General features: G+C 69.2%; 40 protein-coding genes and 1 pseudogene (1 of these 41 cut by a window edge). 19 read left to right on the top strand and 22 right to left on the bottom strand.

Annotation, left to right across the window (positions count from 1 at the left end; genetic code table 11):
- Positions 1 to 117: 117 nt before the first annotated feature.
- The 5 genes and pseudogenes from ACFFR3_RS01225 to ACFFR3_RS01205 form a co-directional block, all read right to left on the bottom strand.
- Positions 118 to 849 carry a hypothetical protein gene (locus ACFFR3_RS01225; protein WP_364370731.1) on the bottom strand — a complete coding sequence of 244 codons (732 nt, stop codon included), beginning with the start codon at positions 847 to 849 and terminating at the stop codon, positions 118 to 120.
- A 64-nt stretch (positions 850 to 913) separates the two neighbouring features.
- On the bottom strand, positions 914 to 1,447 hold the full coding sequence (locus tag ACFFR3_RS01220; RefSeq protein ID WP_364371195.1) for a NucA/NucB deoxyribonuclease domain-containing protein: 534 nt from the start codon (positions 1,445 to 1,447) through the stop codon (positions 914 to 916).
- 827 nt (positions 1,448 to 2,274) lie between these two features.
- Positions 2,275 to 4,689, bottom strand: a pseudogene (locus ACFFR3_RS01215) (DNRLRE domain-containing protein); the annotation flags it as partial.
- Positions 4,690 to 4,790: 101 nt separating this feature from the next.
- The gene (locus ACFFR3_RS01210; RefSeq protein ID WP_364370734.1) at positions 4,791 to 5,726 is read right to left on the bottom strand and encodes an SEC-C metal-binding domain-containing protein; all 936 of its coding nucleotides are present in this window, start codon (positions 5,724 to 5,726) and stop codon (positions 4,791 to 4,793) included.
- 157 nt (positions 5,727 to 5,883) lie between these two features.
- The gene (locus ACFFR3_RS01205; RefSeq protein ID WP_379482457.1) at positions 5,884 to 6,468 is read right to left on the bottom strand and encodes a DUF7713 domain-containing protein; all 585 of its coding nucleotides are present in this window, start codon (positions 6,466 to 6,468) and stop codon (positions 5,884 to 5,886) included.
- 71 nt (positions 6,469 to 6,539) lie between these two features.
- Here ACFFR3_RS01205 and ACFFR3_RS01200 point away from each other — a divergent pair, with 71 nt between their 5' ends.
- Positions 6,540 to 8,087 (top strand): plasmid pRiA4b ORF-3 family protein, encoded by a 1,548-nt coding sequence (locus ACFFR3_RS01200; RefSeq protein WP_364370741.1) that lies wholly within the window; start codon positions 6,540 to 6,542, stop codon positions 8,085 to 8,087.
- Positions 8,088 to 8,313: 226 nt separating this feature from the next.
- Here the strand turns inward: ACFFR3_RS01200 and ACFFR3_RS01195 are convergent, their stop codons facing one another.
- The 3 genes from ACFFR3_RS01195 to ACFFR3_RS01185 form a co-directional block, all read right to left on the bottom strand.
- The gene (locus ACFFR3_RS01195) at positions 8,314 to 8,655 is read right to left on the bottom strand and encodes a tyrosine-type recombinase/integrase (protein WP_345388636.1); all 342 of its coding nucleotides are present in this window, start codon (positions 8,653 to 8,655) and stop codon (positions 8,314 to 8,316) included.
- Between the two features lie 64 nt (positions 8,656 to 8,719).
- On the bottom strand, positions 8,720 to 8,959 hold the full coding sequence (locus ACFFR3_RS01190) for a hypothetical protein (protein ID WP_345388634.1): 240 nt from the start codon (positions 8,957 to 8,959) through the stop codon (positions 8,720 to 8,722).
- Between the two features lie 4 nt (positions 8,960 to 8,963).
- Complete coding sequence (locus ACFFR3_RS01185) at positions 8,964 to 10,283, bottom strand: hypothetical protein (RefSeq protein WP_364370745.1); 1,320 nt, start codon at positions 10,281 to 10,283, stop codon at positions 8,964 to 8,966.
- Between the two features lie 608 nt (positions 10,284 to 10,891).
- On the opposite strand from ACFFR3_RS01185, the gene ACFFR3_RS01180 reads away from it, so the two are divergent.
- From ACFFR3_RS01180 to ACFFR3_RS01170, 3 genes are all read left to right on the top strand, one after another.
- Complete coding sequence (locus ACFFR3_RS01180) at positions 10,892 to 11,224, top strand: hypothetical protein (protein WP_379482460.1); 333 nt, start codon at positions 10,892 to 10,894, stop codon at positions 11,222 to 11,224.
- A gap of 466 nt (positions 11,225 to 11,690) precedes the next feature.
- On the top strand, positions 11,691 to 12,059 hold the full coding sequence (locus ACFFR3_RS01175; protein WP_345388628.1) for a nuclear transport factor 2 family protein: 369 nt from the start codon (positions 11,691 to 11,693) through the stop codon (positions 12,057 to 12,059).
- A 19-nt stretch (positions 12,060 to 12,078) separates the two neighbouring features.
- Positions 12,079 to 12,426 carry a DUF1330 domain-containing protein gene (locus tag ACFFR3_RS01170; protein WP_364370752.1) on the top strand — a complete coding sequence of 116 codons (348 nt, stop codon included), beginning with the start codon at positions 12,079 to 12,081 and terminating at the stop codon, positions 12,424 to 12,426.
- On the opposite strand, the gene ACFFR3_RS01165 is transcribed toward ACFFR3_RS01170, so the two are convergent.
- Both ACFFR3_RS01165 and ACFFR3_RS01160 read right to left on the bottom strand, forming a co-directional pair.
- Positions 12,416 to 12,715: a cupin domain-containing protein gene (locus ACFFR3_RS01165; protein WP_379482456.1), complete on the bottom strand. Its 300-nt coding sequence runs from the start codon at positions 12,713 to 12,715 to the stop codon at positions 12,416 to 12,418. The genes ACFFR3_RS01170 and ACFFR3_RS01165 overlap by 11 nt on opposite strands.
- A 48-nt stretch (positions 12,716 to 12,763) precedes the next feature.
- Positions 12,764 to 15,502: an AAA family ATPase gene (locus tag ACFFR3_RS01160; protein ID WP_379482455.1), complete on the bottom strand. Its 2,739-nt coding sequence runs from the start codon at positions 15,500 to 15,502 to the stop codon at positions 12,764 to 12,766.
- Between the two features lie 394 nt (positions 15,503 to 15,896).
- Between ACFFR3_RS01160 and ACFFR3_RS01155 the strand changes: the two genes are divergently transcribed.
- The 3 genes from ACFFR3_RS01155 (at position 15,897) to ACFFR3_RS01145 (ending at position 25,365) form a co-directional block, all read left to right on the top strand.
- Positions 15,897 to 18,854, top strand: a complete 2,958-nt coding sequence (locus ACFFR3_RS01155; RefSeq protein ID WP_379482454.1) for an ATP-binding protein — start codon at positions 15,897 to 15,899, stop codon at positions 18,852 to 18,854.
- A gap of 80 nt (positions 18,855 to 18,934) precedes the next feature.
- Positions 18,935 to 19,111 carry a hypothetical protein gene (locus tag ACFFR3_RS01150; RefSeq protein WP_364370761.1) on the top strand — a complete coding sequence of 59 codons (177 nt, stop codon included), beginning with the start codon at positions 18,935 to 18,937 and terminating at the stop codon, positions 19,109 to 19,111.
- A gap of 17 nt (positions 19,112 to 19,128) precedes the next feature.
- Positions 19,129 to 25,365: a S8 family serine peptidase gene (locus tag ACFFR3_RS01145; RefSeq protein WP_379482453.1), complete on the top strand. Its 6,237-nt coding sequence runs from the start codon at positions 19,129 to 19,131 to the stop codon at positions 25,363 to 25,365.
- Here the strand turns inward: ACFFR3_RS01145 and ACFFR3_RS01140 are convergent.
- A complete protein-coding gene (locus ACFFR3_RS01140) occupies positions 25,328 to 25,642 on the bottom strand; it encodes a hypothetical protein (RefSeq protein ID WP_345388604.1) in 315 nt (104 codons plus the stop codon). The two genes, ACFFR3_RS01145 and ACFFR3_RS01140, sit on opposite strands and share 38 nt — an antisense overlap.
- A gap of 64 nt (positions 25,643 to 25,706) precedes the next feature.
- Positions 25,707 to 26,711, bottom strand: coding sequence for a LacI family DNA-binding transcriptional regulator (locus tag ACFFR3_RS01135; protein WP_345388602.1), 1,005 nt, complete (start codon positions 26,709 to 26,711; stop codon positions 25,707 to 25,709).
- 79 nt (positions 26,712 to 26,790) lie between these two features.
- On the opposite strand from ACFFR3_RS01135, the gene ACFFR3_RS01130 reads away from it, so the two are divergent.
- From ACFFR3_RS01130 to ACFFR3_RS01110, 5 genes are all read left to right on the top strand, one after another.
- Positions 26,791 to 28,068, top strand: coding sequence for a polysaccharide pyruvyl transferase family protein (locus tag ACFFR3_RS01130; protein WP_345388600.1), 1,278 nt, complete (start codon positions 26,791 to 26,793; stop codon positions 28,066 to 28,068).
- The gene (locus tag ACFFR3_RS01125; RefSeq protein ID WP_379482452.1) at positions 28,061 to 28,972 is read left to right on the top strand and encodes an ABC transporter permease; all 912 of its coding nucleotides are present in this window, start codon (positions 28,061 to 28,063) and stop codon (positions 28,970 to 28,972) included. The genes ACFFR3_RS01130 and ACFFR3_RS01125 overlap by 8 nt, the downstream gene beginning before the upstream one ends.
- 29 nt (positions 28,973 to 29,001) lie before the next feature.
- Positions 29,002 to 29,910 carry a carbohydrate ABC transporter permease gene (locus ACFFR3_RS01120; RefSeq protein ID WP_364370774.1) on the top strand — a complete coding sequence of 303 codons (909 nt, stop codon included), beginning with the start codon at positions 29,002 to 29,004 and terminating at the stop codon, positions 29,908 to 29,910.
- A 33-nt stretch (positions 29,911 to 29,943) separates the two neighbouring features.
- Positions 29,944 to 31,575: an extracellular solute-binding protein gene (locus tag ACFFR3_RS01115; protein ID WP_379482451.1), complete on the top strand. Its 1,632-nt coding sequence runs from the start codon at positions 29,944 to 29,946 to the stop codon at positions 31,573 to 31,575.
- Positions 31,576 to 31,663: 88 nt separating this feature from the next.
- The gene (locus ACFFR3_RS01110) at positions 31,664 to 35,017 is read left to right on the top strand and encodes an alginate lyase family protein (protein ID WP_379482450.1); all 3,354 of its coding nucleotides are present in this window, start codon (positions 31,664 to 31,666) and stop codon (positions 35,015 to 35,017) included.
- 315 nt (positions 35,018 to 35,332) lie between these two features.
- Here the strand turns inward: ACFFR3_RS01110 and ACFFR3_RS01105 are convergent, their stop codons facing one another.
- The 5 genes from ACFFR3_RS01105 to ACFFR3_RS01085 all read right to left on the bottom strand — a co-directional run bounded on the left by ACFFR3_RS01105 (position 35,333) and on the right by ACFFR3_RS01085 (position 38,345).
- Entirely contained in the window at positions 35,333 to 36,013 is a 681-nt protein-coding gene (locus ACFFR3_RS01105) for a DUF998 domain-containing protein (protein ID WP_345388588.1), read from the bottom strand.
- 139 nt (positions 36,014 to 36,152) lie between these two features.
- Positions 36,153 to 36,353, bottom strand: a complete 201-nt coding sequence (locus ACFFR3_RS01100; protein WP_379482449.1) for a hypothetical protein — start codon at positions 36,351 to 36,353, stop codon at positions 36,153 to 36,155.
- Positions 36,354 to 36,473: 120 nt separating this feature from the next.
- Positions 36,474 to 36,947, bottom strand: coding sequence for a PASTA domain-containing protein (locus tag ACFFR3_RS01095; RefSeq protein WP_345388584.1), 474 nt, complete (start codon positions 36,945 to 36,947; stop codon positions 36,474 to 36,476).
- A gap of 218 nt (positions 36,948 to 37,165) precedes the next feature.
- The gene (locus ACFFR3_RS01090; protein ID WP_345388582.1) at positions 37,166 to 37,597 is read right to left on the bottom strand and encodes a hypothetical protein; all 432 of its coding nucleotides are present in this window, start codon (positions 37,595 to 37,597) and stop codon (positions 37,166 to 37,168) included.
- 100 nt (positions 37,598 to 37,697) lie between these two features.
- Positions 37,698 to 38,345: a winged helix-turn-helix transcriptional regulator gene (locus ACFFR3_RS01085; protein WP_364370792.1), complete on the bottom strand. Its 648-nt coding sequence runs from the start codon at positions 38,343 to 38,345 to the stop codon at positions 37,698 to 37,700.
- A gap of 101 nt (positions 38,346 to 38,446) precedes the next feature.
- On the opposite strand from ACFFR3_RS01085, the gene ACFFR3_RS01080 reads away from it, so the two are divergent.
- From ACFFR3_RS01080 to ACFFR3_RS01070, 3 genes are all read left to right on the top strand, one after another.
- Entirely contained in the window at positions 38,447 to 38,734 is a 288-nt protein-coding gene (locus ACFFR3_RS01080; RefSeq protein WP_345388576.1) for a DUF4287 domain-containing protein, read from the top strand.
- Between the two features lie 229 nt (positions 38,735 to 38,963).
- Positions 38,964 to 40,175 (top strand): alpha/beta fold hydrolase, encoded by a 1,212-nt coding sequence (locus ACFFR3_RS01075; protein ID WP_379482448.1) that lies wholly within the window; start codon positions 38,964 to 38,966, stop codon positions 40,173 to 40,175.
- Positions 40,172 to 41,437 carry an MFS transporter gene (locus ACFFR3_RS01070; RefSeq protein ID WP_379482447.1) on the top strand — a complete coding sequence of 422 codons (1,266 nt, stop codon included), beginning with the start codon at positions 40,172 to 40,174 and terminating at the stop codon, positions 41,435 to 41,437. Before ACFFR3_RS01075 ends, ACFFR3_RS01070 begins: the two co-directional genes overlap by 4 nt.
- 3 nt (positions 41,438 to 41,440) lie before the next feature.
- On the opposite strand, the gene ACFFR3_RS01065 is transcribed toward ACFFR3_RS01070, so the two are convergent.
- Entirely contained in the window at positions 41,441 to 42,322 is an 882-nt protein-coding gene (locus ACFFR3_RS01065) for a TIGR03854 family LLM class F420-dependent oxidoreductase (protein WP_379482446.1), read from the bottom strand.
- Between the two features lie 113 nt (positions 42,323 to 42,435).
- The gene (locus tag ACFFR3_RS01060; protein ID WP_379482445.1) at positions 42,436 to 42,984 is read right to left on the bottom strand and encodes a carboxylesterase family protein; all 549 of its coding nucleotides are present in this window, start codon (positions 42,982 to 42,984) and stop codon (positions 42,436 to 42,438) included.
- A 22-nt stretch (positions 42,985 to 43,006) separates the two neighbouring features.
- Here ACFFR3_RS01060 and ACFFR3_RS01055 point away from each other — a divergent pair, with 22 nt between their 5' ends.
- The 4 genes from ACFFR3_RS01055 (at position 43,007) to ACFFR3_RS01040 (ending at position 50,681) form a co-directional block, all read left to right on the top strand.
- Positions 43,007 to 43,234 (top strand): hypothetical protein, encoded by a 228-nt coding sequence (locus tag ACFFR3_RS01055; protein ID WP_345388570.1) that lies wholly within the window; start codon positions 43,007 to 43,009, stop codon positions 43,232 to 43,234.
- Between the two features lie 704 nt (positions 43,235 to 43,938).
- Positions 43,939 to 44,913 carry a multicopper oxidase domain-containing protein gene (locus ACFFR3_RS01050; protein ID WP_379482444.1) on the top strand — a complete coding sequence of 325 codons (975 nt, stop codon included), beginning with the start codon at positions 43,939 to 43,941 and terminating at the stop codon, positions 44,911 to 44,913.
- Between the two features lie 105 nt (positions 44,914 to 45,018).
- The gene (locus ACFFR3_RS01045) at positions 45,019 to 48,957 is read left to right on the top strand and encodes a ThuA domain-containing protein (RefSeq protein WP_379482443.1); all 3,939 of its coding nucleotides are present in this window, start codon (positions 45,019 to 45,021) and stop codon (positions 48,955 to 48,957) included.
- A gap of 68 nt (positions 48,958 to 49,025) precedes the next feature.
- On the top strand, positions 49,026 to 50,681 hold the full coding sequence (locus ACFFR3_RS01040; protein ID WP_379482442.1) for an OmpL47-type beta-barrel domain-containing protein: 1,656 nt from the start codon (positions 49,026 to 49,028) through the stop codon (positions 50,679 to 50,681).
- A gap of 47 nt (positions 50,682 to 50,728) precedes the next feature.
- Here ACFFR3_RS01040 and ACFFR3_RS01035 read toward each other — a convergent pair whose 3' ends face one another.
- The 3 genes from ACFFR3_RS01035 to rox form a co-directional block, all read right to left on the bottom strand.
- On the bottom strand, positions 50,729 to 51,193 hold the full coding sequence (locus ACFFR3_RS01035; protein ID WP_379482441.1) for an MFS transporter: 465 nt from the start codon (positions 51,191 to 51,193) through the stop codon (positions 50,729 to 50,731).
- Positions 51,085 to 51,765, bottom strand: coding sequence for a hypothetical protein (locus ACFFR3_RS01030; protein ID WP_345388556.1), 681 nt, complete (start codon positions 51,763 to 51,765; stop codon positions 51,085 to 51,087). Before ACFFR3_RS01030 ends, ACFFR3_RS01035 begins: the two co-directional genes overlap by 109 nt.
- Before the next feature lie 197 nt (positions 51,766 to 51,962).
- Positions 51,963 to 51,964, bottom strand: a 2-nt sliver of a protein-coding gene (gene rox, locus ACFFR3_RS01025; protein ID WP_345388554.1) for a rifampin monooxygenase. 1,426 nt of this gene lie beyond the right edge of the window; only 2 of the gene's 1,428 nt are visible here; its start codon lies beyond the right edge, outside the window — the gene reads right to left on this strand; the stop codon is cut by the window's right edge — 2 of its three bases fall inside, at positions 51,963 to 51,964.

Raw genomic sequence — 51,964 nt, 5'->3', positions numbered from 1 at the left:
ACAGATTCACTCAACCACACTGCGGCATCACGGGCATGAACTCTCGAATCGCCCTCTGAGATCGTGCAGGTGCCCTGGCCGCTTCAGGACAAGCGCGGGCACCTTGCACCTCGCGGTTCAGCTGATGGTGTATCGGGTGTGGTGACCCTCCATCCACGTCTCGTCGAGTTCCCGGCCGGTTACGCGCCCTACGAGAATCAGTGCCGACGTGATACATGTGGCCAATTGCGGGCTGTAGCCGTTCAGAGAGAGATCCAGCAGGTGGCTCCATTCTGGCGGCATGCTCTCGTACGCGTCGTCGACCATGTCGTCGTCTGGCAAGTCGTAGAGCGTCTCCTTCCAGGCGGAGTATTCATGCCAACCCGGCAATAGATCGGGATCGCTTTCCCAGGAGGCGTCTTGGATATCGAACTGGAGGCCGGTGGCGTAACTGTCGAGCGCGTGCGGGTCTTGACCCTTGCGTGCATCCGGCTTTGTCACGCCGAAGGCGGTGACGTAGTATCCGCCAACCGCATAGTAGATGTCGTGGACACCATCAACCGTCCAGGCGACCCGCAGAGCGCGACGATTTCCAGCCGATAAGGCGGGCAAAGCGTCGAACGGCGTTGGGTCGCCCACGATCTGCGTCCAGCTGTTGTTGATACTCCCCATCCATGCAAGACGGGTATTTTCGCCGATATCCAACCCTCTGGCCAGGTCTTCCCATTTGCACATGACTCCTGATGCGGGGTCCGCGCCGATCTGCGCGGCAACTTGGGCAAGGTCGGTGTTCTCCACCCACAGACCATGGAAAGACATCCCCATGCGGTACTTGTAGGCGAGGTGCCAAAGCCTCTCCGACTGTCTCATTCATTTTCTCCTGCTGGAAGGCGGCATTTCGGGGACGCCGCTCCGACGACGTCCCCGAAATAGGTCATTGAACCGCTACCCAGAACTTGTTGCCGAGCAGGACCCGGTACCTGGCATAGAACACTGCGAGATCGCCACCGGCAGTCGAGTTGTGCGTTCCCAGGACAGCCTGTACGGAGAAATTGTCCTTTCCGTACTGGGGGTGATCGTATGCGCCGCCTTCTTTTGTGGATGCGAATGGATATTCATCGCACTGTTGCCATTCGTCCTCGGGGGCGCCATTCTTTTTCCGGGGCCGATCGGCAAAAAACTCCTCACATACGAGGTTTTTGGCTTTTGTGTTCTGATTGTAACGGTTTGATTGGGAGTCGATTCGCGTGAGCGGATCTCGTTCGGGCGTGCCTTTGGGCGCATTCCAATTGCCTGGGATATGTTTTTGGACGGACTTGAAAGGCACTGTGTTCTCGGGTTGGGTGAAAGCTTTCTCGATATGTCGGGCGACCTGGCCGTAATCGAAGTTCCAAGGTCGCAGAACCAGAACGCGCTTGGCTGCGGAGAATATGCAGCTCCCCTTGTAGAACTCGAGTTTTCCGCCCATGGGTTGGTTGTCGCAACGGACTCTGGGTGCGGTCTCGCGGAGACGTTCAGGGTTCGCGTCCACCCACTTAGGATGTCCCCATCCCGGCAGTGTTTGCTTGTCGCCGCTGCCTGGATTCTTCGGGTTGTCGTAGGTAATCCATGGCTCAATGGTGCAGCGACTGGGGCCGCCATCCAAGGATCGGATGATGAATTCGTTGTCGCCGTTCCTGATCCATTTTTCGACGCGTTCGGTGCGGGTGGAGTCCCCATTGCGGTCAAGGTTGAAGCGACGACCATGCAATTCGTGCTCCCGCCCGCAACCTTGAGCTGTAGGGAGAGGGTCTTGTCGAGCGCAGCGTCATCTATGCCGTCTCCGCCGATCAGCTCTTCCAGGAAATTGCCGTCGGACCAGAAGTTGTCGACTCTGGTCCATACCTTGACGTTACGGGGATGCATAGTGCCGCCCCCAATAACTCCTGTTCCGCTGCTATCTCCCAGGTAAGAGTGCATGACCACAGTCCAGTCGAAGTTCAAGAAGTCGTCGATGTCTTTTACCGTCTTCTTGCACTGACATTTTTTATCGTACTTTTCCGTCTCCTCGTATATTGCGAACATGAGGTGGCGGCTCCAGCAGCTCGAGTATGTTACGACCTTGTCCCAGCCATCGGTGTTTGCATGGCTGTTCCCTGCTCGGGCGTCACGCTCGTCCTCGCACTTCTGCAGCGACATTCGCTCATAGTCGAACGCGGGCAAAGCCTGAGGGGTAGGAGCTCGCTCTGGAGTCCTCGGATTCGTAGAGGCATCAGCGATGGCTGCTGGAACGGTCAGTAGGTCGGATATGTCCTCCTCGCCTAAAGCTCTCTGGTATACACGGGCGTTGTCTATGGCCCCTCGCATCTCGGCTCCTAGGAGCATTTTCGTGGAGCCGTTCCATGCCGGGTAACTAATTGGTGTGGTCTTCAGCAGTTGGCCGTTGAGGTAGAGCGATGCCGACTTGGCAGCAGCATCGTATGTACCAGCGAGGTGGAACCACTCGTTGACGGGCGGCTCGACGTCGGAGAGTACACCTTCATGTACCGCGTCCGCCGTATCCGCGTTGGTCAACGTGAAGATTAGCCCGTGGTCTTGCGTATTACCCAAGCGGAACGGCGTTTGATGCGCCCCCCGCTGTTCGATGACGCTGTAGTTTCCTTCCTTGTCATCCCACTGCAGCCAAGCGGCCACCGAGAAGCTCTGGTCAGTGCGAATCACCGGTCCGGCGGTCTGGGCCAAGGGCTCCTCGCCGGGTTGGGTGACGTCGATGGCGAACGTCTGCCAGTCCGACCAGGCCGATGAGGTGTCGTCGGTGACCGCGCGCAGCCGCCAGCGCACCTTCCAGCCGTCGGCGAGTGCCCCCGCGGGGACGGTCACGCTCGTTTGGGCGCCGGAGGCGATCTCGTCCGAAGAGCCGGCCCAGATCTGGCCGCTGCCTTGACCGTCGGGGGCTGACGGGTCGTGCTCGATTTCGGCCTCCGCCCGGAGCGTCTGGCCGGTGGGGTGGGTGAGGGTGGCCTGCAGCGCTGGGGTGAGCGTGGTGGTCACCGTGACGCCGTCCGCCACCTTGGAGGGGGTGATGGCCAACGCGGTGGCGGTGGGTTTGGGCACATCGACGGTGAACGTCTGCCAGTCCGACCAGGCCGAGGTGGTGGTGGCCGAGACGGCGCGGGCGCGCCAGCGCACCTTCCATCCGTCGAACAGGGTGTCCGCCGGAACGGTGATGGTGGCCTGTGTCCCGGCCGGGACGTTGTCCGCGGTTCCGGTCCAGATCTGGCCGGTCCCCTGTTCGGCAGGGGCGGCCGGGTCGTGTTCGAGTTCGACTTCCGCCCGCAGCGGTTTGCCGGCCGGGTCGATGACCTGGGCGAGCAGCGACGGGGTGGGCGTGGGGGTGACGGTGGCACCGTCCACCTGCTCGGACGGGGTGACCTGCAGGGCGCCGACGGCCGGTTCGGAGACCGGGTCGGGTACGTCCACGGTCACCGCCTGCCATTCCGACCAGGGCGAGCCAACGGTGGTGGCGGTGTTGATCGCGCGGACGCGCCAGCGCACCTTCCACTCATCAGCGAGCTTGCCGTCGGGGATGATGACCGATGCCTGAGTGCTGGTGGCGACATCGTCCACCGTGCCGGTCCAGATCTGACCGCTGCCCTGCCCCGACGCGGTGGGGTCGTGTTCGACCTCGAACTCGGCCCGCAGTGGCTGGGCGGCCGGGTCGGTGACCGTCGCACGCATGGCCGGGGTCAGGCTGGTGGCCACCGTGACGCCATCTCTCACCTCGGATGGGGTGACTTGGAGGGCATCGACGGCCGGGTTGGGCACGTCCACCGTTGCCGTCTGCCAGTCCGACCACGCCGAGGTTGACGAGGTGGCGGCGTTGGCGGCGCGGGCGCGCCAGCGGATCTTCCAGCCGTCGGCGAGCTTGCCTGCGGGTACGCTTGTCGTCGCCTGGCTTCCCGACGCGACGGCGGCTGAGATGCCGGTCCAGATCTGGCCGGTTCCTTGCTCCGGGGCGGCCGGGTCGTGCTCGATCTCGAATTGCCCGGTGAGGTCGCCGCCGGCGGTGTCGGCGACGGTGACGGCCAGTTGCGGGGTGAGCGAGGTGGCGATCACCGTCCCGTCCGTGCTGGTGGCCGGGCTGATCTGCAACTCTGCCACAGTGGGCGTGGAGCCGAGCGTGTAGGTGACGTCCAACGTGGGTTTGTTGGTGGCGTTGAACGAGTCAAAGGCCCGGTCGTATGGCGGTCGGCCGTCGTCCAGCGTCTCATCCACGCCGCGCAGCATAAGCCCGTGGTTGGCGCTGCCGGCCGCCCACGCCTGAGCCATCGCGGCGAGGTTCCAGCTCATCGTGCCGGGCGCGCCGCAGGTGGCGGCGTCATTGGCGACGGATTCCCCGGCGGTGGTGGTGCCGGGCTGGTTTTCCCAGGTCAGCTCGACGTCGGTCCAGGCGGCGGTGATCCGTTGGGCCTTGATGCCGGATTGGGCGTCGCCGCACCCGACGGCGTCGGTGCGGCGCATGCTGAGCGTGGCCGCCGACACATTGACGTTGGCCAGGGTAGTGGTGTCGAACTTCAGGTAGGCACGCTCCACCAGCGGCGCCGGTTCGCCGTCGTCGTAGGTGCCCACCCACAGCGTCTTGTTGCGGTAGGTGCTCGACCCCGGGGTTCCGTAGTTGGAGATCCACACATCGGTCATATCCGGCAGGGTGACCGCCGCGGCCAGCGTCACCGGATAGGTCGTGCCCACGTCTGCCAGGAACTTCTGGTCCGGCTCGACCACCAGCTCCGTGCGGCCATCCACGTCGCATCGCCTACGAGAACGACCTCACGTTACTGGCTCCCCATACCAAGGCGTCGGCAGCACTGCTTGTACTTCCGTCCCGAGCGGCACCAGCATGGGGCGTTCCGCTCCGTCCGCCATGGCAGGTCTGTGGCATCCAAGGCCGCGTCCTCGAAGTACTCGCCGATCGGGTCGGCAAGGTCGGGGCGCTGAATCATGAGCTGGGCGAATGCGGTGAAGTCGGCATACAGGAGATGCAGCTTGGAGCCCTCGCTGGCGAGTTCGAGACCGGCCAGCTCGACGCGGGAGCGGTGATTGTCCCAGTCGGTTCCATACTTTTCGGCGATCTGCGGCCACCGCTGGGAGAGGCGGTCGAAGTCCTCACGGGGCCAGAACAGGGTGCGCGGATCGCCCTCTTTCTCATGCCAGTGGGCGTCCGGATCCGGCGCCGCGGGCGCGTCGGGGAAGCCCATATCGCGGCGGAGCCGGTCGATCGACCGTTGTAGCTGAGCGGCGGACAGAGCCTTGCCTTGCCTGGTCAGCCGCTCCTGGCCGCCGACCAGGATCTGCAAGGCGCCGGCCTGATCGCCGCTCTCGCCGAGCGCGTCAGCGTAAAGGTCATAGTCGGTCCAGTCCGCCAGCCCCTCCTTGACCACGCGGCGGAAGGTCGCGGAGGCATCCTCGGTCCGGCCTTGTTGGTGCAGGAGCGCGGCCAGCCGGGCCAACGGCTCCATGTTCCGCCGCCGGAGGTTTTCGGTGTCCGCTCGGCGTAGAAGCTCTATCGCCCGATCGACCTCGCCGTCCATCGCCAGGAAGTCGCAGGCCACCATCAGCGCGTACGGCCGATCGAAGTCCTCACCGCGAAGATCGGGGTCATCGACGGCTGCCAGCACTCGGGCCACTGCCGCATCCCGCTCGGCTCCGGAGAAGCGGCCCATGCCCAGATTGTCGATGTCGGCTTGGCTCACCAGGTTGTCGCTCGTCACCCGTACGAGCGTAGAGGCACCGCCACGGCCATCTGTCCGACTCCACTACGGGTGCTGTCTTGGCGGGTCAGAAGAGATACGGGTGGTCCCTGTTGGCTCTGATCTCCGTGGGGAACACAAGTTGGGCGCAAGGCATCGCCGTCTGGGCCGCTATCGTTCAGTCGCTCTCTGACAGCAACGCCGGGTTGTAGCCGTCTACCAGGCCGACCGGCTCGTCGACAGTGATCGTGAAGTCCCAGCCCTCATTCTGGATCGCCTGGCCGAGTTCGTTCCAGGTCATCTGCCGGCCGTCGACGACCACGGCCATCTCATCCGGGCTGCGCCAGATGATCCTGCCCCGTACTTCGCGGTCGGCGATGGTCATCTCGCCGGTGAACGGGCTGCGCCTCAGGTAGTGTCTGCCGATCTCGCGGCGGGCGCTCTCCCGCACATGGTCAAGGGCGCGCTGAGGATCGGCGTGAGGGTCGGCGAGCGCCCTGAAGGTATACCCGTCCTCGACGTCGACTTCCGTGAGCTCGGCGTCGATGCCGGTGGCGCCGTGAGTGAGGCGGTAGGCCAGGACATGTGGTCGTCCGTCCGGATCGACGAACCTCTCCGGTGGCGGAGGCGGCGTTAGCGGATCACGCCCCGTACGGTCACACATCCAGGAGTTCCAGCAGGCGTCGCAGAGCATGCCCACGGTGTTCAGGGAAATCCGGGCCGGACGTCCACACCAACTGCACTCTGCGTTTTCGGCAGCCACCCGTTGACCTTACGCCTGCGGGATGTCCCGGGCTCGTACTTCGAGATCGGCGAGGCGATACGCTCGCGGCTATGCCCTCCGTCGCCGAGAGCCCGGTGTTCACAGCCGCTCACGCCCTGGCCTCCTGGGTAGAGGGCGGTCGGGCGGTCACCCCATCGATCGCGATCAAACCGGCGCTGGTGCCCGATGCCGCGCTGGCGCTCGGTGTGGCGTGTCCGGTCAAGGTCCGACGCCTCAGCGATGTGCCGGAACTGCAGCGGGCTTGGCTGACCGCGGTGGCGGCAGGACTGGTCACGATCGAGGGCTCGCGTGCCGTTCGGGCCGAACCCGCGCCAGCGCTTGACACCGAGGCCTGGTATGCAGCCTTGGAGCAGGTGATCGCGGCGCAGTTCACGGACCCCTGCGGGGTGGACTCGCGGATCTGCTGCCTGGTCATGCTGGACCTGCTGGCGGAGGACGCGCCGCCGCTGGGCGGGGCGCTGCGCGCGGCGGTGGAGCAGGGGATGCGGCAGCGTGGTGATTGGGACTGGCGCTTCGTCGGGCTGGCCGATCGGCATCCCGTCGACCACCTGCTGACAATCCTGGTCGCATTCGGTGTGGTCGACGACCGGTTGATGGTCACGGAGCTGGGCGAACACGCTCGCAAAGAGCTGGCGGAACGGTTGCCGCCGCCGATCACCGCAGATCTGAGCGCGGATGAGGTACTGCGCAGGATCGCTACAGCCCCGCCGGAGGAGGTGCCGGAGTTGCTGTGGCGGTGGCGGATCGCGGATGTCCAACCGGGCTCCCGCAAGCTGGTCGATCGGCTCCCCGAACTGTTGCGGGCGGCGGCTGAGGCGTCCCCAGCCGGACGGCTCAGTGTTGTCGAGGTCGTGGCCGAGCGTGGTGGTGCCGGGGAGTTGTGGCAGGCGGTGCGTGACCTGCCTCTACTGGGACCGCATGCCCGCTGGTGGTTGGATGCGGAGATTGAAGGGGATCGGGAGTGGCGGGCGGTTGACTATGCGCTGGCGGCGCTTGATCGCTATGGGGTGACTGACGCTCGGTACGTTCTGCTGGACATGATGGGCGGCGACCTCCATGAAGGAGTTGGGGGCAGTGGGCACCCGGAAGCGGGTCGGCTCCTGGTCGTCCTGCCACGGACGGCGCCGGCGATTCCTGGCTACCAGCTCAAGATCTCCGTCGCTGGGGTGTGGCGGCGGGTGCTGGTTCCGGAGAACTATTCGCTGGGTGATCTGCACCGGGTTATTCAGAGATTGTTCGGCTGGTCGGATGAGCACCTTCATGTGTTCAGGGTCGGCAAGCGTCGCTTCAGCGACCCCTTCCGGCCGTTGGAGGAGTGCGGGGACGAAGACCTGTGCCGGTTGAACCGGGTGCTGCCCGCACCGCGATCGGTGCTGCGGTACACCTACGATCTCGGTGATTGCTGGGAGCACGAGATTCTCCTGGAGAGGGTGGTCGCCGACGAACTCGCTGCCCCGATCTGTGTGGACGGCCGCGGCGACAACCCGATCGAGGACTACAACCCGGAGTACCCCGAAGAGTTGATGCCCTTCGACCGGGATGCCATCAACCGGGCGCTGGCAAGACCGACTCTGGCGGGTGAGGGCGATGACGAGTGACCGGGCACGGACCGCGATGCCGGCTCAGGCTTCCGGTAGACCCTGCGACGCCTCTCGCGCCCGGGTCCGCACGTATTCGTCGCCCGCGTGCTAGATCATCGGATCAAGGCCCCTTCTAATCCGACGGTCGCAGGTTCGAATCCTGCAGGGCGCGCTTTCACCAGCGGAAACCTCAGCCGCGCCCGCGCGCCGGCGCGGCATGGGGCAGATGTGAGGCAATCCTGAGTCAGCCGCCGAGCGGCCGCCCCAGCGCGGACGCGGCCTTCAGTACCAGCTGGGCCGTCTCCTGGGCCGCGTGGTGGGTCACCTCGGGCAGCACCGAGACGTAGGTGTCGGCGGTCAGCACGATGCTGGCGTGCCCGAGCATGGCCTGCACCACCTTCAGGTCGGTGTGCGCGGCCAGCGCCAGGGTGGCGGCGCCGTGCCGCAGGTCGTGCAGCCGGATGGGCGGTTGTCCTGAGGCGGCCACCAGCCGGCGGAACCGGCCGGTGAGGTAGTCCGGCCGCAACGGCGCCCCATCCGCGGTGGTGAACACGTACCCCGAGTCCTGCCAGGGGGTGCCCGCCACCGCGCTCAGCTTTCTTGGCGCTCGCGGTGGCGGGTCAGCACCCGTACGGTCTCCGCGTCCAGGGCTACCACGCGGCAACTGGCTCAATGGTGCAGCGACTGGGACCACCGTCCATGGATCGGACGATGAATTCGTTGTCGCCGTTCCTGATCCATTCTTCTACGCGTTCGGTGCGGGTGAAGTCCCCATTGCGGTCAAGGTTTGAAGCGACGACCATGCAATTCGTGCTCCCGCCCGCAACCTTGAGCTGTAGGGAGAGGATCTTGTCGAGCGCAGCGTCATCTATGCCGTCTCCGCCGATCATCCCGTCATTTCAGGCCGTCGAGGAAAGACTTGGCCACCTTCGTCAGGGCGGGTTGCGCGACTGCCGGCTCGAAGAACGGTGCCCGGTAGTCGGCGGCGTCGACGAGACCGCCTCCGGTCGTCGTCCCCCGGAACGTGACCTCGACCGTCCGGTCGCCGACCAGGACCTTGATGAGAATCTCCGTCGTGGGGGGCGCGCTCTTGTCGTGAAGCTTGGTGGTGCTGGAGACCACGACGAATGCCTTCTCGCCGAGCCCGGAGAGCTCCTGGCGGGGTTCGTAGTCCGTGTGGAGGCGATCGCTGGTGAGGCCGCCCCCGTTGTGGTACCGGTCGTACTTCTTGGCATCGCGATCGAACTGGAACGTCGAGCCGGTGTCGCCGCCACCCCAGTCGACCATGTGAATGCCGAGTTCACCGCCGCGAGCGGTGAACTCCTGCCCGGGCCGGTGCTTGATGACCTCCTTGACCGACCAGGTGCAGGTGGTCTGCTTGATCCTGCCGTCATTGGTGCTGACGGACGGTCCGCCGACGGCGGGGAAGAACGCCGACTCGATCTGTTCGGCGGTGACGATGCCGCAGGGCCCGGTGAGTTTCACCTTGTCGGCACTCTTGGCCATTTCCGCGGCGATGAGCTTGGCGACGTTCCCTGCCGAGGCCCGCGTCTCGTCGCCGGAGGGGTACTTGGCGCCGGTCCGGTTGTCACCGCCGTAGGTGACCTTGACCAGCCAGGGTCCCTGCCGGACGAACACCTCCGCCTTGAGGCCGCTCCTGCCTATCGAGGTCTGGCTGTAGGAGGCGTCGCCATACTCCAGCGGCTTGAGCTCGCCGAATGCCGAGCCTGAGGTCCTGCCATCGATCCGCTTGCCGTTCCGGACGTTGACTCGCCGCGCGTGCGTTTGCTTGTCCTGGCCGAAGCGGTCCGTGGCGTATTCGACGGCACTGCGTGTCCCTGCGCTCTTGGCTTCCACGGAGATGCTCAGCGCGCGATATCCGAGAACGCCGTTGCCGACGTCCATCTTGTTGTTCGTCCAGCTGCAGGCTGCCCGCTTCTCGGTGTCGGTGGCGGCCCCAGTGGATGCGTCCTTCCCGCCGTATTCGGCGTCCGCCACCAGGCTTTTACGGAGATCGCCCGGTACGGCGGCGCAGAGCTGGTCGCCGGTGATCGCCCGGAGTTTCCCCGCCTCGGTGGTCCTCGCCGCCTCGGCCGTGGGCGACCGGGCCGGATTGCCCCGGCCGGGGGTCGGGCTCGCGGGCGGGCCGGCTTCGGCACGGCTCAGGAGCAGCGAGCCCCCTGCCAGTCCGCCGAGCACGACGACGCCGAGCACGACGACGAGGGCGATCAGCGGCCCCTTCCCTCCGCTTCCGTTGCCGTTCGGCGGAGGTGGAGACCAATGCCCGCCGGATCCGCCTTGCGGGTGGCGCGGCTGCTCGCCGGGACCAGGAGGCCACCGTACGCCCGGTCCCGGCGGTGCACCCTGTGCGGGGGGTGGAAAGCTGCCCGGAGGCCAGGCCTGCCCGGGGTGCCGGCCGCCCGGATGTCCGGGCGCGCCGGATCCGTGGGATGGCGGGTAAGGGGTGGACATCGGAGAACCTCCAGAGCGGGCGAGCCTGCCGCCCCTGATATGGCAGGCATACGGGAGGAAGGGGTGCTTCATCCCTTGCGCCCCGGACGCGAGCCTACGGATGGCGGGAACGCGGGTGTGTCAGGCGAACGCCCTTCATCGTGATTACGGTTCGGTCAACCGTCAGAGTGCAGTTTGCGAGCGTATTCCTGTGATGTCGTAGTGTGATCGTAGAGATTTGTAGCGTTACCACCGGTTAGCGGGCCCGGCCGTGCTGTGATGGGTGGGTGACTGAGCGCAAGCAGTCCCCGAGCGACTTGTCCGACGTGCAGTGGGCGTTGATCGAACCGGTACTCACCGCATGGAAGGCCGTGCACCCGTCCGTCAGCTACGAATTGCGTGAGATCGTCAACGTCATCCGCTACCAGGGACGGACCGGCGTTCACTGGGACTACCTCCCGATTGCCGACCCGAGCCTGGTCGTACTGGACAGCAGCAGATCCGCCCACTTCGGCTTAATACGAGTGACTCCCGCAGCGCTCGGAGGCCTACCTGACGTGGGCCGCGATCACCCTCATGGCCGGGCAACTGACCAGGACGAAGCCGCCGGCGTGGACCCGAAGGCCAGCATCAGCGCCGCGGGCCGGAGTGCGGCGGCGGGCTCAGTCAGTTGGAGCTGGGGACGCGATGTCGATGCCGGCTGAGCGCATTCTTGCCTCGGACAACGCCGCCAGCCTGACTCAGGCTGGCTTCTGCTCGTGTCCGTGGTGGTTGAGCAGGCTGTACCGGACCGCGCCGTCGGTGCGAGCCCGGAGTGCGGCCGGGATCGGCAGCAGGGAGGGATGGGCGAGACAGTACTCGGCCAAGGTGTGGCGAGTCCGTCGATCCGGGGGGTCGTCCGGCTCCCGTTCAGCGGCACTGCGGACTTGCCGCGACCGCGATGGTTGTCGTGGGTTCTTGGCCTCTTCTCGCAGGTCAGAGACCGATGAGCTTGTCAGGCACGTCAGGCACGTCGGCGGGTTCTCACAGCACGCGGTGTGGCTGCGATCCAGCTCACCATGATCGACCGTCAACTCCGGTACCGAAGTACTTAAGCACGTCAGATTCCGCGTCGTTCTCGCCTCCGTAAGTTGGTGGTCACAAGAGAGCACGATCACTGAGGAGAACGACATGAGCGACATGAACGAGTTGGTCCAGCGCTACCTCGCCGCGTGGAACGAGACCGACGCCGCCGCGCGGCAGGCCGTCCTGGCGGAGGTCTTCGCGCAGGACGCGGTGTACACCGACCCGCTGGTCTCCGTACGGGGCAGGGACGGGCTCGACGCCACCATCGCGGCGGTTCAGGGGCAGTTCGGCGGGCTGGTCTTCAGCCTCGGCGGCACCGTGGACGCGCACCACGACATCGCCCGGTTCACCTGGCACCTTGGACCTGAGGGCGGCGAGCCGATCGTCATCGGCTTCGACGTGGCGGTGATCGGTGATGACGGGCGGATCAGCCAGGTGCTCGGCTTCCTGGACAAAGTGCCCGCCGGAGCCTGAACACCTTCAAGGAGGAACCATGACCGCATATGTGATCGCGCATCTTCGTGACCCGGAGCGGTTGCACCAGGACGTGGCGGAGTACCTGGAGAGGATCCAGTCGACGCTGGACCCGTTCTCCGGCCGCTTCGTCGTCCATGGGGGACCGGTGGACGTCCGTGAGGGCCAGTGGTCCGGGGGCGTCGTCATGCTCGAGTTCCCGTCGGTGCACAACGCGCGCGGCTGGTACGAGTCCGCCGCCTACCAGGCGATCCTGCCGCTGCGAGCGGACCATTTGGAGGGCGAGGTGATCATCGTCGAAGGCGTCGGCCCCGACCACGATTCGGCCGCGATGGGCGCCGAATACCGCGAAGCGCTCAAGGGATGACGTCGTAGTTGAAGCCGAAGGCGCGGACACCGGTCTCCGTACGGGGCCGGTGGCTCGTCTTCGGGCCGAAGGCGACGTAGGTGCCGGGGCCGTGGGTGCGGTCGCCCTCGATGAGCTCGCCGCTCACGACGAAGTACGCCTCGCCGTAGGTGTCGTGAACGTCGAGGTCCGGCCATTCGGCGCCGGGGGCGAGGTCGATCACCCACGTCCTGATCCCGGGCATGCCCGGCAGCATCCGTACGTCGATGCCGGGGCCCAGCTCCATCGGCGTGACCTCATTGACGTCCACGGGGAGTATTTGCCCAGGTAGGACCTGTTCGCTCATCGGGACACGATCTCACAGCCCGAGTCGATCGGCGAACTCCTTGAGCTCGCCCCGGGAGGCGACGCCGAGCTTGGGATATGCCTTGTAGAGATGGAAGCCGACCGTACGGTGGCTGAGGAAGAGCTGCGCGGCGATGTCGCGGTTGGACAGGCCCTGCGCGGCGAGGCGGGCGATCTGCAGTTCTTGCGGGGTGAGACCGGCGGCCACGCCCTCGGCCGGTCTGGGGCCTTGGCCCGGGGCGCCGGTCGCGGTGAGCTCGCCGCGCGCGCGTTCGGCCCACGGCCGCATGCCCAGCCGGTCGAAGACCTCCAGAGCGTCGTGCAACGGCCCGCGCGCCTCGGCCTTCCGCTGCGCCCTGCGCAGCCACTCGCCGTAGAGCAGCGCGGTCCTCGCGTACTCCAGCGGGCGGACGTCCTGGCTGTGCAGGTCGAGGGCCGCCGTGTAGAGCGCCTCAGCCTGGTCGTCGGCGGCCAGCAGCCCGCGGCAGCGCAGCACGAGTGCGTCGGCCCACGGCTGCCGTACCGACCCGGCCCACGTCGCCAGGCGTGCCAGCGGCTCGGCGGCGCGCTCCGGCGACCCCACCCGTACGGCCGACTCCACCAGGTCGGGAGTGGAACGGGTGGCGCAGATGTGATGGCGCATCGGCTCGCGGGTCAGGCGCTCGAAGCGGTCGAGCGCCGCCTCGGCGCGGCCGAGACCGAGGTCGAGCAGCCCAAGCGACCAGTGCGCCCACGGCGCGCCGGGCGAGATGGCCGCGGCGGTGGCCCCCGCGAGCCCCTCCTCGGCGTTGCGCCGGCAGGCGGCCTCCTCGCCTTTGGCCGCATCGAGGTAGGCGAGCACGCTGCTGAACTGGCTGACCCACTGCTGCTGGCCGGTGTCGCGGGCGAGCCCCAGGGCCTCGGTCGCGGTAGCGAGCGCGTCCAGGTGCCGGCCGGTGAACACCTCTCCCTCGGCCATGAAGAACAGCACCGTTGGCAGCCTCCCGGCGCCGCCCCGCTCGCGGCATCCGGCCGCGAGCTCGGTCGCCAGCTCGTAGGCGTCGGCGTCCTGGCCCAATGCGAGCGCCGCGCCGCAGAGGATCATCAACGTCTGGTCGGGGGCCCGGCCGCGCCGCCGTACCGCCGCGAGGGTGTCGCCCAGCGGCGGCGGCCGCTCGGAACGGCCTCGGCCGAGATGAACGAGGTACGGCCCCACCGGCGCGAGTGGATCCGCGTCGTCGAGCGGCAGCGCGGCCAGCCGGTCCAGCGTCGCCGCGAGCTGCCGTTCGCCCAGGTACCAGGAGGTGTGCACGGCCTGGATCAGCAGTACGGCGGCCTGGCCTGGATCGGTGTCGCGGATAAGCCCGGCGCCGTCGAGCAGCAACCGGTGGGCGGCCGGGTAGGAGCCCTGCCAGAAGTCCGCGAGCGCCCGCACCTGGGCGACTCGCGCCTGCATCGCCGGGTCTTCGTCCAGCCCCCGGGCCGCGCGGCCCCCCAGATCCCTGGCGCGCTCCAGATCGCCTGCCTCCAGCGCCGCCTCAGCCGCAAGAGCCTCCCGTCGAGCCCTGGCGCCGGGCTCGACGCTCAGGCGGGCGGCCCGTTCGTAGGCCGCCGCGGCCGCCCCGTGGCCACTGCGTTCGCGGGCGCGGGAGGCGGTGCGTTCCAGCGCGGCGGCGGTCTCTTCGTCGGCTTCGGTGGCGGCGGCCGCCAGATGCCAGGCCCGGCGGTCGGCGTGCTCCGGCGAGCCGAGAGCGGCGGCCAGCGCGCGGTGGGCGGCGAGGCGCTGTCCGAGCGGCGCCCGCTGGTAGACGGCGGCGCGGATCAGCGGATGGCGGAACCGTATCGTGGTGCCGTCGGCGTCGCCGCGCAACACCAGGCCGGCCCGCTCGGCGGGGGACAGGTCCTCGACGGCCGCCCCCAGCTCGGCGGCGGCACGCAGGATCACGGCGAGCTCGCCGGTTTCGTCGGCCGCCGCGACCAGAAGCAGGCTCTGGCAGGCCGCGGGCATCCGGCTGACCTGGCCGTGGAAGGCCAGTTGCAGCCGGTCGGTGAGGGGGAGCGCCCCCGGCGAGAACGCGCTGCCGCCTTCGGCCGCCAGGGCGACCGGCAGCTCCAGCAGCGCCAAGGGGTTGCCGCCGGCCTCGGCGAGCAGGCGGTAGCGTAGGGCGGGCGCGAGCGGATGCCGGTCGAGCAGGGCCGCTGCCGCCTGCGGGGCCAGCCCGGAAAGGCGCGACTCCGGCAGGCCGGGGGCGGGAAAGGAGCCCTCGCCATCCCGGGCAGCGAAGATCATGACCACGCCCTCGGTGTGCAGGCGCCGGGCGGCGAACAGCAGCGCCTCCCGCGAGGCGCGGTCGAGCCACTGCGCGTCATCCACGAGACACAGCAGTCCCGTCTCGTCCGCGTACTCCGCCAGGAGGGACAGCACCGCCAGCCCCACCAGCATCGGCTCCGAGCCGGTCGCGGGCCCGAGCCCGAACGCCGCCTCCAGGGCCGCGCGCTGCGGGCCTGGCAGCGCGGCGAGATGACCGAGCGCCGGGCGCAGCAGCAACTGCAGCCCCGAGAACGGCAGCTCCGCCTCGAACTCGACCCCCGTGCCGCGGGCCAGCCGCAGGTCGCGGGCCGACGCGGCGGCGTGGTCGAGCAACGCCGTCTTGCCGATGCCCGGCTCGCCGCGCAGCACCAGCGCCGAACTGCCCCCCGCCCGCGCCCTCGCCAGCAGTTCGGCGATCGCGTCCATTTCGGGCTCTCTTCCGTACAGTCCCCCCGCGCCCATGACCCCATCCTGGCATTCGTCCAGGCAGGCTCACGATGTGGCCATGAGAGCCACGCTTTCGTCTTTCACGGAGGTCGCGGAACCGACGGCGAACGGCCCGGGCTCAAGCCGCGGGCACTGATCACCGCCGGTGACATCACAGAACTGACCTGCGGGAAACAGCAGGGGGTCCCGTGATCTGCCAGGCCTCAAGCTGCGGGGCGCTTGACGGAGTGTCGGGATGTCGCCTCACGCGGTGCGCTTCTACCTGACCGGGCTCTACGGCAGCGACACCAGCACTCGGCCCATCCTCCTGACCGGTGAGGTCGTCGTTTCAAGCTCTCTGCCAAGATTGTCGGGCTGACAGACAGAATGTGCCGTTGCGCCCGAGCATCGGAAAGCGAGATCATCACGCATGCTCGACCCCTTGCCGCCCGAGGACGATGGGGCCTCACCAGCGGTTTCCACGCCGCATTTCGTGGGTCGTGATCGGGAGATGGCGGCGCTTCGAGTCGCCTTGGCCAGGCCCCCGGCGATCGTGCTGGTGGAGGGCGAGGCGGGGATCGGGAAGAGCCGGCTGGTGCGGGAGTGGCTGGCCGCGCCTGACCAGCGCACTGCCCTGGTCTCGGTGTGCCCACCGCTGCGCGAGTCGCTGACGTTGGGGCCGATCGTCGACGCGTTCCGTGGGATCGACCGCCCGGTGTCGCGGTTGCGGCTCACCGAGCTCGCGGGTGCGTTACGGCCCCTGTTCCCTGAATGGTCCTCGGACCTGCCGCCCGCACTGCCGCCTTTGAGCGATGCGAAGGCGGCACGGCATCGCCTGTTCCGCGCCCTGGACGAGCTGCTGCGGGCTCTGCACGTCGACGTTCTCGTGCTCGAGGACGCTCACTGGGCGGACGAGGTGACCTTGGAGTTCCTGCTGTTCGTCGCCTCTCGACAGCAATCGGACGGGCCGAGCCTCGTGATCTCCTATCGGCCGGAGGAGGTGGACGCCGGATCGCTGTTGCTGCGGCTGACGTCCCGGTTTCCGGCCGGCGTGACCCAGCTGAGGATCGCCCTGGCGCCGCTGCGACCCGACGACACGGCGGCGCTGGTGTCCTCGATGCTGGACGGCAACCCGATATCGCAGGAGTTCACGACGTTCATGCATGAGCGGACCGGTGGGGTGCCGCTGGTGCTGGAGGAGTCGGTTCGCCTGATGTGCGACCGTGCCGACCTCGTCTTCCGCGACGGACAGTGGGTCCGGCTGAAGCTGCGCAAGCTGCAGGTGCCGCCGACGGTGCGCGACTCCACCCGGGAGCGGGTGGGCCGTCTGTCGCCGGCGGCGCAGCAGGTGTTGCGAGCCGCGGCCACGTTGGCCGAGCGGTCATCGGTGGCCACGATCGCGATGACCGCCGGTCTGCCACCGGCCGCGTGCCGAGGCGCCATCGCGGAGGCGGCCGACGTCGGCGTCCTGGACGGAGACGACCGCGGCCAGTGGCGATTCCGGCACGTGCTGGCCGCCACGGCCGTCTACGAAGCGATCCCGTCGGCCGAACGCAGACACTTGCACCTGCTGGCCGGCCGGGCCTTGGAGGGCATCGATCCGCCGCCTGTCGCACGCCTTGCCCACCACTTCCGTGAGGCGGGCGAGACACGGTCCTGGGCGCGGTACGCCGAGCAGGGTGCCGAGCTGGCCATGGCCTCGGGTGACCACACCAAGGCGGTCGACTTGCTGGTCGATCTGTTCTCGTGGTCCGAGCTGCCGCCGGCGGATCGGGCACGGGTCGCGCGCATCGCCGGAGTAGCCGCACTGGGCCGTCGCGAACCGGTCGACGAGGTCTACCACCGGGTGATCCGTACCTTGCGCTCGGTGCTGGAGACCCCCGGTCTCTCTGCCCGCCAGCAGGCCGAGATCCGTAACCCCTTGGGCCGGCTGCTGATCATCGGGGGTGAGGCGCAGGCCGCGCTCAGCGAGCTCGAGCAAGCGGTGACCAACCTCGACCATGACCCGGTCGAGGCGGCCCGGGCGATGACCTATCTGGGATGGGCCTACGCGGGACCGTGGCCGGCGTCGACCCATCGGCGCTGGCTGGATCGCGCCGCTGAGCTCACCGCCGAAGTCGACTCTCCCGCGGAGCGGCTCAACCTGGCCGGCAACCGAGCCGCCGCGCTGCTCATGCTCGGCGCGGAGGAGGCCTGGGACGTCGTCGCCGACCTGCCCATCGACGGCGCGACCTCGGCGGAGCGGCTCGACGTGGCCCGCATCCACACCAATGTCGGGACCGGCGCGCTGATCTGGGGCCGGTACGCCGACGCGGACAAGCACCTCGCCGTGGCCATGCGCCTTGCCGAGGCCGAGCAGGCGTCCCGGCTGCGACACAACGTCCGGCTCGAACAGGGCAACCTGGCGTGGTTCACCGGTCGGTGGGAGGGTCTCGCGGAGACAAGCGCGGCGCTCGCCGATGCCGACCGGGACCGGCCGGCGCTCTACCTCGGCAGCATTCGCCTCGCGGCCCGGCTGGCGGCCGCCGCCGGGCGGCGGCGCGCCGCGATGGAGCAGTTCCGGCTGGTCCTTGAGGAGTCCGCCCGTCTCGGCGCGGCCGACGACACGATGGAGGCCGCCGCCGCGCTGGCAAGACTGTGGCTGACGGAGGGGAACAGCGGCCGGGCGCTGCAGATCACGAACGAGCCGATGGACACGGTCCGGAGAAAAGGCATCTGGGTCTGGGCGACGGACCTCGTCCCCGCCCGGATCGAGGCGCATCTCGTCGCGGGCGACCTGCGGGCCGCGACTCGCCTGGGCGACCAGTTCGCCAGAGGACTGCGTGGCCGTACGGCGCCTGCGCCTCGCGCCGCCCTCGCCGTATGCCGTGCTCTGCTGGCCGCCGCGGCCGGAGACCACGCCCGCGCGGCGAGGGCGTACGACCGGGCGGCGCGAGCCTGGGACGCGTTGCCGCGCCCCTACGACGCCATGCTCGCCCGCGAGCGTCAAGCCGAGGCGCTCATGGCGCAAGGCCATGTCGAACGGGGCCGAGAGCTGCTGGCCGCACAGTACGAGCGACTGTTCGGGCTCGGAGCCCGCGGCGATGCGGATCGTGTCGCACAGCGGCTTCGCGAACACGGCGCCGAGGTTCCGCGCTTGTGGCGCGGCGGCCGGCGGGGGTACGGCGACCGGCTCTCGCCTCGTGAGCTCGACGTGGTCCGGCTGGTCGTCGCCGGCAAGACGAACCGGGAGATCAGCCGGATCCTGGCCAAGTCACCGGCCACGGTGGATCAACAGCTGCGCGCGGCGATGCGTAAGTTGAAGGTGAGTACCCGAACCGCGCTCGCCGTCAAGGCAGTAGAGGCCGGAGTGTTCGCGGAAGAGGACTCCCTCAGCGACCCGTCATGAAAATTGACGTATCCGCCGGATAGCGAAGATCGCTCGTCACCCTGAGCATGACTCCATGATCCATGCCCCTAGGGCAGTGCATGCCTGAGCGACCTGTCGCGCGTGACGACTCCCTCATCGAGCACCAGCAACCACTTGAGCTGTCGCGAGGCGGCGTCAGCACCCCTGACGCCCCCGACGCCCCTGACGCCCCCGATACCCGGGATGACGGCGATGACGGCGATGACGAGAGCCACGACCCCTACCAACCCCTGTAGGCCGGAGGACCCCCCACGTGAGACTGCAAGCCCTCGTCACCTCGCTGGCCTTAGCGGTCGGCCTGAGCATGATCGCGCCACCGCCGGCGTCGGCCGCTGAGCCGGATCCCGGTGCACCCGCCAACAAGATCGCGTCGGACCTGAAGGGCCGTTTCCGCACGGAGCCGGTCTCCGACTTCTGGATCACGTTCGACGCCAAGGCCGACCTCGCGCCGGCGATGAAGATCGCCGACTGGACCGCTCGCGGTCAGTTCGTCTACGACGCATTGAAGGCCGCGGCCAAGTCCTCCGCGGCATCCGTCTCCGCCCAGCTCGACGCGGCGGGCGTGAAGTACACGTCCTACCCGCTCGTCAACGCCGTGCTCGTCAAGGGCGGCACGCAGAAGCTCGCGCTCGACGTCGCCTCGGTCGGGCAGGTCGCCGAGATCCATGCGTCGCCGCAGGTCGCGCTGGTCCAGCCCATCGACGAGAAGACGCCGGACGACCAGGCCGCGCGCCCCGCCGCCCCCAAGGACGCCTCCAAGGACGCCGACGCGCACGCCTCCAAGGACGCCGACGCGGACGCCGACGAGGACGGCACCGTCGCGTGGGGCCTGGACGCCATTCACGCCCCCGAGGCCTGGGCCATGGGGGCCACCGGTTCGGGCATCACCGTGTCCAACCTCGACTCGGGTGTTCAGTTCGACCACCCCGCCCTGACGCGGCAGTACCGCGGCAAGAAGCCCGACGGCACCGTCGACCACAACTACAACTGGATGGCCACCCGGGGCACGTGCGCCGGAGCACCGTGCGACGACGACGGACACGGCACGCACACCATGGGCACCATGGTCGGCGACGACGGCACCAACCACGTCGGCGTCGCCCCGGACGCGCAGTGGATCGCGACGAACGGCTGCTGCGACAGCACCGGCGTCGAGTCGTTGCTCAAGTCCGGCTGGTGGTTGCTCGCCCCGACCGACGTCAACGGGAACAACCCCGACCCGTCCAAGCGCCCCCACGTCATCAACAACTCGTGGGGCCAGACCGTCGAGCACAACTTCGACGACTTCTTCCGGGCCATCGACGAGGCCTGGAGCGCCGCAGGCATCTTCAGCGTCTGGTCATCGGGCAACACCTCGCCGTACGCGGCGTGCGACACCGTCTCCTCGCCGGGCTCCGCCGAGAGTGCCTACTCGGTCGGCGCCTACGCGTCGGACGGCACGCTCGCGTTGTTCTCCCGCAAGGGCGAGGGTGAAGGTGGCCGGATCAAGCCCGAGATCTCCGCTCCGGGCGTCGCCGTCACGTCGTCCTACCCGAACGACGGTTACGTCGCGATGTCCGGCACCTCGATGGCGGCTCCCCACGTCGCCGGCGCCGTCGCCGCCCTGTGGAGCTACGACCCGACCCTCATCGGGCAGGTCGAGGAGACTCGCCGCCTGCTGGCCGAGTCGGCCGTCGACGTCGACGACACCGAGTGCGGCGGCACCGCCGGCTTCAACAACAAGTACGGCGAAGGCCGGCTCGACCTCGTCCGCCTGCTCGAGCTCGCACCCCGGCAGGGCGGTACCCTCACCGGTGTCGTCACCGCCGACGGCGCCCCGGTCTCCGGCGTCGACGTGATGATCAGCGGACCGTTCAGCCGGTCCGTCGGGACCGACAAGGACGGCCGGTTCAAGGTCAGCCTCCCGGTCGGCGACTACCAGATCAGCACCGAGTCCTTCGGGTACCTGCCCGCGACCGCGAGCGCCGCGATCGCCCTCGGCCAGGACACCTCGGTCGAGATCGCCCTCACCGCCGCCGCGCGCCACGACATCAGCGGCAGGGTCATCGACGACAAGAAACAGCCCGTCCCGAACGCCGACGTCTCCGTCAAGGACACGCCGCTGGACGCCGTGCGCACGGACGCCAACGGCGCGTTCACGATCGCCGGTGTGCCGGAGGGCCGGTACGGGCTCGCCGTCACGCCCAACGCCTGCTTCTCGCCGACGTCCGTCCCGCTGACCGTCGGTGCCGAGAACACGTCGCTGGAGATCCCGGTCGGGCTCGTCGTCGACAAGGGCGGCTACAGCTGCTCCGTCTCCGAGGGGGAGTACTTGCGCGGTACCGACCCGGTCACGTACGGGAGCGGCGTGTGGGCGACGGTGAACCTGCCGTTCCCGGTCGCGCTCTACAACGGCAGCCATGACAGCCTCGCGATCAGCCTGCGCGGCGTGATCTCCCCGGACAACTCCACGGGACCCGGTTTCGGCGGTGCCGGCCTCTTCCCGTTCACCGTCTCGTCCCCCGTCCAGTTCGCCTCCGGCGGAGGAGTCTTCACGGCGGCCACCAAGGTCGACGGCGAGGACGCGTTCGTCATCGAGTTCCGCGACGCCAAGATCTGGGCCTACCCGATCCGGTCCGAGTACACGGAGCCGGTCAGCTTCTCGGCCACGCTCACCCGCTCGGGCAAGGTGATCTACGGGTACGGCGACGGCATCGGGACCGACGACCCGGTGACCGGCGGCGCCCGCACCATCACCGGCATCCAGGGCTGGGCCGGCGTGGACGGCATCCGGTTCTCCGAGAACGTCCCGGTGCTCCACGACGGGATGATCGTCACCTACGATCTTCCGGACTGGGGCTACCTCGACGCGACCGTCGTCGACAAGAACGACGGGCTGCCGGTGTCCGGGGCCAAGGTCTCGTTCACCGACAAGAACGGCCTCGTCGAGAGCGTCACGACCAACGGGACGGGTGTCGTGCACCGCCAGTTGCCGGTCGCCGGCTACACGATGACCGTCGAGGCGCCGAACTACGTGACGGGGTCGTACGACTTCACTCTCGACAAGCTCTTCGCGAAGGCCACGATCGACGCGCGTCTCAGCACGGGCGTCGCCGGCCTGCAGGTGAGCGGCCTCGACGCCGTGATGGGAACCGACCAGAACGGTGTGGGCTCGCTGACGCTGACCAACACCGGTTCCGCCCCGCTCACGTACGACCTGGGCGAGGCGGCGCGCCACCCCGAGCTCGACGCCGCCGGCGCCACCACGCGCGCCGGGAAGGGCGCGGACAGCACGATCGACCTCAAGGCGTGGAAGGCCGGCGCGAGCGGCATGAAGCGGTCGAACGTCGACGGCAAGGCCGCGAAGGTGAGCGCCGCGGAAGCGAAGGCGGCCGACAAGGTCGGCGCGACCTCCGGCGGCGACGTCATCACCCGCATCGAGATCCCGGGCACGATCGCGGAGAAGGAACCCTCCGGCATCGGGTACGACGGCGACGTGTGGGTGCACGACTACAACGCGAAGACCAACACCGCCTACACCGTGACGGGCAAGCGGACCGGCAAGGTCTTCGACGCCTCGTGGAATCCCGCGTACCGGGCGTTCGACATGGCGCTCGACACCAAGACCGGTGACATGTGCCAGATGGAGGACAGCCCGGCCAGCTACATCCACTGCTTCGACCGGGAGACCGGGAAGGAGACCCGGCAGATCAAGGGTGACTGGTCAACGCTGCAGCTGACCGGACTCGCCTACAACCCCGCCGAGGACGTGTTCTACGTCGGCGGCCGGGCGAACGGCCTGATCGGAACCGTCGCCGGGACGTCGCACGACAACGCGGGTGCGCTGCTGTCCTTCTGCGCCCCGCCGCTGCCCGAGGTGATGGGCCTGGCCTACAACCAGGCCTCCGACACCATCTGGTACACCGACCTCACCTCGGACAGGCCCACCCGCCTGCTGCAGGTCGACCCCGACGACTGCTCGCTCGTCAACGCGTGGTGGTTCCCAGGCCAGAAGGTGGGCCAGGGTGGGGGCCTCGAGACCGACGCGACCGGGGCGCTGTGGGCGGCGGACCAGATCGCCGATGACGTCGTGCTGGTCGACGTCGAGGACGACCTGGTCACCGACCTGCCCTGGCTGTCGCTCTCCTCGACCGGCGGCACCCTCGCCCCGGGCGAGTCGGCGACGGTCAAGGTCTCGGTCTCCTCGAAGGACGCCGACCCGGGCACTGTCGGCGCGAACATCATCGTGCGCTCCGACTCAGGACGGCAGCCCAAGACCTACGTCCCGGTGACGCTCACGACCACGAAGTACCAGGTCGGCGTCAACGCAGGCGGCCCCTCGTTCACCGACGCCGCCGGCTACACCTGGTCCGGCGACCAGGCGGCTCGTGGCAAGGACTGGGGCTACGCCGGGAAGGGCAAGACCGTCTCCACGAGGGCCCCGATCGCGGGCACCGAGGACGACGCCCTGTTCCAGGCCCAGCGCACCACGCCGGACAAGGACCTGGTCTACACGTTCCCCGACGCGCCGAAGGGCACCTACGCCGTCGACCTCGGGTTCGCCGAGATCGAGCAGGTGAAGCAGGGCAAGCGGGTGTTCGACGTCCTCATCGACGACGAGCTGACGCAGTACGCCTACGACCCCGTGAAAGCCGTCGGCCCGAACACGGCCGACTGGCACACCGCCGTCGTGCGGCACGACGGCGGTCCGCTGACCGTGGAGCTGAGGGGCAGCAAGGGTCTGCGGGCCCCGAGCGTCGCGGCGCTGCGCGTGACGCTCGATCCGCGCGGAGACAAGGAGGAGCCGGAGCCCCAGCCCGAGGAGCCGGAGCCGGGCCCCGTGCCGGTGTCTCCCGCCGGTCGCTCGTACGCGATGAAGGTGAGCGACGGGCTCTACCGCCAGGGTACGCAGGACTCCGGGTGGCACGGCGACGACGCCTGCGGCGTGCTGTGGTTCGACTCCAGCTTCCTGTTCCCGTTCTACGACACGGCCTGGGACGGCGTGTGCGTGACGACGAACGGCGCGTTGATCTTCGACCGGGCCAACGCCCTGGGGAACAACACGGCGCTGCCGTCGCCATACGCGTTCGACGCGGTCTTTCCGTTCTGGGACGACCTGGTCGTCGACAACGAGGCGGGCATCTACTTCGGCACGACCGAGGTGGACGGCCTGGCCGCTGAGGTCATCGAGTGGCGCAACGTCACCTTCGACAGCGACAGGACGGCCCGGGTGAGCTTCTCGGTCACCCTGATCGCGGACGGCCGCATCCAGATCGGGTACGGCGACGGCATCGGCGGCGACAACCCCGTCACCCGCGGGTCGTCGGCGACGGTCGGCCTGGAGAGCCTGGCGGGCAACCCCGCGAACCAGTACTCCTTCAACCAGCCCATCCTGACGGCCGGTCTGGGGCTGGAGTACACTCTCCCGGCCGCGGGCACGATCGAGGGCACGGTCACCGACGCGAACGACGGCAAGCCGATCGCGGGCGCGATCGTCACGCTCACCGGGCCGAACGGTGAGCGGGTCATCACCGCCGACGAGAAGGGCCGGTGGAAGGCCCAGGCACTGGTCGGTGCGAACACCGTGCAGGTCTGGGCGCCGAACTACGTCGCGGCCGGCCACCCCGTCACCATCGCCAAGAAGGATCAGGCCGAGGTGGTCGACACGGCGTTGACCACGGGCGTCGCAAAGGTCACCGGAGGTGACCTCGACTGGCTCCTCGGCCGGAACCAGAAGGCGACGGCCGACGTGATCGTGACCAACACCGGCTCCGCCCCGCTCGAGGTGCGGCTCAGCGAGCAGAAACGCACCAGCGACGGCGGGCACGAGGCCGCCGACCTTCCGTGGCTGACCCTCACGGGCGCGGCCGCGGCCGGCACGGTCAAGCTCGCGGCCGGCGAGTCCACCACGGTCACGGCGACGGCCGACAACGCCGCAGTCTCGCCCGGCGTGTTCGTCGGGGACGTGCTCGTGGCGTCGAACGCCGGCAAGGGCGAAGCCCAGCTCAGGCCGGTCCGCCTGGCGACCTCGGCCTACTGGCAGGGCGTCGACGCGGGCGGGCCAGGGCACGTCGCCGCCGACGGCTTCGTCTGGTCGCCCGACCAGAAACTCGGCTCGCGGCCGTGGGGCTACGTCGGCGGCAAGGCCCGTGCCACCAAGGCCGGCATCGCCGGCACGGAGAACGACGACCTGTTCCGCACCCAGCGGACCGGCGAGACGTTCGCCTATGTGTTCAAGAACGCGCCCGCCGGGATGTACCGCATCGGCCTCGACTTCGCGGAGATCGAGAACGTCAAGGTCGGCAAGCGCGCCTTCGATGTCCTGGTCGACGGCGAAGTCGCGCTCCACGACCACGACGTGCAGAAGAAAGTGGGTGCGCTGACCGCGGACATGAACACGGTCACCGTCGAGCACGGCGGCGGCGATCTGAAGGTCGAGTTCCTCCGCGAGAAGGGCGAGCGCGACCCGATACTCAACGCCCTGAAGGTCCAGGAGGACCCGCGCCTGTGAGATAGCCGACCAATCCGCCCGCAGCGGTCAGAGCCTCCTCGGAGAGGATCGCCCTGGAGGCTCTGACCACGCCTACCGAGTTCGCGGCATGCGACCTGCGCTCGCCGGGAACTCCATCCATGCAGACATCCTGCAGGGCGCGCCATCGAGACCAGGCAATCCACGGGTTGACCTGGTCTTCTGCATGATCGGACCGGTTGTCCACATGCTGATGCGGATGGCATTCGGTGAACCATTCCGGCACCAGGCCGAGATAGTGGCGTTCCATGTTGTCCATGGGTGCTGCTCGAGCAGCAAGTCAGGTGGCTTCAGCTGTGGCTGTGCGGTGCTGTGGTGTCCGATCAATCGCGGGGCCGGGTCAGGGCTGTCGCTGAGTCGCGGATCATCAGCTCGGGTTCGGGGTCGGTGATGATGCCGCCGGTGATCGGGCGCCCCGCGATCAAGTCGTAGAGCGCCTCGACGCCGGCGCGGCCGAGGTCGTACATGGGCATCCGGACGGCGGTGACGGCCGGGCGGAGGTGTTGCATCAGGTCGACGTCGTGGATGCCGACCACGGACAGCTGGTCGGGGATGGCGATGCCGAGGTCGTGGGCGGCGGCCAGGACGCCGACCGCGCTCATGATGTTGTTGACGACGATGGCGGTCGGCGCGGTGGCCGCCTGCATGGCCTGCCGGAGGCCGTCGGCGCCGGCCTGCTCGCCGAAGCCGGTGGCCAGGTGCGGGGCCGGGGTCAGGCCGGCGGCGGACATCGCCTGCCGGTAGCCCAGGTAGCGCTGCTGGGCGAGGTATCCGGAACCGCCGACGAAGACGATGTGGCGGTGGCCGAGGTTGGCCAGGAACCGCGTCGCGATCTCGCCCGCGCGAAGGTCGTCCACGTCGATCCAGGGGTGGTCCACGTCGTGTTCCAGGATGAGGATCGGCTTGGGGTGGGAGCGGAGCTCGGCCATCACGTCGTCGTCCAGCAGCCCTTCGCCGCGGATCAGGATGCCGTCGACCGTGCCATGGCTGAGCAGCCGGGTCAGGAACCGGCTGCCGGAGCGCGTCGTCTCGGCATCGCCCAGCAGGACCGTCGCGCCGTGCTCCGCCGCCGCCTCGTAGACCCCGCGCCGCAGCGGTCCGTAGACCGGGTTGTCGATCTTGTTGAGGATCATCGCGATCATGTCGGTCTGGTTGAGCCGTAGCGAGCGCGCCGTCTGGTTGGGCTGGTAGCCCAGCTGCTGCATCGCCTCGAGCACCCGGGCGCGGGTGGATTCCTTCATCCGGGTGTGGCTCGTGCCGTTGACCACCGCCGACACCACGGCGAGCGACACTCCGGCGGCTCGTGCGACGTCACGTTGCGTTGCCATGGTGAAAGCCTACTCGGTTATTGACGTAACGTCTCACCATCCCTATGTTGAAGCAACGTTACGTCATGAAGGAGTCTGTATGACATCGACACGTCGCACCGTCCTCCTGCGGTCCTCCTGGGCGACGGTGAACATCGGCGACGTGGCCCACTCCCCTGGCGTGGTGCGGGCGTTTCAGCGGTTCGCGCCCGAGGTCGAGGTCGTCCTCTGGCCGATACGGCTGGAGGAGCGCGAACGATCCATGCTGCGGCACGCGTTTCCCGACGTGCGCGTCGTCGACGGCGCTCTCGGCGTGGACGGGCCGAGCACCCCTGAGCTCGCCGCCGCCATCGACGGCGCTGACGTCCTGATGCACGGATCGGGCGCGGACGCCTTCCAGGGCGCCGAGATCGATTGGTGGCGCGAGCACGTGGGCCGCCCGTACGGGTACTTCGGGATCACCGTGGATCCGCTGTGCCCGCCGACCATGGCGACGCTGCCCGAGCTGGCACAGATGGTCGATCAGCTCCCGCCGTCCTATCTCGAGGACGACGTCAAGGACCGTTTCGACGGCGCCGACTTCGTGTACTGCCGCGAGACGCTGACCCTGGCCACCCTGCGCGGCCAGAAGATCACCGGGCCCGACCTCGCCTTCGGGCCGGACGGCACGTTCGCGTTCGACCACACCGACGACGTCGCCGCCGCTCGCCTGCTGGAGGAGCTCGGCCTGCGGCCCGGCCGGTTCGCCTGCTTCGTCCCGAGGCTGCGCTACGCCCCGTACGCGAAGATCTACGGCACCGCACCGACCCGCGAGCAGATGCGGCGCGACGCGATCAACCGGGCCACCGTGACGCAGGACCTGGCGGTGCTGGCGGCGGCGATCGAGACCTGGGTACGCGTCAGCGGCCTGCCGGCCGTCGTGGTGCCCGAGATGAGCTATGCCGTCGAGCTGGCTCACGAGCAGCTTCCCGGCCTGCTCAGCCCGCAGACGCTCGATCAGGTCAGGATCCTGGACCGCTACTGGCCGCTGGAGGAGGCGACCGGCGTCTACGCCGTCTCGTCGCTGGTGGTCAGCATGGAGTGTCATTCGCCGATCATGGCCGCACGACATGCGATCCCGACGGTCTACCTCCGGCAGCCGACCGAGACCACGAAGTCCCAGATGTTCGCCGACCTCGGCGCCCCCGACCTGGTGATCGAGCTCGACCATCGCGCCGCGGCGACGGTCGTCGCGGCGGTCACCGACATCGCGACCGACCCGGCGCCCGCGATCGCCCGGAGCAGGAGGGTCGCGGCCAACGCCGACGACCGGCTGCGGGCGGCGGTGGAAGCCTGCGTGGCAGGCCGGCCCCTATCGGCGGGGATCGGCGATGCATAGGCTGCGCGAGCGCTGGCGGCGCGACCGGGTCCTGCTGCTGCTGGCGCTGCCCGGGGTCACGGTGCTGCTGCTGTTCCACTATCTGCCGCTCGGCGGGAACATCATCGCGTTCCAGGATTTCCAGCCGTTCCTCGGGATCTGGCACAGCCCGTACGTCGGGCTGGACAACTTCGAGCCGGTGCTCACCGGCGACCCGGTGTTCCTCAACGCGCTCGTCAACACGCTGATCATCACGCTGATCCAGGTGGCCTTCGTGTTCCCGCTGCCGATCTGCCTGGCGTTGATCCTGAACGCGACCGTCAGCGAACGGCTCAAGCGCCTCGCCCAGTCGATCCTCTACATGCCGCACTTCCTGTCCTGGGTGATCGTGGTCGCCCTGTTCCAGCAGATGTTCGGCAACGGCGGGATGCTCAACGCCTGGCTGCGCTCGGCCGACCTGTCCACGTTCAGCATCGTCGGCGTCCCCGAGCTGTTCAAGCTCATGATCACCTCGCAGGTGATCTGGAAGGACACCGGCTGGTCGACGATCATCTTCCTCGCCGCGCTGTCCAGGGTGGATCCGGCGCAGATGGAGGCCGCGGTGGTGGACGGCGCCTCGGCGGTGCGCCGCCTGTGGCACGTGACCCTGCCCGCCATCCGCCCGGTGATCGTCCTGCTGCTGATCCTGCGGCTCGGTGACTCGCTGTCCGTCGGGTTCGAGCAGATCATCCTGCAGCAGGCACAGGTCGGCGCCGGCGCGAGCGAAGTGCTCGACACCTACGTCTACAACCACGGGATCGTCGGCGGCGACTGGGGCACCGCGGCCGCGGTGGGGCTGATCAAGGGCATCGTCGGTGTCGCGCTCGTGCTCGGCGCCAACCGGCTGGCGCACGCCCTGGGCGAGCAGGGGGTGTACGCCAAATGACGAGCCGACCAGCGGTGTCCGCGGCGCGCATGAGGCCACACTCGGGCCCCGGCGAGCGTCCGGTCTGGATGGGCGAGCCGAGCAGGCTGGGGGTCGGTGCCCGGGGACTCGTGCTCGGCCTGGGCTGCCTGGCGGTCCTGGTGCCGTTCTGGGCGGTGCTCATGACCAGCATCGCCTCCCCGGAAGAGGTCAACAGCGCGGGCGGCTTCGTGCTGTGGACGAACGAACCGACGCTGGACGCCTACCGTGCCGTCCTGTCCGGCGGGATCGTCACCCGTGCGCTGCTGGTGAGCGCCGGCATCACCCTGCTCGGCACGGCACTCAGCCTCGTCGCCACGATCGCCCTGGCGTACGCGCTGTCGCGGCCGGGTGCGTTGCTGCAGAAGCCGATCCTGCTGATGACGCTGTTCACCCTGCTGTTCAACCCGGGCATCATCCCGATGTACCTGACGGTCAAGCAGCTCGGCCTGCTGGACGACTACCTGGCACTGATCCTGCCGGTGCTGGTGAACGCCTTCAACGTCATCGTCATGCGCGCGTTCTTCCAGGGCATCCCCGGTGAGCTGCGGGAGAGCGCCTACATCGACGGCGCCGGGGAGCTGCGCATCCTGCTGCGGATCGTCCTGCCCCTGTCGAAGGCGGTCGTCTCCGTGATCGGGCTGTTCTACGCGGTGGCGTACTGGAACTCCTTCTTCTCCGCGATGTTGTACCTCCAGTCGTCGGAGAAGTGGCCGCTGCAGCTGGTGCTGCGCACCTACGTCGTCAACAACACCCCGATCGGGGCCGACCAGCTCAGCTCGAACCTGGAGAACCTGCCCCCACAGGTCTCCGTCCAGATGGCGATCCTCGTCATCTCCGTCCTGCCCATCCTCTTCATCTACCCCTTCATCCAAAAGCACTTCGCCAAGGGACTCATGGTCGGCGCCGTCAAGGGCTGACCGGTCGTCCGCGCAGTGTGGCAAGGAGACGTCATGGCACCCACCTTCAGCCGCCGCCGCGTCCTGGCACTCGGCGCGGCAACGGGGCTGGCCCCGCTGCTCGGGGCCTGCGGCGACGGCGGCCCGAGCTCGCCGAACGGCTCGAACAGCCCGGCCGGGTCGCTCAAGCTGCCCACCTACAAGCCCGTCACCGTGGCCGCGCCCGACCTGGCCGCCGAGCCGGCCGGGGTGTCGCCGGGATACTTCACCTACCCGGCCACCTCCAGCGCCGCAGCACAGCCGGTGCGGGGTGAAGCCGTCACGGCACTGACGTACACCTATGACCCGATCGCCCCCGCGCTCGGCTCGAACCCCTACTGGCAGAACCTCAACAGCAAGCTCGGCACCGAGCTGAAGATCACGTACGTCGCCTCGACCGACTACAAGAGCAAGGTCGCCACGACCATCGCCGGTGGCGACGTGCCCGACATCGTGGCCGTCCAGGGCGTCGTCCAGCAGATGCCGGCCATGCTGCAGGCGACGTTCACCGACCTCACCGAGCACCTGTCAGGTGACGCGGTCCTCGCCTACCCGAACCTCGCCGCCCTGCCCACCGACGCCTGGCGCGGCACCGTCTACGACCAGCGGATCTGGGGCGTCCCCGTGCCGCGCGCCCGGATCGGCACGGTGCTGTACACCCGGGCCGACCTGCTGGAGAAGGCAGGGCTCGGCCTCCAGCCCGGTTCGTGGGCCGAGTTCAAGGAGATGGCGCGTGCGCTGACCGACGAGCGGGCCGGTCGGTGGGCGTTCGGGCAGATCCCGTTCAACACGATCCTCGAGATGAACGGGATCACCGGCAACTGGCCCGGCGGCGTCGGCGTCTGGCAGGCCCAAGGCGGCGTCTTCACCCACTCGGGGACGACACCGCAGTTCATCCAGGCCCTTGAGGACACCGTCGAGCTGGTGAAGTCGGGGGTGGTGCATCCCGACCACGCGGGCGCGCCCAACACGAAGCGCAACGCGTGGATGCTGGCCGGCACGACCTCGTTCACCATCGGCGGGTACGCCGGGTGGGGCAAGTTCTACGGCCAGGCGAAGGACGTGCCCGGCTTCCGCCTGACCGGCATGCTCTCGCCCACCCGCGACGGCAAGGGGACGCGGGTACGCACGCCCGGCCCGACCCTGTCCAGCTTCACCGCCATCGCCAGGACCGACGACGCCAACCGGATCAAGCAGATCCTCAAGGTCCTCGACTGGTTGTGCGCGCCCTTCGGCAGCAGCGAGTACCTGGCGCTCCGGTACGGCGTCGAGGGCCAGACGTTCACCCGCGACGGCTCCGACCCGGCACTCACCGAGGCCGGGCGCAGCCAGCTGTTCCTGCCGGTGCGCTACCTCGCCGAGGCATCGCCCGTCATCTACGAGCCGGGCAACCGCCAGGCCGTCCAGGACCAGCACGACCACCAGGTCGCCGGCGTCCCGCTCGCCGTCGAGGACCCGACGCTCGGGCTGTACTCGGAGACCGCCGCCAGCAAGGCGGCCAGCGAGCAGCAGGAGCTGGACTCGGTGCTGCTGGAGATCCAGCTGGGCAACAAGCCCGTCTCGGCGTGGCAGCCGGCCATCGAGAAGTACATGGACCGGGTGGGCGACAAGATCAAGGCCGAGTACGAGGAGCAGGCGGGTGGCTGACGTGGATTCGCACGAAGGTAGGGAGAAACCAGTGGTGAGACGGAGCAGGTTACGTCGGTACACGCGTCGCCGGGCACGTGCGGCGGTCGTGCTGGCTCTGGTGGCGGCGTTCCTGTCGCCGGCCGGTGCCGCCGTCGCCGACATGTCGGACCTCGGCCGGCTGCTCGACCTGACGCGCCCGGAGCTCGGCGCGGTGGCGGCCGAACTGGCCGCCGGTGACGAGGCGGGCGCCGCGAGCGAGCTCAAGGTCTATTACGCGGGCCGCACCGGCGTCCAGTACCCGGCTCCGGCCGCGGGCTCGGGCGGTGGCGACTCGGGCCCCGACGAGCTCGCGGCGGGGATCTTCCGGTTCGGCTCCCAGACCCGCGATTTCTACGACAGCGCCGAGCAGCGGATCGACGTCGACTGGCAGGACCTCTGGGGTGGGACACAGACCGCCCCCGGCGGCGCGCAGACGTTGATGAGCGACTTCACGTTCATGCCCAAACTGGCCTCCGCTTACCTGACCGAGAGCGACCCGGCGAAGCGTGCGGCGTACGCGAAGGCGTGGATGGACATCTCGCTGGACTTCTTCGCCGACAACCAGAGCTGGCCGCAGGGCCGCAACCTGTCGGCGGCCAAGCGGCTCGCCCAGCTGGTCAGCACGTTCTCCGTGTTCAGGGCCGATCCCGGCATCGACGCCGGCGATCTCGTGGCGTACCTGTCCGGCGTGCACGCCACGACGAACTACCTCGTCGGGGTGCTGCCAGTACATTTCGGCAACAACTGGTACATGTCGATGGCCCGCTCCGTCCACGCGGCAGCCGTGTTCCTGCCCGAGTTCTCGGCAGCGTCCGGCTGGGAGTGGTTCGCGATGCGCTCGGCCGAGCGGTTCCTGCGCACGTGGTTGAAGGGCGACGGGGTGTACCGCGAGCCGGCGTTCAACTATCAGGCGTACGTGGCGGACATGCTCAACTCCGTCATCGCACTCGCGCAGAGCAACGGACGGGCCGTTCCTGACGCGCTCGTCCAGGGGGCGGACTGGATCGCGGACTCGCTGTTCGCGACCCGTCAGCCGAACCTCGAACCCGCGGCGATCGGCGACACGCCGAACGACACCGCGGGTACGTCGGCCATCCGCAGGAGCGGCGTCCGCAACTCCTGGTCCGACTTCACCTGGGTCGCCTCCGGCCGGACGCACGGGACCGTCCCGACACTGTCGTCCACGGTGTTCCCCATCAGCTTCGCGGTGCAGCGTTCCGGGTGGGACGCCGACGCCCGCTACATGCTGATCAACAACCAGAACACCAGTTACACCGCCTCACACCGGCATCCGGACGACCTCAGCCTGGTGATGGCGGCGTACGGGCGTCCGCTGATCGTCGACTCCGGGGTGGGGGACTACAGCGCGACTCCGACGAACGAGTGGATGCGCCGTCAAACCGAGGCGCACAACACCGTCGAGGTCGACGGGGAGCCACAGGCCAAAAGCGTTCCCCGCACGACGTCGCGGTGGCGCTCGAACGCGGGCCTCGACATCTACCGCGGTGCGGCGATGGGCTACCGGCCGGTCGAGCACGATCGCGTGGTCTACTTCGTCAAGCCCGGCTTCTGGGTGGTCTCCGACGCCCTCACCGGTGACACCGCCGCGCACAAGTACCGGCAACTCTGGCACTTCCCCGGAGATCCGGTGACCGTCAACTCGACGACCAAGGCCGCCACGGTCGGGTTCGACACCGTGCCGGGAGCCGCGCCCGTCGCCGGGGTGCGGCTCATCCCGGTGGCGACGTCCGGCGCCGCGGTGACCCCCAGGGTCCACAACCATGGCGCCGTACGGGTCGGCGAGCGGGTGCTCACCGACGTCGACTTCCTGTCGTACGACTGGTCCTCCAGCGGGGCGACGGGACTGGACACGGTCGTGGTTCCCGGCCCGGCCGGCGCGGCGCCCTCGGTGACGGCGAAGCGCATCGCCATGTCCGGCGTGAGCCACTCCACGGCGACGGCGATGGAGATCGCCATGCCGGGCGCGACCGGGCGCTTCTACCTGTCGCGCGAGGCGAACCCTTCGTCGCGGACGTTCGGGGCCGCCACGACCAACGCCGAGACCGCGTACCTCGAACGTGCTTCGGGCGGCGGGCTCACCAGGTACGCGCTGACCAGAGGGACGTCGCTGACCGACGCGAACAGCACCGTCATCAGCGCGTCCGCACCGGTGTCCGACGTCAGTGTGGAGCTGAGCGGCACGACCGCCCGGATCTCGATGGGGGATCCGTTCACCGGCACGCTCTCCCTTCACGCGCCGAACGCGACCTCGGTGACGGTGAACGGCACCCCGACCGCGTTCACCCGCGCGGGTGACCTCGTCACCGTGTCACTGCAGGAACAGTTCGCCCCGGCGCCCGTGCTCGACGACGAGTTCGACGACGCCGGCCTGGACCGCACCGTCCATGACTTCGACGGGTCCTTCGGCGGCTGGACGCCGGTCCAGGGGACCTGGGCGGTGAGCGGCGGACAGCTGGCACAGACCTCGACCGCGGACATCGTCTCGTTCGCGGCGCTGCAGGACGTGCCGGATGACGTGGTCATGTCCGCGGACGTCGTTCCCGGAGCGCGCGGCCAGACCACGTCCCGTACCGGTCTCGCGTTCCGCTACCAGAATTCCCGCAACTACTACCGGGCCGAAGTGCTCAACTCCACGTCGGGCGCGACGCTCAAGCTCGTGAAGATCGACGACTCGGAGACCGAGGTCCTCGCGGAGACCGCACTGCCGGGCGGCGCGAACGTCCCGCACACGCTGGTCGTCTCCGCGATCGGGAAGCATCTGAGCGCCAAGGTCGGCGACACGTCGATCTCCGCGGACGACACGCGGTTCCCGACGGGCGGTGCCGCCGCCTACACGCATCGGCGGGCCGCGACCTTCGACGACATCGTGATCAGGGAAGGACTCGACCAGGCCAATTGGCGAGGAATAAGCGGGTCCGTGTCCGTCGCCTCGGGCAAGCTGCGCCTCACGCCGGCCGACGGCCGAGCGCACGTCCTGGCCGAGTCGACCCTGCCGAAGCGCTTCTCCGACGCGTGCGACTACGCCGTGGAGACCACGCTCACGCTCGAGGGACCCGCCGCCGGTAACGCGGGCATCTCGCTGCGGGACAGCACGGACGCGTACGGGTACCGGATCCACATCGGCAGGACGGGCGACGGAGACCGGTACGCGAGCATCATCCGCGAGGCCCACGCGTCGGGCCCCGTCATCGTGGCCAAGGCAGATCTCAGCGACCCGCTGACCGGTCCCGTGCGACTGGGCGCGGCGATTCACGGCGACCGCATCACGATGACGTTGGACGGCGAGGAGATCCTGAAGGGCCGCGACACCGTTGTACGCAGCGGCGGCGTCGGGCTCTACGCCTCCACGAAGACCTCGTTCGAGAACATCACCGTCGCCGGGTCCTGCGGGGGGCGCTAGCCCCGCCCCTGCCACGAGCAGGTGCCCTCGCCGCTTCAGGACGAGCGTGGGCACCCGCACGGTGAGGTGGATCATTACGGGGACGCGGTCGTCACCGACGAGGAGTTCGGTGCGCAGGTGACTGCGGAGTACTGCTGAGAGGCCGGCCTCCCGAGCACTGGGGGCCGGCTCTCGTTCAGCGGTGGGTGGTCCGTTCACGCGTCCCAGGGGTGGGTTTCCAGGTCGCCCAGGCGATCGACGGTCATGTGGTGCGGGTCGGGGGAGGCCGGCGGGGCACTCGCCGTGGACTGGAGCGGCCCTCCATGGCAGAGATGGTCAGGCGGGTGCCGTCGCGCGGAGCCGAGTCAGCCGGTATGCGGCCAGGAGCGACGTCCACGTCATGATGAGCGCGATGGCGAGGGCGAAGGCGACATTGGCCATGCGGGAGCCCTGCATCACGAAGATCGAGATCCAGGCCGCGAGAAAGAGTACGCCGATCGCCCTGCTCAGGGCGGCCCGGCCGCGGCGTTGGGTCGCCGCGAAGTGCCGGCCGAACGCGAAACACGCGGCGACCAGCGCGAGGAAGGCGACCCCGGAGACGAGCAGGTGCACCATCCCCTGCGTGCTCATGCTCGTGGGCGTGCCGAGGGGCGTCCCAGGCGGAAAGCCGTCGGCAGGATCGGCGGAGAAGAAGGCGGCGGCGACCATCCCGGCGCCGAAGACGCCGACCAGCCGCGGCCCCCAGATGCCGCCCCGGCTCGCCGGGTCATGCGCCCGGTGCAGGCCGACCGCTCCCGCCACGAACAGCAGGCCGCTGACCGCGAAGTTGGCGATCTGGATCCAGCCCTGGTCACCGTTGCTCAGCATGCTGGCGGGGTACCGGCTGATGTCGAACCCGTCCCTGGTGAGCATCTGCAGCAGGACCACGACGATGTAGAGCGGGCCGGCGAGGGTGCCGCACATCAGCAGTGTCCGCGTCGCCCTGCCGGCCGCTGGGGTGGTGAGGTCGCCGGTCATGTGGCCTGTTCCTCTCACGAGAACGAGATGACTTGTGGCGCGCGGGGTCATCTGCCGCCGTCCCCGCCGGTCTCGGAAACGAAGTGGTGCACGGGTAATGCGGCGGCTGTGGAGACGCCGTTTCGCGGGTCACTGTCGATCATTCGTCGTCCTCCTCCTCATCGTTGAAGTCGGGCCGGCCATTCGCGCCCGGCGGCTCGTCAAGCGGGTGGTGGTGCTCGCGCCGGGCACCCGCGAGTTCGGTGCCCAGCGCGTCCAGGCACCAGCTCCAGAACCGGCGAAAGCGCTCCATCTGAATGCCGACCTCCCGGGTGGCGCGGGGCCGGCGTCGTACGGACACAGGGGATCCCGGCCGCGTCGCCGAACACGTCGAGTGACTGCACGAGGCCAACAATCCCAGGTGTTACTTATATAAGTCAACTCTAATATGTCTTGCGAGAACCGTAGCCCGGGAAGGCGGCTACGGGGTGCACGTCCCCTTGCTGTCGGCGACCAGCAGCGTCAGCGTCGTCCCGTAGTGCAGGCGCATGCTCTGGCCGGCGGGTGGGTCCTGGGTGCAGACGGTGCGTTCGAGGTGCGAACCGTCGTCGTATCCCTCGATCACGATGGGTCGGCTGCTGACGAGTGGGAAGCCGAGCTGCAGGGCGGCCTGCTTCGCTTCGTCGCCGGCCTTGCCGACGAAGTTCGGCACGACGGGCCAATGGGTGACGCGGCCATCGGGCGGGCAGGGCACCTGCGGAGGCAGGAAGCCGAGCTCTACCTTCTTGGCCTGAGAGTCCTCGACCTGGGTGCAGACGATCCAGGTGCCGGAGTAGGACTCACCGTCGAACAGGTGGCCGTCGGGCAGAGCCTTGTACGCGGTGGCATAGGCGGGCCAGGAGCGCCCCAGCTCGCCGCTGACGGCGTCGAGCGTCTTGCCCTTGAAGGAGGGCAACGCGGGGGACGGACGTTGCGATCCTGCACTGCTCGCCTCGCCCGCTCCCGTGGAAGCTCCGCCAGAGCAGGCCGCCAGACCGAGCGCGGGCACGGTCAGCAAACCGAGTGCAAGGAGGCTGATTCTCATCACTGCAGCTCCTGATCGTGATCGGACATGGCCCGACCTTCATGGTCGTCTTCGCGCTGCGGGGCAGCGCACCGGTGATCGGTCGGCGGCTAGGCGACGTTGAACCACTTGGTGCACGTCCAGCGGTTGCTGGATTTCAAGCAGGCGCGGAACCAGCGGCCGCTCGGCTGGTTCACGCCGCGGGTGTGGGCTCCTCCTCCCTTGGCCTTGGCGTGGCAGGAGTGGTAGCCGTGGCCGTAACCGTCGCCCCAGTCGAGAGAGATCCGGTCGCCTTCGCGGAGCTGCCCGCCGTGGACCCAGAAGACGTTCTGGCCCTTGTACGGCCTGTTCGTTGACTTGACCAGGACCGCGAACGCCCCGTTGCCGCGTTGGGTGGCGGTCATTTCGATGCCCTTGTGCGCGTTGATGCCAGGCCCGCACGTGTAGTTGACGGGACCCGCGGCGGCGGCCTGCGCCTGGGCGGGCACGGCGGCCATCAGCAGCCCGGCCGCCACTCCGGCGGCCATCCAGCGTCGCATCATCCTCGCTCCTTCGCGTCCGTCGATGAACGAAGGATGGCCGAGGGGACGTTGAAGATCTGTTGAGTCCGCGTTGAAGCGCTGAAGGTCAGGGCCTGTCCCGTCAGAAGCGGAACATCTCGGCGAATCGGTCGAGCAGTGCGGGGTCGCCTTCTGTACGTACGCTGCCCTCGCGGAGTACGTCGTCAGGAGTCTTGCTGCCGCTCATCAGTTCGCGGATGGGGTGGCCGGTGAGGCGTTCGATGACGAGGTCGGGGGAGGGGTGGGGGCCGATGCCGACGGTGAGCTCTCCATGGGTGATCTGCAGGCGGAGCGTGATGTCCCTCATGCGGATCTCGTAGCCGGCGGTGATTTTTCCGGCTGCTTCCGGTCGGTAGGTGGTGTGGAAGGACATGGCGACCGATTCGGCGGTGATGAGCTCGCCCGGGCGGGGCTCGGTGAGTGTCCGCGCGCCCCAGCGGCCCAGCGCCACCAGCGCGGGCTCGAGGTCGCGTCCGTAGTCGGTGAGCTCGTAGACCACGGCGCGCTCGGGGTGCGGCAGCGCGCGGCGGGTGGCCAGGCCCGCCTCTTCCAGCTGTTTGAGGCGGGTCGAAAGGATGTTGGTCGGGATGGCAGGAAGGCCCTTGTGCAGGTCGGTGAAGCGCTGGGGCCCGATGAGCAGGTTGCGGATGATCAGCACGCTCCACCGTTCGCCGACCATCTCCATCGCGCGGGCCAGGCCGCAGAACTGTCCGTACTCCCGAGACGCCATGATGCAGATCCTAGCCCATGCTTCAGTTGACAAAGCGTACTTGTAAAAGACAAGCTATCCTGGCGCGAGATCGTGACAGGTCGTACAGAATGGAGGAGCGCATGTCGTTCCAGGCCTATCTCGACAACATCGAGACCAAGACCGGGCTGACCCCACGTGAGTTCATCGCTCTGGCGAAGGAACGCGGCTTCGACGACCCGTCAGTGAAGGCCGGAGTGATCGTCGACTGGCTGAAGCAGGACTATGGGCTCGGACGCGGACACGCGATGGCGTTGGTGCACGTCATCAAGAAGGGGCCGAAGATCGACGCCAAGCACGTCGGCAGCTCGGGCTCCCACCGCGACGAGTCCGACACGCTCTGGCTGGACGGCAAGAACAACCGCCCCTGACGAGCTGCCGCTGGGACCGGCGGAGCGTTCAGGCCCGGAGGAAGGCTCTGATCGCCAGGACGGAAGGGATCGAGTTGCTGAGCGGCTCGGTCACCCGGTCGATCCCCGCCGGCGGTACGTGGGGTGGATGATCAACGCCCCGTCCTGGCGCGGCTCGGTGTGCGGGCCGTTGTAGCACGGGAAGCCCGTCATGCGGTCTCGGACGGCGCTCCGCTGTAGGTCCTGAGGTATGCCCCGTCTCCCCGGCATCGTCTTCCGTGACCACGTCATCCCGGTTCCGCTGGTCCACGGCGTCGACGGCGCACCCGAGATCGAGGTCTTCGCCCGCGAGGTCGTGGCCGCGGGCAGGGAGAGCGACGATCTGCCATGGCTGTGCTTCTTGAACGGCGGGCCCGGCTCGAAGGCACCGCGGCCGCCGGCGCCCGCCTGGCTGACGGTGGCGTTGCGCACCCACCGCGTCCTGCTGCTGGATCAGCGGGGCACCGGCCGCAGCACCCCGCTGCACGCGCGGGCGGCAGCCGGGTGGTCGGACGCGGAGCTGGCCACGTACATCGGCCGGCTGCGCGCCGACAGCATCGTGGCGGACGCCGAGATCGTCCGGCGCAGGCTCGCGGGTGACCGTCCGTGGACGACGCTGGGGCAGAGTTACGGTGGGTTCGTCACTATGACGTACCTGTCCATGGCGCCGGAGGGACTCGCCGGCTGCCTGGTGACCGGCGGTGTGCCGCCGCTGACGGCGACCGCCGGCGAGGTGTACGCCCGCCTCTACCCTCGGGTGGCCGCCAGGAACGCCGCCCTCTACCGGCGCTACCCCGAGGACGTCGATCGGGTGCGCAGGATCGCCGACCACCTGGCCGCGCACGACGTGCGGCTGCCCGACGGAGACCGGCTCGGCGTCGCCCGGTTCCGCAGCCCGGGCAAGATGCTGGGCAGCGGCGACGGCCTCGAACGGCTGCACTGGCTGCTCGAGGACGCCTGGCACGGCGATGATCTGAGCGATTCCTTCCGGTACGCGGTGATGACGGCGACCGGGTTCGTCGAGGGCCCGCTGTCGCGCTGCAGGAGTACATCTACGGTGCCCCCCGGCCGGCCCACCGGCTGGGCCGCGGAGGAGGAGCTCGCCCGGCATCCTCGCTTCGCCGCCGACGCCGATCCGATGCTGTTCACCGGCGCGATGATGTACCGCTGGATGTTCGCGGAGATCCGCGCGCTGCGCCCGTTCGCGGGGGCGGCCGACCTGCGCGGCGCCGGGCACGCGGCGGCCTTCCTGGCCGTCCAGCGGCTGCGGCGGCGGCTCGCGCTCCCGCGTCACCTGTACGCCGCGATCGCCGGTCAGCCCAAGCCGGTCTGTCTTCGCCGGCCGGACGACGTCGTGAACGGCCTCCTGGCGCGGAGATCCCGGGCATGGGGGGTGCCTTCGTGGGCAGGTTGCGGCTCGTGAGCATCTGGACGCGGCCGCGGGAGCTGCTGGGCGGGCTGTTCTCCGGGCCGCTGGGGCGGCTGCTGGCCATCGCCCTCCTGACGAACACGGGCCGCGGCGTCTGGCTGGCGTCCTTCGTCCTGTTCTACACCCGCTCGATCGGGTTATCCCCGGCCCAGGTGGGCGTCGGCGCGCTCGTCGCGGGCGTCGTCGGCATCGGCTCCACCACGCCCGTCGGCATGGTCGCCGACCGGTTCGGGCTCAGTCGTAGCCTGCTCGTCCTCTACCTGATCAGCGCCGTGGCGTTCCTGCTCTATCTGGGGGTGACCGGCTTCTGGTCGTTCATCGTGGTGGGCTGCGTGGCCGCGGTGGCCGGGGAGAGCAGCGTCGGCGTCAGGACGGCGCTGATCACCGCGCTGGCGCCGGGCGGGGAGCGCATCGCGGCGCTCGCGAAGTACCGCGTCGTCAGTCAGGTCGGCATGGCCGCAGGAGCCGGGGCCGGCGCCCTCGTGATCCAGGTGGACTCGCGGCCCGTCTACACCGCCATGCTGGTCGGCACGGCTCTGGCGTATCTGCTCGCGGCGCTGCTCGTCGGCCGGCTGCCCAGGGCGGAGGGCGGCCGCGGGCGGCGCGGGCGGCGTGGCTCCGGCCGGGTGCTCAGGGATCACCGCTACCTCACCCTGGCGGGGTTGTTCGGCGTCCTGACCGTCAACTGGTCCATGCTCTCGGTCGGCATCCCTTTGTGGGTGGCCGAGCACACCGACGCGCCGCGCTGGACGTCGGGGGCGATCCTCGTGGCCAACACCGCCGCGATCGCGCTGCTCCAGGTCAGGTTCTCCCGGTCGGTGGAGACAGTGCCCGGAGCGGGGCGCGCCAGCGTCAGATCCGGGCTCCTCTTCGCCCTGGCCTGCGCGGTCTTCGCGACGACGGCGGGGACGTCGGGCGTTCTGACCATGGTGCTGCTGTTCGTCGCGGGCGCGATCCACATCATCGGCGAGCTGCTCTACGTCGCGGGCTCGTGGGGGGTCTCGGTGGGGCTCATGCCCGAGGACGCCCAGGGTGAGTACCAGGGGGCGATGGCGGCGGGCACGGCGAGCGCGCAGGCGCTGGGGCCGCTGCTCATGACGACGTTCGTCGTGGGGTGGGGGAGCCCGGGGTGGCTGGTGCTGGCCGGGCTGTTCGCCCTGGCCGGGTGGGCGGCGTTCGGGGTGGCCCGCAGCGCGTGGAGGCGGGTGGCACCCGAAGCGGCGGCCCCCGGAGAGGACCCGGCCAGGGCGTCCTGACGCTCAGGTCTGCAGGGGCATGAGGTGGGTGGCGAAGTCGTCGAGCCAGCGTTCGGCCGAGGGCACGGGGGTGGCGGGGCGGACGACGAACTTGGTGATGCCGGCCTCGACGAAGCGTTCGATCATCGTTCGGGCGGCGGGCCAGCCGACCGGGACGATCTCGGCGGGGTCGGCGCCGGGGTTGCGTCTGGCGATGGCGTCGAGCGCGGTGGCGGGGATCTCGGTGGTGGCGACCGCGAGGCTGGTGCCGTAGTGGTCGGCTTCGATCTCGCGGCCGGCCTCGGCCGCATGCGCGGCGATCGCCGTACGGCCCGCGGCGGCCTGGTCAGGAGTGAGGAAGCTGGCGAGCCAGCCGTCGGCGAGCCGGCCGGCGCGGCGCAGGGCGCGCTCGCCGCTGCCGCCGACCCAGATGTCGAGCGGTTTCGGTGGGAGGGGGCCGATGCCGACGTCCTGCACGGTGAAGTACTCGCCGTAAAAGGTCGCCTTCTCCTGGCTCAGGAGGAGCCTCAGCAGTTCGAGCGACTCGTCGAACACCGCGCCGCGCGGCCCGGGGACGGGGAACGCCTCCCGGTCGGCGGGTCTGGCCGGGGTCAGGCCGAAGGCCGGCAGCACGCGCTTGGGGGCGAGCGCGGCCAGGGACGCCAGTTGCTTGGCCACCCGCAGCGGGTGGCGGCCCGGCAGGATCATCACACCCGTGCCGACCTTGAGCTTGCGGGTGGCGGCCAGCGTGTACGCCATGCCGACCAGCGGCTCTACGGCCGGCCCTTGGACCAGCTCCGACAGCCACAGCGAGTCGATCCCGAGGGCCTCGGCTCGCTCCGCCAGCCCGGCGAGGTGGTGAGGGGTGTCTCCCGGCGGCGGCGCGATCCCGATGCGTACCTTCATCGGCCCATTATCGCGGCCCCGGTGACGTCGCCGGCGGTGACGTCGCGTGACTCCCCTACGGCCGCCTGAGGGCCGGCCCGGTGATCACCCACAAGACGCGCGAACGTAAGCGTTCAGGCCCGGTGCGATCGGGTGTCGCCGACACTCCAGAAGCGGTAGTGGTGGTCCTTGACGAAGTCGGCGCGCCTCCAGGGCCCGGACGTCAGGGACTGCACGTGCCAGCCGGCCTGGCCACGGTCGTCGTGCAGGCGAGGCCAGACTCGCTCGCCACCGCCGTTGGGGTCACCAGTGGCGGCGAAGCGGGTCCAGGCCGCAATCAGGCGGTCACTGAGATCGGCCTGTCGGGGCGACAGCTTGTCGAACAGGGCCAGGTCGAACAGGTACGGGAGTTCGGCCATGTGCTGGGCGGCGGCCGGGAAGCTGGGCTTGGGATAGCCCGCGTACCAAGGGGTCTTCTGCTCGGCGAACTCGAACATGCGCGTGGAGGTCCAGCGGGACAGCGCGCGGGCGGTGTCGAGAGTCGGTGCGGACCAGATCGAGTCGGTTTTCACTGCCGCGAGCGTCTGTCCCGCGGGGGCCTTCAGCGGGTAGCGCTTCAGCACGGCATCAACCTGCATGCCGTAGGCCTGCCTGACCGCGGGCTTGTAGTCCTTGGCGGGCATGGGCCCCGACCTGGGAGCTCGGGTGGCCGACGGCGTCGCCGAAGGCTGGCGCGGCATGGCCGCCATCCTGCAGAGCGTGCCGGAGGAGACCGTCTCCCGCCATTCCGCCCGCACGCTCGGCATGATCCAGACGGCACTGATGGCGGGTGTGATGATCCAGAGCCTCAGTGATCCGGCGAACGCGCCCACCTCGGCCGAAGTCCTGGAAGGGCTTCGCGCGTTGGCGAAGATCGCGAATCTCACGGAGTGATGTAGCGGTTCGAGTGGTTGGGTGATTGTCCGTTATGTCGATGGATCGGGCCATGGGTGATGTGATCTTCACGACCGCTACCAGAACTACGACGCCACCGATGCTGTCCTACGCGACGCACTCCTCGGCAGCCCATGGATGCCGCCCGACCCGGCCGCCGCCTGACGCTCCGGAGCCGGCCGCACCCTCGCACGCCTCTGAACGATCACACAGCGCGATCATCAGAACCCGGAATGCGCAGGTCGTGAATGCTTACGCGCGAACGCATACTGATCACCATCACCACTCCAAGCTCAGGACATTGCGCCGGGGAAGGGGCCGGTATAAAGCCTGCATAAAGTGATCGCTTCGGGCCCATTGATAACACCCGTGCTCACTCGTTGTCCAGTCACCAGTTTCGGCACTGGTGTGATCGAAGCAGTCGCCATCAGCCGGTACGCTGCGTCACACCCGCCCCAAATGGCCGCATCCGGCCACTTGTCGGACGAGTCGCTCGCTCGTACGACGGACACAGGGAGTGAGCGTCGGCCTAACGCCGATGACCTGCCCGTCCTTAGCCGGATATGAGCTGAAGTTCTGACGCTTTCGGTGTTACTTCTTGACATTTCGCCGGAAATGGCGCGTACTTCGATCGAAGATCGGTCTAACTACCCCCGCCCCGAGCACCGCACAAAACCCTCGCAAGCGTCACCGATTGGGGAACCATGACCGAAGTACGTAGCGGCATGGCCGAAAACCTGCTCTCCCGGCGTGCCTTCACCACCTCGGCGGCGGCCGCCGCCCTCGCACCCCTGGTCACCACGCAACCCACCGCCGCGTCGTCCCAGGCCGGCCCGGCCGCGGGCGCGGTCCGCCGCATCACCCTGTACGCCGAGCGGCTGCCGGACGGCCAGCTCGGCTACGGCCTGGAGCCCGGCAAGGCGACGATCCCCGGGCCGCTCATCGAGATGGTCGAAGGCGACACGCTGGAGATCGAGATGGTCAACACCCTCGACGTCGCGGCCAGCCTGCACGTCCACGGCGTGGACTACGACGTGGCCAGCGACGGCACCCGGCTGAACGACGGCGTCGTCGAGCCCGGCGGCCGGCGTACCTACATCTGGCGTACCCACGCGCAGGGCAGGCGCGGGGGCGGCGCCGGCATCGAGCCGGGCAGCGCCGGCTACTGGCACTACCACGACCACGTGGTGGGCACCCCGCACGGCACGGTCGGCATCCGGCAGGGGCTCTACGGCCCGCTGGTGGTCCGGCGGAAGAAGGACGTCAGGCCGGACAAGACGTTCACCGTCGTGTTCAACGACATGATGATCAACAACCGCCCCGCGCACGACGCCCCCGAGTTCGTGGCCAAGGCCGGCGAGCGGGTGGAGTGGATCGTGATCACGCACGGCGAGTTCTACCACACCTTCCACATCCACGGGCACCGCTGGGCCGACAACCGCACCGGCATGCTGGAGAGCGCCGACGACCCGAGCCGGATCATCGACACCAAGATCTGCGGGCCCGCCGAGTCGTTCGGCTTCCAGCTGATCGCGGGCGAGCGGGTCGGGCCTGGGGCGTGGATGTACCACTGCCACGTCCAGAGCCACTCCGACATGGGGATGGCCGGCATCTTCAAGGTGACCGACGAGAACGGGAACGTGCCAGGTCAGCCCGGCGACGGTCACACAGGCCACTAGAAGAACCCTCGACATCCGCGACAGATCCCGAGCCACTCTCGATCCCGAGGAGCGACGATGGGTCGAACAGACCGTTTACCGTCCCGATCATCTTTCTGGCGGCGCGTGTTGACAACGCTGTCGATCGCCGTCCTGGTGCTCGGCCTGGCGCCACCGGCCGTCACGCCGGCCCTGGCCCAGGCCCCCGCCGCCCCGGACGCCAAGAAGGCCGCCGTCCGCGTGCTGGTCTTCAGCGGCCTGGCCGCGCAGCAGGACGACCCGGTGCGGACGGCCGTGACCGCGATCAGGGAACTGAGCAAGAAGAACGGGTTCACCGTCGAGGAGGCCCAGGATCCCGCGGTCTTCACCGCCGACAACCTGGCCCGCTACCGCGGCGTGGTGTTCCTGTCCGCCAACGGCGTGACCCTGGACGAGGCGCAGCTCGCCGCCTTCCAGACGTTCATCAGGAACGGCGGCGGGTTCGTCGGCATCCGCGACGCCGCCAAGGCGCAGGTGGACTCGGCCTGGTTCACCGAGCTGATCGGCACCCGCCCCGTCGGCGCCCTGCCCATCGCCGAGAAGGTGACGGAGAGCGCGGCGAGCGGCGAGAACCCGCCGAACGAGACCAAGGACAAGGTGTTCGACGGCGACAACGACACCAAGTGGCTGGCCAGGACGCCGACCGCGTGGGTGCAGGGCAAGCTGGAGGAGCCGGTCGCGATCGCGCACTACGCGCTGACCTCGGCCAACGACTTCGCGGGCCGGGACCCGAAGGACTGGACGCTCAAGGGCTCGCAGGACGGGACGACCTGGACGGATCTCGACAAGCGCAGCGGGGAGACCTTCCCCCAGCGGTTCCAGACCAAGGACTACGAGTTCGAGAACGACACGGCGTACCAGTACTACCGGCTCGACATCACCGCGAACAGCGGAGAACCGCTCATCCAGCTCGCCGAGCTGCGGCTGTACGGGCCCGACGCCGCGCCTCCGCCCGAGCCGAAGGCGCAGAAGGCCACCGTGGACGTCGTCGACCGGCGGCACCCGGCGAACGAGGGGCTGCCGCTCACGCTGTCGCGGACCGACAAGTGGCTGAGCTGGAGCCCGAACCCGGTGGGCAAGGTCCACACGATCGCGCAGGTCGAGGAGTGGACGTACAACCCGAAGATGGACGGCAACGGCGCGTTCCACCCGGTCTCCTGGTGCCGTGACTACGACGGCGGCCGGTCCTTCTACACCGGCATGGGCGGCACCGCGGACAGCTACGCCGACAAGCACTTCCGCACCCACCTCACCGGCGCCATCCGGTGGGCGGCCGGCATCGTCAGGGGCGACTGCCAGGCGACCATCGCCTCCAACTACGCCGTGGAGCGGCTGACCGGGCAGAACGCGCAGGGCCAGATGGACCAGATCGGCGAGCCGCACGGCCTGACCGTCGCGCCGAACGGCAAGGTCTTCTTCATCGGCAAGGCGGCCTGCGCCACCGGCCCGGTCCCCGACTGGAACGACCCGAAGGTGGGCCTCGGCTGCGGCACCATCCACCAGTGGGACCCGCGCACCAAGCAGGTCAAGCTGCTCGCCACGCTGCCCGTCATGGGCAACCGCGGCAGCGGCGACGAGCTGGTCAAGAACGAGGAGGGCCTGGTCGGAATCACGCTCGACCCGGACTTCGCGGAGAACGGCTACATCTACGTCTACTGGATGCCGCACGCCTCGATCGACCGCGACCGGCGCATCGGCAAGCGCACGGTCTCCCGATTCAACTACGAGTCGCGGACCCAGACGATCGACCTGGACAGCCGCAAGGACCTGCTGGCGTGGGACACCCAGATCCACAGCTGCTGCCACGCGGGCGGCGGCATGGCCTTCGACGACGACGGCAACCTCTACATCGGCACCGGTGACAGCAACTCCTCCGGCGGGTCCAGCGGCTACTCCGGCAACAACTGGACCCAGGACTACAAGGGCACCTCGTTCCAGGACGCCCGGCGTACCTCGGGGAACACCAACGACCTCAACGGCAAGATCCTGCGCATCCACCCCGAGCCCGACGGCACCTACACGATCCCCGAGGGCAACCTGTTCACCGGCGAGGAGGAGGGCGGCGGCAAGACCCGCCCCGAGATCTGGGTGATGGGCGTGCGCAACATCGCGCGGCTCCAGTGGGACAAGGTGAACGACTGGATCACCGCCGGCTGGGTCGGCCCCGACGCCTTCGGCCCGAGCGAGACGTGGGGCCCGGCGAAGTACGAGACCGCGACCGTGCTCACCTCCGCCGGAAACCAGGGCTGGCCGTACTGCATGGGCGACAAGCAGCCCTACCGCGACCGCAGCAACAGCGACGCCACACAGCCGGCCGACTGGTACGACTGCGACGACCTCAAGAACACCTCGCCCCGCAACACCGGCCTGGTGGACATCCCGCCGGCGCGCAAGAACATGATCTGGTACTCGCCGCAGGGCGGCGGCCCCGTCTACCCCGAGCGGCAGGACGGCAGCGGGCTCCCGTCGTACCAGCAGGGCGAGGAGACCTTCACCATGCCGTACCTCAAGGGCGGCAACCAGGCGGTCATGTCCGGCCCGACCTATCACCGCTCCCTGGTCGACACCGCCAGCGGGGTCGCGTGGCCGGAGTACTGGGACGGCAAGTGGTTCATCGGCGACGAGGGCAACAGCAACAACCGCATCGCCGTGACCGTGGACCCGAAGACCGCGAAGGACGCGGGCCGGCCGGCGTTCGCCGAGGACCTGCGGCACATCATCCCGGGCGGCACCGGCGCGAACCAGCTCCAGTCGTGGATGGACGCGAAGTTCGGCCCCGACGGCGCGCTCTACATGCTCGACTACGGCAACGGCTTCTTCAGCCTGCACCCGAACCAGAAGCTGATCCGCATCACCTACAAGGGCGGCCCCGCGACGCCGGACCCGAGCGCGGCCGTGGTGCGCCCGGCCCGGCAGAACGCCGACCCCAGGACGATGACGTTCTCCAGCGCCCAGGCCGGCGGCGTGGCGTGGGAGTGGAACTTCGGCGACGGCAGCGAGCCGTCCACGCAGGCCGCCCCGACGCACACCTACCCCGGCTTCGGCGTCTACCAGGCGACGCTGAAGGTCACCTACGCCGACGGCGAGCAGTCCACCGGGAAGATCGTCGTCACGGTCGGCTGCGGCGCGCCCGACGCCAGGCCGACGGTGCAGTTCCTCGACACGCTCACCGGCGTGCGCAACAAGGTCGTCGCGGGCGGCTGCACGATCAACGACCTGATCGACGACGAGCGCCAGTGGAAGAACCACAACCAGTTCGTCAAGCACGTGCAGGCCGTCGTGGACCAGCTCCTGGCGGACGGCGTCGTCACCGCCCAGGAGGCGGACGCCCTGCGCAAGGCCGGCCGCCAGTCGGAGGTCGGCAAGGTGAGCGGGTACGAGCCCATCTTCGACGGCACGGCGTCGTCGCTGCTGGGCTGGAGCCAGGCGCCGTCCGGGCGGTTCACCCTCCAGCCGGACGGCACGATCCGCAGCTCGGGCGGCCTGGGCATGCTGTGGTACGCGGACAAGGCGTACGCGGACTTCTCGGTCCGGCTGCAGTTCCGTGACAGCTCGCCCGGCACGACCCGCGCCAACAGCGGCGTCTTCGTCCGGTTCCCCGACCTGAGGACCCCGCTGGAGCAGCGTCCCGCGGGAAGCTGCGGCACGGTCGGCTCGGCGCGCACGTCACCCGCGTGGGTCGCGATCTTCTGCGGCCACGAGATCCAGATCTACGACGGCGACACGGGCGAGCCGCAGAAGACCGGCTCGGTCTACAACTTCTCGTCCAACAGCCTGAGCCGGGCCGGGGTGACCCCGAAGGGCCAGTGGAACGACTACGAGGTCAGGGTGGTCGGCCAGCACTACACGATCATCCGCAACGGCACGGTGATCAGCGAGTTCGACAACACGCCGGGGAAGGCGTCGTCGCGCGCCGGTGACCCGCCCACGGACCTGCGCCAGTTCATCAGCGGGTTCATCGGGCTGCAGAACCACGGCGACAGCGACGTGATCGACTTCCGCAACATCCGCGTGCGCGAACTCTAGGCCGGGTGCCGGGCGCCGTCCCCCCTGCGCCCGGCACCCCCCACCAGCTCGGAAAGGTGCATCGACCCATGCATGTCTCCCTCTTACGTCGAGTGCGGGCAGCGGTGACGGCGCCGCGGCTCGCGGTGGTGCTGCTCGCCGTGGCGCTTCCCGCGCTCTTCCTCACCTCCGTCCAGGCCGAGGTCCAGCCTCGTCCGCAGGCCGTCTCCGTGCAGGCCGTCTCCGTGCAGGCCGTCTCTGTGCAGGCCGTCTCCGTGAAGGCCGCGGAGCAGGTGCTGACCTGGACCGCCGACGACAGCATGACCGCGTACAAGACGGCGCCGGAGTCGGCGACGGCGGGCCCCGCCACCATCGTCTTCGAGAACAGCACGGCAACCGGCAACACGACCGGCATGACGCACACGCTGACCTTCGACGTCTCGACCCCCGGCTACAACCACGACGTCAACCTCAACATCATCGCCAGCCCCTTTGACGCCGACGGCGGCCGGCACGTCGCCCAGGTGAACCTCACCCCCGGCAAGTACCGCTACTCCTGCGTGATCCCCGGACACGGCCAGATGGTCGGCGAGTTCGTCGTCACCGACGGCGGGGGCGAGGACACGACCGCGCCGCAGGTCGCCGCGCAGGTGGCGGGCGACCAGAACGAGGAAGGCGCCTACGTCGGCGCGGCGACGGTCACGATCTCGGCAAGCGACACCGAGTCCGGCGTGGACAGCGTCGAGTACGCGCTCGACGGCGGCGAGTTCGCCGCCTACACCGCCCCGGTCTCGGTCGACCAGCCCGGCGAGCACACGGTGACCTTCCGCGCCACCGACAAGGCGGGCAACACGTCGGAGGTGGGCTCGGTGACGTTCACCGTGGCGGCTCCGCAGGGCGACGACACCACGCCGCCCGAGGTCACCGGGGAGGTGACCGGCGACAGGAACGAGGAAGGCCAGTACGTGGGCGCGGCGACGGTGACGCTCACGGCGAGCGACGCCGGGTCCGGCGTGGACACCGTGGAGTACTCGCTGGACGGCCAGCCGTTCGCGGCGTACACCGAACCGCTGTCGGTGGACCAGCCCGGCGACCACACCGTGTCGTACCGTGCCACCGACAAGGCGGGCAACACCTCGGAGGTGGGCTCGGTGACGTTCACCGTGGCGGCCTCGCAGGGCGGGGACACCACCCCGCCGCAGGTCTCCGCGCAGCTCTCGGGCCAGCAGGACTCGGCGGGCAACTACGTCGGCTCGGCGACCGTGATGCTCTCGGTGAGCGACACCGAGTCGGGGGTCGCCACGCTGGAGTACTCGCTCGACGGTGAGCCCTACGCCGAATATCCGTCCCCGGTGTCGGTCACCGAGTCCGGCGCGCACACCTTCGCGTACCGGGCCACCGACCGGGCCGGCAACACCTCGCCGGTGGCGACGCTGCGGTTCACCGTGGTCTCTCCCGAGGACGACACCACGCTGCCGCAGGTGGCGGCCGCGCTCACCGGCACCCAGGACTGGGCCTGGAACTACGTGGGCTCGGCGACGGTGACGCTGACGGCGAGCGACGTCGGGTCAGGGCTGGACAAGGTGGAGTACTCGCTGGACGGCCAGCCGTTCGCGGTCTACACGAAGCCGCTGAAGGTCGACCAGCCCGGCGCGCACGTCCTGTCGTACCGGGCCACCGACAAGGCGGGGAACATGGTGGTCGGCACCGCCCCCTTCATGATCGTCGAACCCGCCGCCGAGTAGTTTTCGAGCTCCGGCCCCGGGGTCCCGGGGCCGGACGGAAGCGCGGCTCAGCCGCGCTCGCGCATCGTGAGGAAGCAGACGGCGGCGGCCACCGTCAGGACGGGGACGCCCACGAGGATCGGAGCTCTCAAGCCCCACTCCGCCGCGACCAGGCCGCCGAGGAGGGCGCCCAGCGGGGAGGCGCTCATCACCGCGGTCATCGCGGCGCTGCTCACCCGGCCGAGCATGTCGGCCGGGGTGAGTCGCTGGCGCGTGGTGCGGGCCACGACCGCCCAGACGCCGAACGCGCCGCTTGTGACGATCAGGCCCCCGGCCACCACGACGGGGGAAGAGGTGAGGCCGATCATCAGCTGCCCGATCGCGGCGGAGCCGAGACACGCGGCCAGCGCCCCCGCCGGGCTGATCAGGCGCGTGACGCGGGCCGCCAGGGCGCCTCCCGCGAGGCCGCCGATCGCGCCGACGCCGAGCAGCAGGCCGTAACCCCAGGCCGGGAGGCCGAGGACCGCGGGCACGTACAGGACGAGGACGGCGAACCAGACGCTGTCCATCGCGGCGAACACGGCGCGAACCCGGACCGGCCGAGCAGCGTCAGACGTCTCTTGTCCTGCTCGCGGCGGAGCGTGCCGGCCTTGGCCTCCAGCCGGCGCAGCGCCCGGAAGCGCCGGTTGTACTGCCGTTTCGACACCTCGATGCCGGCCGCCGCGCGTTCGGCCCGGTCCAGGCGGTCGTCGAGGAAGTCGCCGTGCCCGGTGAGCCAGCCGACCTCGTCTCCCACGCGTGCGGCGAACCCCATGAGCGCGTCCGGCCGGTCGCCGTCCACCGTGGACGCCTCCTCGGGCACCTCGAACAACCGCGCCGTCGCCGCCACCTGCCGCGCCCCGCCCACGGGCCGGGCGAAGTCCTCGCTCATCGAGGTCGCGTACCCGCGCCGCGCGCCGGAGTGCTCCGCCGCCCGCTCCAGCAGCTCGCGCTCCCGATCGGTCAGGCCCGGTTCCGCGCGCAGGACGAGCTCGGCGATGTCCTCGGGACGCCGCCGCTGATCGAGTGACGCGTGCAGCTCCGCCAGAAGCGCGTGATCAGTCACGCTGCTCATTATGACCATGGTCCATCACGGCCACTGGGCGGCGCTGCCGATGGGCCGATCGGGCACTCCAGGCAGACGACGAGATATGCGTCGCCGATCATGAGGCCGCTGGGGGGCCGGTCAGCTCGGGGAAGATCTCCGCCACGTCGTACGGGGGCGGCGGCGTCGTCAGGCCCACGTCTTCTCCTCCGGTCAGGTC

The sequence above is a fragment of the Nonomuraea salmonea genome, from assembly GCF_042428605.1.
Taxonomy (GTDB): domain Bacteria; phylum Actinomycetota; class Actinomycetes; order Streptosporangiales; family Streptosporangiaceae; genus Nonomuraea; species Nonomuraea salmonea.
Note: the sequence above shows the minus strand (reverse complement) of the source record. Positions and strands in the feature narration are given on the sequence as shown.

Coding starts and splice junctions, on each gene's coding strand:
- ACFFR3_RS01040 (WP_379482442.1), top strand. CDS start 49,026: ATGCATGTCTCCCTCTTACGTCGAGTGCGGGCAGCGGTGACGGCGCCG.
- ACFFR3_RS01130 (WP_345388600.1), top strand. CDS start 26,791: ATGACATCGACACGTCGCACCGTCCTCCTGCGGTCCTCCTGGGCGACG.
- ACFFR3_RS01090 (WP_345388582.1), bottom strand. CDS start 37,597: ATGATGCGACGCTGGATGGCCGCCGGAGTGGCGGCCGGGCTGCTGATG.
- ACFFR3_RS01125 (WP_379482452.1), top strand. CDS start 28,061: ATGCATAGGCTGCGCGAGCGCTGGCGGCGCGACCGGGTCCTGCTGCTG.
- ACFFR3_RS01190 (WP_345388634.1), bottom strand. CDS start 8,959: ATGATCGGCGGAGACGGCATAGATGACGCTGCGCTCGACAAGATCCTC.
- ACFFR3_RS01115 (WP_379482451.1), top strand. CDS start 29,944: ATGGCACCCACCTTCAGCCGCCGCCGCGTCCTGGCACTCGGCGCGGCA.
- ACFFR3_RS01225 (WP_364370731.1), bottom strand. CDS start 849: ATGAGACAGTCGGAGAGGCTTTGGCACCTCGCCTACAAGTACCGCATG.
- ACFFR3_RS01155 (WP_379482454.1), top strand. CDS start 15,897: ATGCTCGACCCCTTGCCGCCCGAGGACGATGGGGCCTCACCAGCGGTT.
- ACFFR3_RS01140 (WP_345388604.1), bottom strand. CDS start 25,642: ATGGACAACATGGAACGCCACTATCTCGGCCTGGTGCCGGAATGGTTC.
- ACFFR3_RS01060 (WP_379482445.1), bottom strand. CDS start 42,984: ATGCCCGCCAAGGACTACAAGCCCGCGGTCAGGCAGGCCTACGGCATG.
- ACFFR3_RS01085 (WP_364370792.1), bottom strand. CDS start 38,345: ATGGCGTCTCGGGAGTACGGACAGTTCTGCGGCCTGGCCCGCGCGATG.
- ACFFR3_RS01105 (WP_345388588.1), bottom strand. CDS start 36,013: ATGACCGGCGACCTCACCACCCCAGCGGCCGGCAGGGCGACGCGGACA.
- ACFFR3_RS01220 (WP_364371195.1), bottom strand. CDS start 1,447: ATGGGCGGAAAACTCGAGTTCTACAAGGGGAGCTGCATATTCTCCGCA.
- ACFFR3_RS01175 (WP_345388628.1), top strand. CDS start 11,691: ATGAGCGACATGAACGAGTTGGTCCAGCGCTACCTCGCCGCGTGGAAC.
- ACFFR3_RS01200 (WP_364370741.1), top strand. CDS start 6,540: ATGCCCTCCGTCGCCGAGAGCCCGGTGTTCACAGCCGCTCACGCCCTG.
- ACFFR3_RS01120 (WP_364370774.1), top strand. CDS start 29,002: ATGAGGCCACACTCGGGCCCCGGCGAGCGTCCGGTCTGGATGGGCGAG.
- ACFFR3_RS01075 (WP_379482448.1), top strand. CDS start 38,964: ATGCCCCGTCTCCCCGGCATCGTCTTCCGTGACCACGTCATCCCGGTT.
- ACFFR3_RS01170 (WP_364370752.1), top strand. CDS start 12,079: ATGACCGCATATGTGATCGCGCATCTTCGTGACCCGGAGCGGTTGCAC.
- ACFFR3_RS01065 (WP_379482446.1), bottom strand. CDS start 42,322: ATGAAGGTACGCATCGGGATCGCGCCGCCGCCGGGAGACACCCCTCAC.
- ACFFR3_RS01080 (WP_345388576.1), top strand. CDS start 38,447: ATGTCGTTCCAGGCCTATCTCGACAACATCGAGACCAAGACCGGGCTG.
- ACFFR3_RS01160 (WP_379482455.1), bottom strand. CDS start 15,502: ATGGGCGCGGGGGGACTGTACGGAAGAGAGCCCGAAATGGACGCGATC.
- ACFFR3_RS01135 (WP_345388602.1), bottom strand. CDS start 26,711: ATGGCAACGCAACGTGACGTCGCACGAGCCGCCGGAGTGTCGCTCGCC.
- ACFFR3_RS01050 (WP_379482444.1), top strand. CDS start 43,939: ATGACCGAAGTACGTAGCGGCATGGCCGAAAACCTGCTCTCCCGGCGT.
- ACFFR3_RS01150 (WP_364370761.1), top strand. CDS start 18,935: ATGCCTGAGCGACCTGTCGCGCGTGACGACTCCCTCATCGAGCACCAG.